Source organism: Pseudomonas sp. Sample_10 (assembly GCF_004321495.1).
Lineage (GTDB): Bacteria > Pseudomonadota > Gammaproteobacteria > Pseudomonadales > Pseudomonadaceae > Aquipseudomonas.
In genome coordinates, this window is the sequence record NZ_RCOE01000076.1 from 1 (window position 1) to 40,433 (window position 40,433).

At 59.8% G+C, this 40,433-nt stretch carries 38 protein-coding genes and 1 tRNA gene; 12 read left to right on the forward strand and 27 right to left on the reverse strand.

Annotation, left to right across the window (positions count from 1 at the left end):
* Window positions 1-256: 256 nt before the first annotated feature.
* Window positions 257-616, reverse strand: a complete 360-nt coding sequence (locus tag D8U18_RS07085) for a DUF6124 family protein (RefSeq protein WP_130906710.1) — start codon at window positions 614-616, stop codon at window positions 257-259.
* Window positions 617-1,177: 561 nt separating this feature from the next.
* Here D8U18_RS07085 and D8U18_RS07090 point away from each other — a divergent pair.
* The 7 genes from D8U18_RS07090 to D8U18_RS07120 all read left to right on the forward strand — a co-directional run bounded on the left by D8U18_RS07090 (window position 1,178) and on the right by D8U18_RS07120 (window position 8,453).
* On the forward strand, window positions 1,178-2,695 hold the full coding sequence (locus tag D8U18_RS07090) for a CoA-acylating methylmalonate-semialdehyde dehydrogenase (protein ID WP_131107339.1): 1,518 nt from the start codon (window positions 1,178-1,180) through the stop codon (window positions 2,693-2,695).
* Between the two features lie 109 nt (window positions 2,696-2,804).
* Window positions 2,805-3,194, forward strand: a complete 390-nt coding sequence (locus D8U18_RS07095; protein WP_131107340.1) for a tautomerase family protein — start codon at window positions 2,805-2,807, stop codon at window positions 3,192-3,194.
* Window positions 3,195-3,228: 34 nt separating this feature from the next.
* Window positions 3,229-4,272: a nitronate monooxygenase gene (locus D8U18_RS07100; protein ID WP_131107341.1), complete on the forward strand. Its 1,044-nt coding sequence runs from the start codon at window positions 3,229-3,231 to the stop codon at window positions 4,270-4,272.
* Between the two features lie 106 nt (window positions 4,273-4,378).
* Complete coding sequence (locus D8U18_RS07105) at window positions 4,379-4,621, forward strand: hypothetical protein (protein WP_056856608.1); 243 nt, start codon at window positions 4,379-4,381, stop codon at window positions 4,619-4,621.
* A gap of 351 nt (window positions 4,622-4,972) precedes the next feature.
* Complete coding sequence (locus D8U18_RS07110; RefSeq protein WP_131107342.1) at window positions 4,973-6,355, forward strand: iron-containing redox enzyme family protein; 1,383 nt, start codon at window positions 4,973-4,975, stop codon at window positions 6,353-6,355.
* Between the two features lie 17 nt (window positions 6,356-6,372).
* Entirely contained in the window at window positions 6,373-7,317 is a 945-nt protein-coding gene (locus D8U18_RS07115) for a class I SAM-dependent methyltransferase (protein WP_131107343.1), read from the forward strand.
* 14 nt (window positions 7,318-7,331) lie between these two features.
* The gene (locus tag D8U18_RS07120; RefSeq protein WP_131107344.1) at window positions 7,332-8,453 is read left to right on the forward strand and encodes a carboxylate-amine ligase; all 1,122 of its coding nucleotides are present in this window, start codon (window positions 7,332-7,334) and stop codon (window positions 8,451-8,453) included.
* 237 nt (window positions 8,454-8,690) lie between these two features.
* On the opposite strand, the gene D8U18_RS07125 is transcribed toward D8U18_RS07120, so the two are convergent.
* The 19 genes from D8U18_RS07125 to D8U18_RS07215 all read right to left on the reverse strand — a co-directional run bounded on the left by D8U18_RS07125 (window position 8,691) and on the right by D8U18_RS07215 (window position 31,142).
* Window positions 8,691-9,314, reverse strand: a complete 624-nt coding sequence (locus tag D8U18_RS07125; RefSeq protein WP_241664307.1) for a DUF4157 domain-containing protein — start codon at window positions 9,312-9,314, stop codon at window positions 8,691-8,693.
* Window positions 9,314-10,879 carry an amino acid permease gene (locus tag D8U18_RS07130; RefSeq protein ID WP_131107345.1) on the reverse strand — a complete coding sequence of 522 codons (1,566 nt, stop codon included), beginning with the start codon at window positions 10,877-10,879 and terminating at the stop codon, window positions 9,314-9,316. Before D8U18_RS07130 ends, D8U18_RS07125 begins: the two co-directional genes overlap by 1 nt.
* Window positions 10,880-10,967: 88 nt before the next feature.
* On the reverse strand, window positions 10,968-12,128 hold the full coding sequence (locus D8U18_RS07135) for an iron-containing alcohol dehydrogenase (RefSeq protein WP_130904453.1): 1,161 nt from the start codon (window positions 12,126-12,128) through the stop codon (window positions 10,968-10,970).
* A 3-nt stretch (window positions 12,129-12,131) separates the two neighbouring features.
* Entirely contained in the window at window positions 12,132-13,523 is a 1,392-nt protein-coding gene (locus D8U18_RS07140) for an aldehyde dehydrogenase family protein (protein WP_131107346.1), read from the reverse strand.
* A gap of 7 nt (window positions 13,524-13,530) precedes the next feature.
* Window positions 13,531-14,904, reverse strand: a complete 1,374-nt coding sequence (locus D8U18_RS07145; RefSeq protein ID WP_131107347.1) for a glutamine synthetase family protein — start codon at window positions 14,902-14,904, stop codon at window positions 13,531-13,533.
* Between the two features lie 193 nt (window positions 14,905-15,097).
* A complete protein-coding gene (locus tag D8U18_RS07150) occupies window positions 15,098-16,270 on the reverse strand; it encodes a GGDEF domain-containing protein (RefSeq protein ID WP_131107348.1) in 1,173 nt (390 codons plus the stop codon).
* Window positions 16,271-16,392: 122 nt separating this feature from the next.
* The gene (locus tag D8U18_RS07155; RefSeq protein WP_056856599.1) at window positions 16,393-18,429 is read right to left on the reverse strand and encodes an alkaline phosphatase family protein; all 2,037 of its coding nucleotides are present in this window, start codon (window positions 18,427-18,429) and stop codon (window positions 16,393-16,395) included.
* A gap of 32 nt (window positions 18,430-18,461) precedes the next feature.
* Complete coding sequence (locus tag D8U18_RS07160; RefSeq protein WP_131107349.1) at window positions 18,462-19,079, reverse strand: hypothetical protein; 618 nt, start codon at window positions 19,077-19,079, stop codon at window positions 18,462-18,464.
* Window positions 19,076-20,374, reverse strand: a complete 1,299-nt coding sequence (locus D8U18_RS07165; protein WP_131107350.1) for a sialidase family protein — start codon at window positions 20,372-20,374, stop codon at window positions 19,076-19,078. Before D8U18_RS07165 ends, D8U18_RS07160 begins: the two co-directional genes overlap by 4 nt.
* Before the next feature lie 116 nt (window positions 20,375-20,490).
* Complete coding sequence (locus D8U18_RS07170; protein WP_056856903.1) at window positions 20,491-21,411, reverse strand: DUF2950 domain-containing protein; 921 nt, start codon at window positions 21,409-21,411, stop codon at window positions 20,491-20,493.
* Between the two features lie 26 nt (window positions 21,412-21,437).
* Window positions 21,438-22,886 carry a DUF3300 domain-containing protein gene (locus D8U18_RS07175; RefSeq protein ID WP_131107351.1) on the reverse strand — a complete coding sequence of 483 codons (1,449 nt, stop codon included), beginning with the start codon at window positions 22,884-22,886 and terminating at the stop codon, window positions 21,438-21,440.
* Window positions 22,887-23,096: 210 nt separating this feature from the next.
* Complete coding sequence (locus D8U18_RS07180) at window positions 23,097-24,836, reverse strand: dipeptidase (protein ID WP_131107352.1); 1,740 nt, start codon at window positions 24,834-24,836, stop codon at window positions 23,097-23,099.
* Window positions 24,837-24,997: 161 nt separating this feature from the next.
* Window positions 24,998-25,297, reverse strand: a complete 300-nt coding sequence (locus D8U18_RS07185; RefSeq protein ID WP_056856594.1) for a hypothetical protein — start codon at window positions 25,295-25,297, stop codon at window positions 24,998-25,000.
* 109 nt (window positions 25,298-25,406) lie between these two features.
* A complete protein-coding gene (locus tag D8U18_RS07190; protein ID WP_056856902.1) occupies window positions 25,407-26,363 on the reverse strand; it encodes an MBL fold metallo-hydrolase in 957 nt (318 codons plus the stop codon).
* Window positions 26,364-26,385: 22 nt separating this feature from the next.
* A complete protein-coding gene (locus D8U18_RS07195; protein ID WP_130906200.1) occupies window positions 26,386-26,574 on the reverse strand; it encodes a hypothetical protein in 189 nt (62 codons plus the stop codon).
* 17 nt (window positions 26,575-26,591) lie between these two features.
* Complete coding sequence (locus D8U18_RS07200) at window positions 26,592-27,716, reverse strand: ATP-binding protein (RefSeq protein ID WP_241664308.1); 1,125 nt, start codon at window positions 27,714-27,716, stop codon at window positions 26,592-26,594.
* Window positions 27,717-27,753: 37 nt separating this feature from the next.
* Window positions 27,754-28,572 (reverse strand): alpha/beta hydrolase, encoded by an 819-nt coding sequence (locus tag D8U18_RS07205; protein ID WP_131107363.1) that lies wholly within the window; start codon window positions 28,570-28,572, stop codon window positions 27,754-27,756.
* 335 nt (window positions 28,573-28,907) lie between these two features.
* A complete protein-coding gene (locus D8U18_RS07210) occupies window positions 28,908-29,675 on the reverse strand; it encodes a metallophosphoesterase (RefSeq protein WP_131107353.1) in 768 nt (255 codons plus the stop codon).
* 60 nt (window positions 29,676-29,735) lie between these two features.
* Entirely contained in the window at window positions 29,736-31,142 is a 1,407-nt protein-coding gene (locus D8U18_RS07215) for an aldehyde dehydrogenase family protein (protein WP_131107354.1), read from the reverse strand.
* 395 nt (window positions 31,143-31,537) lie between these two features.
* Here D8U18_RS07215 and D8U18_RS07220 point away from each other — a divergent pair.
* Window positions 31,538-31,612 (forward strand) — tRNA-Gln (locus D8U18_RS07220).
* A 154-nt stretch (window positions 31,613-31,766) separates the two neighbouring features.
* Complete coding sequence (locus D8U18_RS07225) at window positions 31,767-32,159, forward strand: GFA family protein (RefSeq protein ID WP_130906197.1); 393 nt, start codon at window positions 31,767-31,769, stop codon at window positions 32,157-32,159.
* Between the two features lie 42 nt (window positions 32,160-32,201).
* On the opposite strand, the gene D8U18_RS07230 is transcribed toward D8U18_RS07225, so the two are convergent.
* Entirely contained in the window at window positions 32,202-33,269 is a 1,068-nt protein-coding gene (locus D8U18_RS07230; RefSeq protein ID WP_056856588.1) for an alpha/beta hydrolase, read from the reverse strand.
* A gap of 304 nt (window positions 33,270-33,573) precedes the next feature.
* On the opposite strand from D8U18_RS07230, the gene D8U18_RS07235 reads away from it, so the two are divergent.
* From D8U18_RS07235 to D8U18_RS07245, 3 genes are all read left to right on the forward strand, one after another.
* On the forward strand, window positions 33,574-34,500 hold the full coding sequence (locus D8U18_RS07235) for a Gfo/Idh/MocA family oxidoreductase (protein WP_131107355.1): 927 nt from the start codon (window positions 33,574-33,576) through the stop codon (window positions 34,498-34,500).
* Window positions 34,501-34,619: 119 nt separating this feature from the next.
* Entirely contained in the window at window positions 34,620-34,778 is a 159-nt protein-coding gene (locus D8U18_RS07240; protein WP_082557668.1) for a DUF2986 domain-containing protein, read from the forward strand.
* A 66-nt stretch (window positions 34,779-34,844) separates the two neighbouring features.
* The gene (locus tag D8U18_RS07245) at window positions 34,845-35,540 is read left to right on the forward strand and encodes a tRNA (adenine(22)-N(1))-methyltransferase TrmK (RefSeq protein WP_131107356.1); all 696 of its coding nucleotides are present in this window, start codon (window positions 34,845-34,847) and stop codon (window positions 35,538-35,540) included.
* Window positions 35,541-35,586: 46 nt separating this feature from the next.
* Here the strand turns inward: D8U18_RS07245 and D8U18_RS07250 are convergent, their stop codons facing one another.
* From D8U18_RS07250 to D8U18_RS07275, 6 genes are all read right to left on the reverse strand, one after another.
* Entirely contained in the window at window positions 35,587-36,147 is a 561-nt protein-coding gene (locus D8U18_RS07250; protein WP_131107357.1) for a lipid-binding SYLF domain-containing protein, read from the reverse strand.
* 209 nt (window positions 36,148-36,356) lie between these two features.
* Complete coding sequence (locus D8U18_RS07255) at window positions 36,357-36,539, reverse strand: DUF1289 domain-containing protein (protein WP_131107358.1); 183 nt, start codon at window positions 36,537-36,539, stop codon at window positions 36,357-36,359.
* Window positions 36,540-36,541: 2 nt separating this feature from the next.
* Window positions 36,542-36,898: a hypothetical protein gene (locus D8U18_RS07260; RefSeq protein WP_056856583.1), complete on the reverse strand. Its 357-nt coding sequence runs from the start codon at window positions 36,896-36,898 to the stop codon at window positions 36,542-36,544.
* Between the two features lie 39 nt (window positions 36,899-36,937).
* Window positions 36,938-37,876 carry a CDF family Co(II)/Ni(II) efflux transporter DmeF gene (dmeF, locus tag D8U18_RS07265; RefSeq protein ID WP_131107359.1) on the reverse strand — a complete coding sequence of 313 codons (939 nt, stop codon included), beginning with the start codon at window positions 37,874-37,876 and terminating at the stop codon, window positions 36,938-36,940.
* A gap of 19 nt (window positions 37,877-37,895) precedes the next feature.
* Complete coding sequence (locus tag D8U18_RS07270) at window positions 37,896-38,171, reverse strand: metal/formaldehyde-sensitive transcriptional repressor (RefSeq protein WP_056856581.1); 276 nt, start codon at window positions 38,169-38,171, stop codon at window positions 37,896-37,898.
* A 253-nt stretch (window positions 38,172-38,424) separates the two neighbouring features.
* Complete coding sequence (locus tag D8U18_RS07275) at window positions 38,425-40,011, reverse strand: arylsulfatase (RefSeq protein WP_131107360.1); 1,587 nt, start codon at window positions 40,009-40,011, stop codon at window positions 38,425-38,427.
* Between the last annotated feature and the right edge of the window lie 422 nt (window positions 40,012-40,433).

The window sequence follows — 40,433 nt, forward strand, 5'->3', positions numbered from 1 at the left end:
CTTTGAGGAGCGCAAAGTAACCAAACGCTCTTGCCCCTTTCGTTCGGTGCCTCGCTTAGGCTCGGCATGCCCTCGCTCCGGTCCTGCTCCGTGGGCCCGCCGCCATCGGCCATCCATGGCCGGGGGCGGCTAACCCGGCATCCATGCCGGGTTGCCCACTGCGCAGAACCTGCGCTCGGCCTCTCGATGGGGCAAGAAAAGCCAAAGCCAAAGCGAGGCGGCCTGTCAGCCGACCTGGTTGTCAGTTGGGCTTGTGTTATTCCGGTGGGTCGATTTGGTCCAGCACTCGGTTCGCGGTGATCTCTGCCAGCATCACGCTGTTGGAGATGCCCAGCAGGGCATTGCGATCTCCGCCCTCCAGATGATCGACCAGTTGGTGGACCATGACATCGACCGAGGCCAGTGTTTCCACCAGGTACACCATCAGGGTTTCGGTGGTGACTTCGGGGTCGACGGTGAACAGTGTGCTGACGGTGCGCGGTGTGGCTTTGATGTCGGCGGTCGAGGGGAAGTGGAAGTCGAGGGCGCGTTCGGCGGCTTCGTTGAGTTTTTTTGAGTCGGGTTCGTATGGGGAGGTTGGATCGGTGTCTGGCGGGTTCGGCGTAGGTTTGATCATTTCGGACTCCAGAATTATGGAGCCGTCACCGACTTGCGACTAAACAAGGGTGGCAGCTGTACGCAGGTTAGTCGACCGGGGAGTCACGAATCCGGCGCGCCCGAAGGCGCCCTGCGCACAGCTACCATGAAGTGCAGGCATGAAATGACCTGACTATCTGGAAGCAGATGCGCCTCGTGAAACCATCGAGCGACTAAACCCGATCACTGATGAGCAGTGACGCGAATCAAGTTACCGAGCGGACCCAGGGCGCACAAGCCGGCGGATTCTGGCGTACCCGTAGGCAATGACGCAAGGTTTTGTAGCTCTCATCCAGTAACCGCCTACGCCTTTAAACACGCGTGTTCAGCGAATGTTTAATGAACAGAGGCAAGCGCTCATCCCCCGCAAACGCTGCGAATCTACGTTCACCATTTCTGATCCACAAGATCATTAATCATCATTTTACATGATCCAGCGGCTGGCCTACTTTGGCTCTACCAGCCGCGCCGACGCTGCGCCTGGCACTTTGCAGAACAACAAAAAGAGATGGCTCTTATCCACCAGCAGGGGACACCCGCCATGAACAACCAGCCAGTAGACATCGCACATTACATTCACGGCCGCGCAGTGCCGGGTACTTCCGGGCGCGCGCAGAACGTCACCAATCCGGCCACCGGTGCGGTGGTCGGCCATGTGGCCCTGGCCAATGTTTCTGAAGTCGACGCAGCGGTTCAGTCAGCCGCGGCGGCGTTTCCCACCTGGTCGGCGACGCCGCCGCTGCGTCGTGCGCGCATCATGTTCAAGTTTCTGGCGCTGCTCAACGAGCACCGTGACACCCTGGCGCGGATGATTACCGCGGAGCACGGCAAGGTGTTCACCGATGCCCAAGGCGAAGTCACGCGCGGTATCGAAGTGGTTGAGTTCGCCTGCGGCATTCCGCAACTGCTCAAGGGCGACTATACCGAGCAAGTCTCCACCAACATCGACAACTGGACCGTGCGCCAGGCCCTGGGCGTGGTGGCCGGTGTCACGCCGTTCAATTTCCCGGTGATGGTGCCGATGTGGATGTTCCCGGTGGCCATCGCTTGCGGCAACACCTTCGTGCTCAAGCCGAGCCCGATCGACCCTTCGCCCTCGCTGCTGATTGCTGAACTGTTCAAGGAAGCCGGGTTGCCCGACGGCGTGTTCAACGTGGTGCAAGGCGATAAAGAAGCCGTGGATGCGCTGCTTGATCACCCGCAAGTCCAAGCCGTGAGCTTTGTCGGCTCGACGCCGATTGCCAACTACATCTACGAAACCGGCGCCCGTCATGGCAAGCGTGTGCAGGCTTTGGGCGGGGCGAAGAACCACATGGTGGTGATGCCCGACGCCGATATCGATCAGGTGGTCGATGCGCTGATTGGCGCAGCCTTCGGTTCGGCCGGCGAGCGCTGCATGGCGATTTCGGTAGCGGTGTTTGTCGGCGATGTGGCCGACAAGGTCATGCCGAAACTGGTGGAACGCACCCGCAACTTGAAGATTCTGGAAGGCATGAACCTGGCGGCTGAAATGGGGCCGATCGTGTCGGCTGCCGCCTTGCAGCGCATCACCGGTTACATCGAACAGGGCATTGCCGAAGGCGCCGAAATGCTGGTCGACGGTCGTGGCTTTGATGGCTCGCAGGCCGGTGCCGGTTGTGCCGAAGGCTTCTGGCTGGGCGGCACGATTTTCGACCATGTCACCCCCGAGATGAAAATCTATAAAGAGGAAATCTTCGGCCCGGTGCTGGCGTGCATGCGCGTCAAGGACTTTGCCGAGGCGGTGGACCTGGTCAATGCCCATGAATTCGGCAACGGCACCGCTTGCTATACCCGTGACGGCCACATCGCCCGTGAGTTCGCCACCCGCATTCAGGTGGGCATGGTCGGCATCAACGTGCCGATTCCGGTGCCGATGGCCTGGCACGGTTTCGGTGGCTGGAAGCGTTCGCTGTTCGGTGACATGCACGCGTATGGCGAAGAAGGCGTGCGGTTCTATACCAAGCAGAAATCGGTGATGCAGCGCTGGCCGAACAGCATTGCCAAGGGCGCCGAGTTTGCCATGCCCACCTCCAAATAGACTTTGACGCTTTCGGGTTTGGAAGGCGTGCTGGCGCGGGCTTGTACGCCATTCTTTTGTCCCGGGGGGCGAGCTCTTCGCTCCCATTTTTTTACCAGGGTGAATCGAAATGCCAATGCTCAAGTTCGACATTATCCGCGGGCGCGACGATCAACAGTTGCGCACGTTGCTGGATGCGGCACACCAGGCCATGGTCGAGGCGTTCGATGTGCCGTTCAGTGATCGCTACCAAAGCGTCACGCAACACAGTGCGCAAGAACTGATCCTGCATGACACCGGATTGGGGTACCCGCGCTCGGCCAACGTGGTGTTGTTGACGGTGATTTCACGGCCGCGCACGCAGGCGCAGAAAGTCACGTTTTACCGCTTGCTGGCCGAACGACTGCAAGTCGATTGCGACCTTTCTTCGGACGATCTGATCGTCTCGCTGGTGGAAAACAGCGATGCGGATTGGTCGTTCGGAGGGGGGCGCGCGCAGTTTTTGACCGGCGAGCTCTAGGGTTCGCGTTCACTCATCACATTCAGGTGCCGCCATGTCCAATCCTCTGTTGTCACTGTTGAACATTGAATTGCCGATCATTCAGTCGCCGATGGTCGGCGTCTCCACGCCCAAACTCGCCGCGGCGGTGTCGAATGCCGGTGGGCTCGGCTCTATCGGCATCGGGGCAAGCAATGTCGAACAGGCCCGGGCCATGTTGCGTGAGACGGCTGCACTGACCGACAAACCCTTTAACGTGAATCTGTTCTGTCACGCACCGGCCATTCATGACGCTGCGCGTGAAGCGCAGTGGCTGAAGTTTCTCGCACCGTTCTTCGCTGATTTCGATGCTGCTGCACCAACGGCACTGCGCGAGATCTACACCTCGTTCGTCGAAGACCCCGGCATGCTGCACATGCTCCTGGAAGAAAAACCGGCGGTGGTCAGTTTCCATTTCGGCTTGCCGGCGCAATCGGCCATCGATGCGCTCAAGGACGCCGGCATCGTGCTCTTGTGTTCTGTAACCAGCCTGGCCGAAGCGCAAGTTGCGGAGCATGCCGGGGTGCACGTGCTGGTGGCGCAAGGTTATGAAGCCGGCGGGCATCGTGGGGTGTTCGATCCGCAGCAGGACAGCGAGATGGGCACATTCGCCCTGGTGCGCGTGCTGACCGAGGCCTGCCGGCTGCCAGTGATCGCCGCGGGCGGGATTATGGACGGTGCGGGGATCACCGCGGTCATGCAACTGGGCGCCAGTGCCGCGCAATTGGGTACGGCGTTCATCCTGTGTCCCGAATCCTCGGCCAACGTTGCCTATCGCGAAGCCCTCAAAAGCCCTCGCGCCCATTTGACTCGAGTCACCAGCGTCATCTCCGGCCGACCTGCCCGGGGCATGGTCAATCGCAATTTCACCAGCCTCGAGGCCAATGCCCCGGCCTTGCCCGATTATCCGATTGCCTACGACGCCAACAAGGCGCTCAACGCGGCGGCAGCCGCCAAGGCCAATAGCGAATTCGCCGTGCAGTGGGCCGGGCAGGGCGCGCCGTTGGCGCGGGAGATGCCGGCGGCGGCCTTGGTCAAGTTGCTGGCGGCAGAGATGTAGCGCAGCCCGGAGCAGGCCGCTCGTCCACTCGATCGCACGTCATTCCCTTTGCCTGTCTCACAAGAGTACGGCCCGGAAAGTCCGGACCTCTGTTGTGAGGTGGGTTATGACCAGCGATTCGAGTTTCCAGGAAAACATGCAAGACCCGAACAAGCCGCAAGGCTCTGTTCCTTCCAAACCTGAGCCTGGCAGCGACGATTCGCTGCCCAATCCAAACGACCCGGGCAAGTACGATCCGCTGACACAGCCTGACCGCGAAGAGGACCAGCGGCCGGAGGATTGGAACGAGCCGCCCAGGGACGTTCCCGAAGCGGATGAGCAATCCCCGCTGTCGGACGACAGGCGCTGACGACAGGAGCCCGGTCTATGAACCTGATGCTGTTCACATGAGGACGGACACCCGTGACGAGGGAGCTTGTCGGATCGCCGAACCGTCCCGCTGCGCAGCAGTCCCTTTTAGGGCCGCTTCGCGCCTCAGCGGGAGCAAGCTCCCTCGCCACGTGTGTTCGTCCTCAAGTGAACAGCGCAGGTTTGTGAGCCGGGCTTTTTGTGCGGCACATGCCACCGGTCCCGCTCTCCTGCAAGCCGATTGAATTTTCCGTTCAGGGCTAAATCTTCTATTCAACGAGCAAGCGTTTCGTGTTGTCGGCACCTGATGTCAGGGGCACAGCCAAATGCACTGCCCAGGAGAGAAATGCCCATGACTTTGTTCGAACCCTTGTCCAGTTCACCTTCAGCGCTTTCAGGCCCCATCGCCGCCGGGCGCTATCGAGCGTTGTACGAACTGCTCTACGCCAATGCGCCTGATGCCAGGCAGCAGGCAGAGATTTTCCTGCGCCAGCAACTGGCCCGCGCCGCCGAATTGCCTTGTGACCTGCCCGAAACGACGGAGCAGTTGCCATCGTGGGCACAAGAGCGGTGTTCGGCAGTGGCGCGGGACTATGCCGCTTACCTCGAAGAGCGCAAGCAGGGTGGGGCGCGCCGATATTTTTCAAACAAGACTCATGCCTTGTATTTCCTGCAATGCGTAGCGCCGACCAAAGAGGTCGACGGCGCTTGGCTGGCCGGTGTGCTGGAACATTGGCAAGACGTGCGTTACGACGGATTGCTGAACACGTATCTGGAGGAACTTGGCAGGGGTGATCCTCGGCAAAATCATGTGGTGATCTACCGCAATCTGCTGGCCGCCCACGACTGCGGCGATAAACAGGGGCTGGCGGATGAGTGTTTCCTGCAAGGCACGATTCAACTGGCCCTGGGACAATGCAGCACGGCGTTCATGCCGGAAGTCATCGGCTACAACCTCGGCTATGAGCAATTGCCGTTGCACCTGCTGATCAGCGCTTATGAGTTGCGCGAGTTGGGCATCGATCCGTATTACTTCACGTTGCATGTGACCATCGACAATTCCAGCAGCGGCCATGGCCACAAGGCTGTGCAATCATTGCTGGAATTGTTGCCCATGGACGAGGGCCGCGACGAGTTCTTCCGGCGTGTCGCCGTGGGCTATCGCTTGAATGATTTGGGCATTGGCTCGACGTCGGTGATTGCCGGGTTCGATTTGCAACAGGAAGTGGTTGCCATGCTTGAGCGCAAACGCTTTTTCGGCCAGCACATGCACTCCGACTTTTGTCAGATTGAAGGCAAGACCGTCAATCAGTGGCTGGCGACGCCGGGCCAGATCGGCGAGTTTCTCGATGCATTGCAGTGCAAGGGCTGGATCAAGCGCAACCAGTCGCCGCAAGACAGCCGGTTCTGGCGCCTGATCGAAGGCAACACGGCCGCCATGTTCGGGGTGTTCAGCGGTAATGAAAAACAATTGCTGCGCGACTGGATTGCCGGCAACTGGCAGGACGAGCAGCGGCCCAGGCCGATACCCCGGGACCAAGCCAACGGTGACGCCTGCGAGGCAAGCGAAGCGCACGACCCGGAACTCGTCGCGTTGCGCAGTGCCCTGAGCGATCAGTCGCCGCAGCAACAGCTTCAAACGCTGATCCCATGGCTCTCGGCCCAGCGGCATTTTCGTCCGGCGGGGCTCTACGCTACCCGGCGTTTTATCGATTCGGTAGCCCGCTTGCGCTGAGCCCAGGAGAGACTTGCATGTCGAAACAACAAATTGCCGATCGAGCCCTGCTTGAGCTGGGCAGACATTTGCTCAGTGAAGACTATCGCTTCATCACCCCAACGCCGTTGACCCATGAGCGCGTATATCAACGCTTTTCTCCGCCGCTGGCGAAAAACCTGCGGGATGTCTTCGGCTGGTCGATGCCGTTTGATCACACCCTGTTTCCACGAGACGTCCTGGCAGGGCTGGAGCAAGCGGAGATCGTTGAGCGGCAAGGCCCGCTGTGGCGCAGCACCGTGCGTTGGTCGAGCCTGGAGGGTGGGTTGTTTGCCCATTCGGCGTACCCGACCACGCAAGCCGACGCGGTATTTTTCGGCCCGGACAGCTACCGTTTTGCGCAATTGATCGACGCGCATTTACAGCAGCGTTTCGAGCCTGTGCGCCGGGCGGTGGACATTGGTTGCGGGGCCGGGGTCGGCGCGTTGGTCATTGCTCGCGCTCATCCGCAGGCCGAGGTGTTGGCGGTGGACATCAACCCGCGAGCGCTGCGCTTGTCGGCCGTCAATGCCGAGCTGGCCGGGGTCGACAATGTCAGCGTGTACCAGAGCGATATCCTCGGCAGCGTTGAAGGTGAGTTCGACTTGATCATTGCCAATCCGCCTTACATGAACGACAGCCAGCAACGCGCCTATCGCCATGGCGGCGGCGCCCTGGGCGAAGCCTTGTCGCTGCGCATTGTTCGGGAATCGTTGCCGCGACTGCACAAGGGCGGCAGTTTGCTGCTGTACACCGGTGTGGCGATGGTTGACGGGCAAGATCCGTTTCTTGAAGTCATACAGGCGTTGCTGGCTGATCATGCCGTCGGCTGGACCTATCGAGAACTGGACCCGGACGTGTTTGGCGAGGAGCTGCTCAAACCCGGTTATGAACGCGTGGAGCGCATCGCCGTCGTGGCATTGACCGTGACCCGTCGGCACTGAGCGGAACTGTCGACATGAAGCGCGGGCCACGTTTCGGCATTGAAGAAGAATACTTCCTCACTGACCTGACCACCCGGCAGATGCTCGCCGAGCCCGCTCACCCGCTGCTGGTCGAATGCCGGGAAGCTGTCGGCAAAGGGTTTGCCTATGAAATGTTCCAGGGCCAAATTGAAGTGGCGTCGCCGATCTTCACCTCGACCGCCGAGGCGGCTGACTATCTCCACGGTGTTCGCACGCGCCTGAACCGGGCACTGAGCGGCCACGGATTGGGGTTGCTCTGCGCAGGCTCTCATCCCTTGGCGTTTTGGCGCGATCAGCGCGCCACCCCGTTGCCGCACTTCGCTCAGCTGTTTGCCGAATATCAAACGGTGGCGCAACGCAGCGTCCTGTGTGGCTTGCACGTGCATGTGGAAATCCCTGAAGGTATCGACCGGATTGCCGTGATGAACGAAGTGAGCCCGTGGTTGCCGCTGTTGCTCATGCTCAGTTGTTCTTCACCGTTTTGGCAGGGGGCTGCCAGCGGTTTCATGAGTTATCGCCAGGTGGTCTGCGACGGCTGGCCACGCATGGGCATCCCGGAGCACTTCGAGAACGAGCGTGAATATCAGCGTTATTTGGCACTAATGCAGCGCATTGGCGCGATTGAACAGGGTGGCAATGGTTGGTGGGGATTGCGCCCCGCGAGCCGCTACCCGACGCTGGAGCTGCGCATGACCGATGCTTGCTCGCGTCTCGATGATGCGTTGCTGTTGTCGAATCTGTTCCGGGTGATGGTGGCATTCGCCATTACCTGCGCCAACCCCGGCGCCGGCCATGATGCAACATCTCGTTGGCTGCTTGAGGAGAACCGCTGGCAGGCCAAGCGACACGGATCGGAAGGGCGCTTTGTTGTCGATGCCGAAGGTACAGCGCTCAGTGCCAGCCAGTGGTTGCAACGGGCACAAATGCTATTTGCCGAAACGGCCGAGCAGATCGGCGAACCGCAGATATTCGAGCAGGCCAAAGCACTGTTGCGCAATGGCAACAGCGCCACGCGTCAGCTGGCTTGCCACGCCAGGGCCAGCGCCCAGGAGCCTGACCCACAGCGCAGCCTGCAAGCGGTGGTTGACCATCTACTCGAGGAAACGGCGGGCTGATCGATCAGTTGCCGTCCGCCACTTTGCGTTCAATCTCATCAATTTTTCGACGCAACGCCTCGTCTTCCTGTTCCGCGTCTCGGGTGCCGCGGGGGGTGTCGATTCATCCTCGTGGTCTGCGGTGTTTCGGTCTTCATCGTTCATGGCGCGCGCCTCCAGTGATATACCCATTGGAAGCGGCGCATGTGCGCGAGTTCGAGAAACCTCGGCAGGTTTCCGATGGGCGTCGCTGGCCGTTCAAGGTGAGCGCGCAGACTCCGCTGGTGTTGTGCCGGTTCGCAGGTCTCGGCTTACGCGGGTTTGAATTTCGTAGGCAGGCGCTTCGACGGCGTTGTAATCACGGGTGTAACGACTGGCAAACTCGTGAACGCCCCATTGCTGATACTGCTGCACGTGCTTGAGCTCATGGGCCCACAGCGCGACATTGTTCTGCGCATCGTCGGCGCTGCGAAAGACGATGATATCGACGAGCGTGACGGCGTTTATATCGGGATTCTGCAGCATGGTGTGTGCGGCATTCAGCTCTACGTCATCGCCGACTTTATAGCGGACGGCATCGAGCACCTGAAGGTCGTAGTAGGGTTCGAGCTGCGCCCGGATATTCAGCGGGATAGTCTGCACGTCACCCATGGCGGCGGTATCGCGCGATTGCACGATCCAGTTCTCCAGCCCGGCGGCCGCCATCTGGTTCATGTTTTCGAAGACAGTCCCTAGCTCCCCTTCGGCGCCCGGGGCACAAAAACAAGCGACCACGCAGACCTGATATTGCCCGGCCGGGCAGGCGATCGCAGCGCAGGGAGCGCCGACGCAAAACAGCAGCAGCGCTGACCGGGCAACTCGACGTACAAGCGATTGTGGCATCAGCTTTTTGATTGCCTGTTCAACGCCGCTTCAGCCGCGGCGATTTCTGCCTGGCGCTTGAGGATGACATCCCCCACCGGCGGCCCTTGAAAGCGTCGGGCCTCAAAGCCGAACCAGACGATGGCCGTCAGCACCAGGAAACCGATGGTGATGTACAGCGCCCAATCGTTGGGTGGCTGAATGCCGATGACAAAAATGATCACCATCGAAAGCACCGACAGCAAGGCGAACACCGTGTACCAGAAGCGCCCCATGTTCCATGGCCCCATGGTTGGCCATCTCGACGTCCCGTAGGCAAACAGGCCCAGCACGATGGGAATGATGAACGAGAAGAACAGGAAGATCACCGTGCAGGACACAACGATGGTGTAGACCGGTGTCTCACCGACCGAAATCACCGATGAACCCCAGTCGAACAATACGGCGAGCGTCGCCCCGGTCCAGATGGCGGCTACCGGGCTGCGAAATGTAGGCGACACCGACGATAGGGCTTTGGAGAAGGGCAGGCCACCGTCGCGGGAAAAGGCGAAGATCATCCGCGAAACCGAGGTCACCGTGGCCAAGCCGCAGAGCACCTGCGAGATGAAGATCGCCACGTACAACGCAAGCTTCAAAGTCGGGTTGACTTGAGTGTCCATGGCCCAGAAAAACACGCCCCAGCCTTTGCTCGCCGCCTCGTCCAGATTCGGCAGCATCAGCACGAATGAGCTGAGCATCACCCAACCGAACAACAGCGACCAGACCACTGACATGACCATGCCTCTTGGAACGGACAGGGCGGCATTGCGGGTCTCTTCGGAAGTGTGTGCGGACGCGTCGTAGCCGGTGATGGTGTAGATCGGCAACAGCAGGCCGAGCATGAACACCCAGCCATTGGACACCGATGGCCAGACGTTGCCGCCAGCCTCGCCGGAATAGTTGCCGAACGTCACCAGCCGGGCGAATTCGTAACTGGGCGCCGAAATCAGGCAGACGATGGTCAGCGCCAGTGCGGTGGCGAAAATCAGGTAGCCGGAGAAGTCGGTAAGTCTCGCGGTCAAGCCGATTCCCAAGTGATTGCACAAGGCCTGGAGGCCGGTGAGGATCGCCAGGAAAATCACCCGGGTCGTGGTGGTGTCCTCCATGCCCAGTGCCGGACCGAAGGCGCCGAAGAAAAAGTAGTAAGTGCCGACGTTGATCGCGCCGAGCACCGTCACCAGACCCAGCAGGTTGAACCAGGCCGTGAGCCAGCCGGTGAAGCGGTTGCCGAGAATCGAGCCCCAGTGATACAGGCCGCCTGCGGTGGGGTAGGCCGAGGAAATCTGCGCCATGGCGAGGGCGAACACCCCGGAAATCAGGCAGCCGATCGGCCAGCCGATGCCGATCGAGGCACCGCCCGCGCCCGAGGTGCCCTGGGCGAGTGAGTTGATGCCGCCGGAGAGAATGCAGATGATCGAAAAGGAAATCGCAAAGTTGGAGAAAACGCCCATCCGTCGCGAAAGTTGCTGGGCATAGCCCATGCTGTGCAGCACCTTGATGTCATCGTCGTGCGGCGCCTCGGTGCCGGGCTGGCTTGCTGGGTTCATGTCGTGTGCCCCTTCAGGTTTTGAGACAGGCCGAACTGAGCCGCCGTAGGCTCGACCTGGTTTTCTGTAGGAGCGAGCAGGCTCGCTCCTACAGACGGCCGTGATATGCCGCTGCGAAAATCTGTGACGCGCCGTCCCGTGTCAGCGGCAACGGATTACCGCCCGCCGAAGGGTCGACAACGGCCATGTCTGCAATCAGCTCGGCCTGCTTGTCGTCCACGCCCAGCTCAAACAGCGTGTGCGGGACGGCAATGTCCTTGCGCAGTTTGAGGACGAAGGCCATGAAGCTGTCGAAGCCCGGGGAGGGCAGGTGCAGGTAAGCCGCCAGGCGCGAGATGCGCTCCTCGATGGCCGGGCGATTGAACTTCAACACATACGGCATCAGCGTCGCATTGGTCATGCCGTGGTGAGTATCGTAAAGAGCGCCGATTGGATGGGCGAGGGCGTGCATCCCGCCAAGCCCTTTCTGGAACGCCGTGGCGCCCATCGCTGCCGCGGCCAGCATCTGCCCCCGTGCATCCAGATCTGAAGGCATGTGCACGGCGCGCACCAGAGCGTTCGCCACCAGGCGCATGCCTTCCACTGCAATGCCATCGGCCATCGGGTGAAAACCGGGCGCGCAGTACGACTCGAGGCAGTGCGCCAATGCATCCATGCCGGTGCCGGCAGTGACTTTGGCCGGCATGCCGACGGTCAGGGCCGGGTCACTGATGACCACGCGTGGCATCATTTTCGGGTGAAAGATGATGCGCTTGGTGTGGCTGCGATCGTCGATGATCACCGCCGCACGACCCACTTCAGAGCCCGTGCCAGCGGTGGTCGGCACCGCGATGACCGGAGCAATCCGGCTTTCATCGGCGCGGGTCCAGTAGTCGCCGATGTCCTCGAAATCCCAGACTGGGCGCGTTTGACCGCTCATGAACGCAATCAGCTTGCCCATGTCCAGGCCGCTGCCGCCGCCAAAGGCGACTACACCGTCATGGTTGCCCGCGCGCCAGGCATCGAGCCCGCCGGCCAGATTCGCTTCGACCGGGTTGGGCTTGAGGTCGCAAAAAAGCGCAGCGCCCAGCCCGGCGTCGCGTAAGGCATCCAGCGCGGCAGTAGTGATCGGCGCCCGCCCCAGGCCACTGTCGGTGACCAGCAGCGGTCGCTCGATGCCCTGGCTGCGACAGACTTCGGCCAGCTCGCTGATGCGGCCGACACCGAAGCGAATGCTGGTGGGGTAGTTCCAGTTTCCAGTCAGGCTCATGGCTCAGATCTCGTGGCACAAATGGAAGGATTTGGCGCGGGTCAGGTGTTCATAGCCCAAGCGCGACAGGGTCACGCCGCGCCCACTGTTCTTCACCCCGGTCCAGGCCAGGGCGGGGTCCAGGTAATCGCAGCGATTCATGAACACAGTGCCCGTGTCGATGGCATCGCCCAGGTGTTCGGCCGCGGCGAGATCGCGGGTCCAGATCGACGCGCTGAGGCCGAACTCACTGTCATTCATCAAGGCAATCGCTTCGTCATCGCTGGCCACCGGCATGATGCCGACCACCGGACCGAAACTTTCATCACGCATGACCGACATCTGATGGGTGACATCGACCAACACCTGCGGCGCGAGGTAGGCGCTGCCCGGCACATCGGCGGCAAATGCCTGCGGATCGATCAACGCCTTTGCACCCTGGGCCACGGCCTCGGCGATCTGGCCACGGACAAAAAACGCCGCGCCGGGTGTCACCAGCGGACCGAGGGTGGTGGCCTCGTCCAGCGGATTGCCCAGTACGTATTGGCGGGTCAACTCCACGAAGCGCTCGACAAACGCTGAGTAAATTGATTGATCGACGTAGATGCGCTCCACCGCGCAGCAACTCTGTCCGGAGTTGAAAAAGCTGCCGTCCACCAGGTTTTCCACGGCATGCTCAAGATTGGCGTCTGCCCGGACGTAGGCGGGGTCTTTGCCGCCGAGTTCCAGGCCCATGCCGAGAAACCTTCCGCTGGCGGCGCTTTCCATGGCCTTGCCTGCGTCCACCGAGCCGGTGAAATTCACCTGTTGCACACGTGCAGAAGCAATGATTGCGGCGGTCTGGGTATGATCGAGCAAGAGGTTCTGGAACACGCCTTCTGGCAGATTGGCGCGGCGGAAAGCCTCGGCGAACCGTTCACCGACCAGCAGGGTTTGCGAGGCATGTTTGAGGATGACGGCGTTGCCCGCCATCAGCGCCGGGATGACCGTATTCACCGCGGTCAGGTACGGATAATTCCACGGTGCGACCACCAGCACCGTGCCCAGCGGTTCACGCTTGATATGCCGGCGAAAACCATTGATCGGCGCCGGTTCGACCATTGCCAGAGCTTGAGGCGCAATGGCGATCATATACCGCGCGCGTTCTTCAAAACCGCGCAGTTCTCCCGCGCCGAAGCGTACCGGCCGGCCCATTTGCCAGGCCAGTTCCGGGACGATCTGGTCTTTCATGGCCAGCATTGCGTCCACCGCAGCACTGCAAAAAGCCGCACGTTCGTTCAGTGGCCGACGTTTCCACTTCGCCTGGGCGATTGCGGCTGCCGCCAGTGCCTGCTCGAGCTGTTCCGCATCGACAGCTTGGCGTTCAGCGTAAACCCGGCCATCGACCGGTGAAACGAGTTCAATAGTCGAAGTCATGTCGATCTCAATAGCGCTCGAAACCGCGCTGCAGTTCCCAGTCGGTGATCCGCCGGTCGTACTCTTTCTGTTCCCATTCGGCGGTGTGCACGTAATGCTCGACCACCTCATCACCGAACGCTTCGCGCAACATGCTCGAGCCCTTGAGTGCGGCACTGGCTTCACGCAGGGTCTTGGACACTTCAGGCAGCTGTTCATCGACGTAGGCATCGCCTTCGAAAGGTGGATCGAGGGTGAGCTTTTCGTCGATTCCGGCCAGCCCCGCGGCGATCAGTGCGGCGAAGGCCAGATATGGGTTGAGGTCGGCGCCGCCGATGCGGCATTCGATGCGGATCGATTTACTGCTTTCGGCGCATAGACGGAAACCGGCGGTGCGGTTGTCGCGGCTCCATACCGCGCGGGTCGGGGCGAAGGTGCCGGCCTGAAAGCGCTTGTAGGAGTTGATGTAGGGCGCGAGAAAACAGGTGATGTCATTGGCGTACTTAAGCTGCCCGGCCACCCATGAACGCATCAGCTTGGACATGCCGAACTCGGCCTTGGGGTCGTAGAACAGCGGTTTTTTGCCGTTCTTGTCCCACAGCGAATTATGGATGTGGCTGCTGGAGCCAGCGGCGTCATAACGCCATTTGGCCATGAAGGTGATCGCCTTGCCCTGCAACTGGGCGATCTCTTTGCAGGCGTGTTTGATGATGACGTGATGGTCGGCCATGGTCATGGCGTCGGCGTAGCGGATGTTGATCTCTTCCTGGCCAGGCCCCCATTCACCCTTGGAGTTTTCCACGGGAATGCCCGAGGCTTGCAGATGCTTGCGAATCGCCCGAAGCACCGGCTCTTCGCGGGTGGTCTGCAGGATGTTGTAATCCTCGATGTAATGCCCGGCGGTTTTCGGCTTGTGGTAGTTGCGCTTGTGGATGGCCTCGTAACTTTCATCGAACAGGTAGAACTCAAGCTCAGAGGCGAACATGCCGGTGTAGCCGCGTTCGCGAAGGCGCTCTACCTGCTTTTTCAGAATCGCCCTTGGGCTGTGGGGCAAGTCTTGCCGGTGGTGATGGTCGAGCACATCGCACAGCACCAGCGCCGTGCATTCCAGCCACGGCACCTTGCGCAAGGTACGCATATCGGGTTTGAGGACAAAGTCGCCGTAGCCTTTGCTCCAACTGGCAGCGGCGTAACCTGGCACCGGCTCCATGTCGATGTCGTCGGCCAGCAGGTAGTTGCAGCAGTGGGTTTCTTCATGGCCACTGTCGATGAAGAATTCGACCTGGAATCGCTTGCCCACCAGCCGTCCCTGCATGTCGACCATGCACACCAGCACGGTATCGATCTCGCCGGAAAGGGCAGCACGCTTGAGTTCGTCAAAACTGAGGAATGGCTCGGTCATCACGGCAATCCTGCGCATTGTCTGAAACTGTCTGAGATAGCTGTTGCAGACGCTCTCCAGAAATTCCAACAACTGCCGCCGCGAGCATCGTGGGCAATAAGCTGATCCTAAGCTTAGCCTACTGTCGCTTTTCGCAAGTTCTCAGCCGTGCAGATTTTGCGGGATGGCCGCCCAGGCCAGTGCAAACACTTCATCAACGCACAACTCCAGGACTTGCCAGCGTCCGATCCACCAGACGGATACTGTCGCGTCCACCACGCTTGGATTCGTAAAGTGCGGCGTCGCCTTGCTCGATCAATGCCGCCAGACTGCTCGGCGGCTGGTCGAACAGACTGGCGCCGATGCTCAGGGTCACGGCTTGCGGCGTGCTGAATGACTGCACCGCCGCGCTGTGGAACTGCTCACGCAACGCATTGCCCATCGCCACGATTCGTTCGTTGGAGGCGTTGTTGAACAGGATGAGGAACTCGTCACCGCCCAGCCGTGCTGCAAGGGCGTCTTCGGGCACTACCGAACGGATCATCTCGCTCAGTGCAACCAGCAGTTTGTCGCCAGCGGTGTGGCCAAACAGGTCGTTGACCGGTTTGAAGTTGTCGATATCGATCAGCAGCAGGGCGCCTGGTCGAGCGCTGGAAACGTCGCGTAACAGGCGCGGAGCCCGCACCTCCAGGGCGCGGCGATTGTACAAAGCGGTCAGCGGGTCGCGTTCGGCCAGACTTGAGATGTGCTTCTCACGCCGGTATCGCTCGGTTCCGGTCATCGACAGCGCGATCAGCATGATTGCCATCACGCCCTCGACCAGGGAGATCTGAATGATCTCGCCACGAAAAGCCGCGAGATCTATCAGCGTGCCCGGTACCACCGCCGTCATTGATTTGATGAGATAGAACAGGCCATGACCCAGCAGCACATACCGCAGCTGACCTGCCCCCACACTCAATGACTTGCCGTGGGGGCGCAACAGGAAACTGGCCCGGAGCGAGAGCAGGGCGACCAGCAGTGAATTGGCCAGCAACATGATCTTTGACCACGACGGCTCATCCGGCAACAACAGCAGCGCCAGCCAGACGACGAACATCAAATACCAGGCACGGGACAGGCGCGCCTGGGTAAAGCGCGCCACACCCAGCAGGAAAAACCAGTGGGCCACCACCAACAGTCCGTTGGCGAACCAGATGCCGACCAGCAACAGCCCTATGCCACGCAGCAAGGCGAGGGTCGAGCCCACAGTGATTGTCGCGAAGCCTGCGCTCCAGAACAGCAGCGAGGGCTCCCGGATGCTCCGCCACTCGACCGCCAGGTACAGCGCGGCGGCCGCTGCCAGGGCAATCGAGAGGGTCAACATCGTGGGTGGGTCGAGCGCCATAGCCTTGCTGCCTTTCTGTTTACGGTCAAAAGGCGGGATTGTAAGCGTTTGCAGCGGTTTTTTGTGCGTGGCATAAAGCCATTGTGGGAGCGGGCTTGCCCCCTCCCACAGGGTTTGGAGGGTTACTCCCGCACGTTTTGAAAGAGCATCAAGCGCGAGGTTTCATGCATGCCGCGGGTCAGCTGCACCAGGCGTTTGAATTCTTCCGGATTCTGTTCGGCGACGTTGTCCGTGGGGGTCATCGAGGCCAGGTCGTGGAGTGTTGGCGAGCTGCCGTCGTGTTCCATCTGCACCATGTAATGTTGAGTTACGCCAGCAATCAACGGGAAGGTTCCCTCACGCAATACCAGTGGTACCACGCGCTCACCTTCGGGCGCCGGCTGCTGGATGTCACGCCCCATGCCGCCGTTGCGGAACTCAAGACCGGCCATGCCTGCCACGGTAGGCAGCAAGTCCACCAGACCCACCGCTTCCTCGACCTTGCGCGAGCCGAGCAGACCCGGGGCGTGGATGATCATGGGCACGGCGTTGCTTTCCAGACCCAACTGCTCATAAGCGGGGGCCAGGTAAGGGATCTGCGCGATACGGGTGTTGTGGTCGCCAAACAGCACGAAAATGGTGTTGTCGTAGTAACCGCCGGCTTTGGCGATTTCCATCAGGCGTCCGATGTTGAAGTCCAGCAGGCGCACGGCGTTGTATTGCTCGACACTGCGCGAGCCAGCGGCCTGGACTTCTTCGAGGGTAGGGTGCTTGACCTCGAATCCATCATTGCTTTTGGGAATGGTGAAAGGACGATGGTTACCGGCCGTCTGCACATAGGCGAAAAACGGTTTGTCCTTGGGCAGCGCTTGCAGGATCCGGTCGGTTTCCTTGAACAGGTCCAGATCGGAAATGCCCCAGACGTCCACCACCGGCGATTTCCAGTCACGCTCCTCAAACAGGCGAACACCGTCGATGCTCTGGCGAATCAAGGCATTCATATTGGCCCAGCCGGAGTTGCCGCCGATGGTGTAGATCTTCTCGTAGTCGGTGAAGGCGTTGATCACTGAGTGCTGCCTGGTGATCAACGGGTTGCGTGTCGCGGTTTCCTGACGCGTGACGTCAGGCACCCCGGTAATGCTGGCCCAAACGGTTTTGGCGGTGCCGGTCACCGGCACGTAGAAGTGTTTGAAGAACCAGCTCTGGGTGGCCAGGCGATCGATGTTGGGGGTCGGATTGATCGGGTTGCCATAGGCACCGACCGCGCTGGTGCCCAGGGACTCAAGCATGACGAACATCACGTTTGGCGGTCGTGACCCCGCTACCTTGTAGGGCTGAGGTGCCTGGTGGCGGACGAAATTCAGCGATTGCGGGTCAGGCTGATCGACCCCCAGGTAGTTGGCCATGACCGAGTAGTGTTCACGCACCTGCGCTTCGTCATAACGCGATTGGCCGACCTTGACCGTGTCATAGAGGAAAATCACCGGGTTCAGCCCCAGGGCGGCGATCTGGTTGTTGCCCGAGAAAAAGGCATCGCTCCAGCGCAGCGGGACGGGGTTCTCCAGGTTCATGTTCTCGACACGCCCCAGAATGCCCAGCAATACCAATACCACCATCACCGCACCGCCCCATGTGGCAGAGAGCGGGTGGATCGATTTGCGGTCGCGGTCCAGCGTCACGCGTTCCAGACGAACCAGGGCCAGTGTCACCAGTGCCAGCGTGACGAGCCAGCCCAGGGTAATCCACACCACCGGATAGGTTTGCCAGACCATGTCACGGGAGATTTGTGCGTCTTCGATAAAGCGCAGAACGGTGGCATTGATTCGCATGCCAAGGTACGCGTAGTGCCCGAAATCGATGATGTAGACCAGCAGCAGGGCACCCAGCGCCAGCACGATATACAGGCGTGCGACCCAGCGCAGCAGGCGACTGCCGATGAGGTTCCAGCGCGGAATCCAGGCCAGCAGGGCCAGCGGCAGCATCACCAGGATGGCCAGGCGCAGATCGAAGCGAAAGCCGATGCCCAAGGTTTCAAGGACGGCATCGTCGCCGGACAGCGCTTTGGCGTCGAATCCGGAGAAGCCGGAAAAGAACATCACCCGTAGCAGGGCAAACAGCGCAAACAGTATCGCTGTGGCGCCCAGCCAGTAGTGCAGACGTCTCGATTGCAGCCAACCCATCCATGTTCCCCTGTTAATAATGTCGTCGAAGCTTAATGAGACCGGGATACGTTGCGTGCCGGAACTCGCCACTTGTTCAGGCGGCCATACAGTCCGCGCGTGAACAGCAGCACAAGTGCAGCGCAGCAGTACAGACCCAGCAGCGGATCAACCAGGTAGTCCCAGTAGTTTTGCGAAGGTTTTATCCCGGCGATGAAGGCCAGGGTTGCGCTGGCCAGCATCGCCACGGCCAGAGGGTTGCGCAGGTAATACAGGCCCAGTGTGATCAGCGCGAAGAAAACCAGCATCGGTCGCGGGCTGTAGCCGAAACGGTAAGGGTCCAGATCACTGAGCCCCAGTGTCGCCGGATACAGCACCAGCCCCAACACCGCGAACAGGATCAATACGCCGGTCTTGTTCTGCTGCGCAGGCGGCAACATGTCGAGCCGGCGCAAGCAGCCCCATGCCATGAATACCAATGTGGTAATCGCCAGGTCATCGATGTGGCTGCGCAAGTACACGGCCAGCGACAGCCCGTCCAGCGGGATGAAACTGGCGGCCAACAAGGCCACCAGCAGGGCGATCCGCCCATGGCGGTTTAAACCGAACGATGGCAACAACAGGAAAATGATCATCGCGAAACTGACGTGGGCTTGCCAGAGATTGATCATTTGAGACGCTCGGACAGCCACGCATCGTTGAAAGTAACGTGCTTGATGAAGGTGTTGTTCCAGGAGTAGACCAAGTGATACATACCGTCGGGACTGCGGATGAAATAGGGGTATTCGTATTCAAACTCGCATCCCAGGGGGGAACAGACACGGGTGTCGAGATTGCTCAGGAACTTCGCCTCCAACGGTTGGCGCAGGGCGCCGCTGGAACCGCGAAATTCCTTGCCGATGATTTCCTTGTAGGCCTGGGGCGAAAACGGAGCCCCCGCTGGGTCAGGTGATTTGTCCAGGTCGCGCAACGAGCGCCAGTCGTCCATCTTGGCATCGGTGCCATACAGACTCAGCTTGAAACGACCCTCCTGCAGGTCATTGAGTGCTACCAGCAAGCCGTGCTCGGGTGTCGCCACGGCCGCCAGCGAAGAGTTGGGGTTCGATGGGTCGAGCGGATAAGGCTCACTCCAGGTTTGTCCGGCATCTTCAGTGCGGGTGGCGAGTACACGGTGATGGGTGTTGCCGGCATATCGCAACAAGGCGATACCACGCTGTCCATCGAGCGGGACCACCGTCGGCTGCAATGAATTCTTGCCGTGGCTGATGCGGTATTTGTCGATTACATCGCCGTCTGCGCTCAGGTAGAGGTATTCGGCAAACTTGCCCAGGAACTCGTGATAGACCGGCAAACCGATCGAGCCGTCGGCATGAAATACCGGCGCCGAGCGGACCAGCGTGCTGATGTTCAAGAAGGGCGACGTGATCAGTTGGCGCGGAGCGGACCACTGTCTGCCAAAGTCGTCAGACACCATCACGTTGACCGCGCTGCCGGCCCAACCGCCCATGGATACGGAGACATAGAACAGCCACAGACGATTATCCGGCGCCAGGGCGATCACCGGATTGCCCAGTTTACGAATATAGCGTTGGGTGCCTTGTTGGGTTGAATGGCGTGTGGCCAAGACTTGCTCTGCACCCCACTCACCGGTTTTCGCGTCGAAACGGGCGGAACGCACCTCTACATCGGCTGCGCCTTCGCGCGAGCCGGCGAACCAGGCGGTCATCAGGCTGCCGTCAGGCAAAGCGGTGACGGCCGAGGAATGCACGAAGTCCACCAGCCCGGACGAGGCAAAACGGCTGGTGTAGATGGGTTTGGCGACCTGATTGGCCACCGCCATCGCCGGTTTCATCAGGGCAAAAGAAGAATGAGTACTGGCAGGGTTGAGGAACCATGCGGTCGCAAAGAGGCACACCAGTGCGAAATAAGCACCGACGGCAGGGACACCGGGAAGTTTGATGCGCATATAAGGCTAGGCATCTCTTGGCCCAATAAAGCGCGATAACCTATCAGTTGTAGTAGGCGATCAGGATTTCAGCGAGCCACTCATTTGTAAGTAGATGTGTTGGAGGCTCTAGGACGCTAGTGGAGGCCTTGAGCAGCGGTGGATCCGATCTGCTCCTGATCGTCGGTCACTTCCTTCCAGCTGTCATCCGGATCAAAGCGCTTCATCGCTCTTGCCAATTTCTCGCCCCCGGGTCCGAGGTCCTTTTCAAACACCTGGCCATCATGGCTGATCATGAAACTCATGACCCCGGTGTCATCGTATTTCGCCGGCCAGGCAATCAGGGCAAAGCCTCGGCTCATCTTGTCGCCAATGAGATAACTGTAGGCGCCACCCGGTGCGGAGGGGCCTTGGCCATCGAGGATGCGGAAGTTGTAGCCGTGCCAGTCTTCGCCAGCAATGGTTTTGCCGAACAACGGCCCCAGCGGGCTGATCTGGCCGCTGTCGTCGTCATCCCAATAGAGGCCGTCGTGCTGGCCGGGAGTGCTGAAGATCTTCTGCGCGTATTCGAGGGCGCCATCACCATCGTGATCGACTGAGGCGTAGTCCATCTGGGCGTCGTGGTACGTCAGCACCGATTGCACGGCGGCCAGTTCGTTGCGGCCGATTCGGCGTGCGCGGATTTCCCCGCTGCCAGCCTTGAGATCGAAATGCCAACCCTTGGCGTTCTTGATCATGGGAATAGGCAGCGTCCAGTGATCTCTGCCAACGGCCAGGTGCGCCTTGCGCTCGTTGGTTTTTTCAATGCTGTGTTGCTCGTGATACTGCTTGAGGAACGCATCCACGTCACTGCGTTGTACGCCTTCACGCGGGATGTAACTGCGCCAGTCGTCACCGAGCAGTTCTGTCAGGCGCGCCTGATCGGCGTGTTCCGTGCCCAGTGCTTCGACGAATGCTTGCGCGGCTTTTTCGGGTGTAGGAAACGCTTGCTGTGCCATAGCCATGCACGACCAGACAACGCCGGTGGTGATTGCCAGGACATGTGGCAACAAGCCCATGAAGGCCTTTACGCGACGATGGTTTTTCAACGGCGGCCCCCCCTTTGACGCGCTGGTGCGGATGGCCGACTGATCTGGTGGCCGGCAGACCGCGCCGCGCTGGGGCGCATGGCAGATGCCTGGCTGGCTCGGCCACGAGCCGCTTGTACATTGCTCTGAGACGGTGAACGTGCGCCGGCAAATGCGTTGTTGCGGGCACTGCCTGCACTGGCGGCCGGTCTGTTCTGCGCCGTCTGGCGCACTTGTGAACGGTCTTGTGAACGCTGATTGACCTGGCCGGCGTCTCTACGGGGCTGTTGATTCTCCCGAGTATTCCTGGCGGTGTTCTGGGCTCTGTCAGACGTTCTTGGTCGGTCTGCGCCGGACTGCATGCGGTTGCCGGCTATGTTGTCCGACTGGGCTCGGCGGGCTTGATCGCGGGCTTCGCGATTGCTGGTGGCGGGGCGTTCGATACCGTGTCTGTCCATTGAGCTACGGGCTTTTTCACGTGCCTGGGCGCGTTGCGCGTTGTCGCCTCGATAGGCATCACGCTGATTCGCACCGCTCAGTTGGCGGCCGTATTGTTCACGGCTGCGGCTGTCCCGGTAAGGCACCCCATCGCGGTGAACGGCGTTGTGTTGCCACTTGTTATTGGTGATCTGGTTATTGCGATTGATGTTGTTATAGCGGTCGACATCGATGTCGATGTCGTTGTCGTTCCAGTCGCAATCACCCCACAACGAACCGATGATCGCCACACCGGTGCCGAACGCCAGTCCAGCCATCAATGCCGAACCGGGGTAATAGGCCGGTGGTGGCGGGTAGTACACGGGAGGCGACGCTGGATAGGCCCAGGTGCCGTAAGTGGTTGTCGGGTTATACGTGGGCACGTACACGACCTGTGGATCGGCAGGCTGAATGATGATGGTGGACGTGCTGCTGGCCGGGGCTGGGGCAGAGGCGGGTGCGGGCGCAGGCGCTTGAACCGTGACGTTCTGATACTGGTTGCTCTGCAGGTTGCCCGCCGCCTGGGCTTGACGACGCAGGCGTTGCACGCCGTTCATCACATCGTCGGGCTGCGCCAGGAAGGCATCACCCAGGCGTTGTACCCAGACAGGGTCCTGGCCCAGCGTGGCCAGCACCTGCGGAAAGGCGACCAACGCCTGCACGCTCGGGTCCCAGGTCTGGTTCGCCACTTGTTTGACCGCATCATCGCCCTTGGCATCCGGGTGAGCCTTGGACCAAGTGACGGCCTCGGCGACTTCGCCAGGGTAGGTGGTCGCCATCAGCACCTGCGCCAGCAAGGGATCAGGATAAAGCGCAATAGGCGCCAGCATTTGATCCAGTTGTTCTTGATTGAACACCGCCTCTTTTACGGGCGCGGTGTCGGCAGCGTTTGCCGGGGCCGGTGCGGTTGTCTGCGTCGCTTGCGCCAGGCAAGGACCTGCGCTTAAAAGCAGCAATGCCGACATCGCGTAAAACAATGGAATACGCATTGCTCCCTCCCTGGGGTCGGGCAGGCCTGGATGAGTGGATCAACTTCAGCGAGGTCAATGCCGACCTGGCAGGCGGCAGACCTCAGTTCGTTGGCGCTTTTTAATCGTAGCAGCCAGCCGGGATTTGCCATGCCTTGCGCAACAATATTCTGTGATCTTGCGCGGTGGTGCGCAAAATGGACCCGCCAGAACGGAGGGTCCGAAGGTGCATCAGAGTTTCGGCAACTGACCGATACGGCCCATCATTTCGGTGACGATCTGCAAGTCGAGCAAAAACTGCTCGGTAGTCTTGAATTCGTTATCGTTGTGGCCGGTGTATTTGACGTCAGGCATTGCCAGGCCGAATTGCACACCGTTGGGCAGTTCATGCACCGAGGTGGCGCCAGCGGAGGTACCGAACTTGTGTTCCATGCCAAGGTTTTCACTGGCCACGGCGAGCAGGGCCTTGACCCATTCCCCTTCAGGGTTGCGATACATCGGTTCGGCGATCGAATAGTCGAAGGCCACAGCGATGTTGCTTTTCTTGCTCCAGGCGTCGAGCTTCCCGGCGATTTCCGATTTAAGCACTTGCGGGGATTTGCCTTTCGGCACGCGCAGGTTGACCGCGAGTTTGAACGCTTTTTCATCCTCACCGACATAGGTCAGGGAAGTGGTCAGCGGCCCCATGAACTCATCGGAAAACCCGACCGCCAATTTGCCACCCAGGTAATCCAGGCCCCAGTTGTCGGCCGCGTAGCGAGCGGCGTCAGTGATGTGGTTGTGCTTGAGCGCAACCTTGCCGTCGAGGCCGTTGATGAAATCGAGCATCCTCGCCACCGGATTGACTCCGGATTCGGGCTCGGAGGAGTGCGCAGACACGCCGGTAACCGTTAGTTTGACGTCCTTGCCGACGACCTTGGCGGCGATGTCGAAGTTGCCACCATTGCGCTGGGCATATTCGGTGCCGGCCTTTTGCAGGCTGGCGGCCAGCTCAGCGGGCTGGCCTGTCACCAGCGTGGCGACCGATGTCGACGGAATCTGGTTAGTGGCCAGGCCGCCGGTCATGGCGATGATTTCGGCACCTTTGCCTTGGCCGGCACGCTTGGCGAAGCTGGCCATGACCGTGCCGTAGCCTTTCTCGGCGATCACTACCGGATAGCCGCCATCCAGCGCCAGGTTGTAGTTGGGCGTCGGGTTGCGTTCGAAATAGTAGGGGATGGCATCGCCCGTGGTTTCTTCGGTGGTGTCGACCAGCAGCTTGAAGTTTCTGGCCAGCGGCAGGTTCTCTTCCTTGATGATTTTCATCGCGTACATCGCCACTACGATGCCGTTCTTGTCATCTTCGGTGCCACGGCCATACATGCGGTCGCCGATCAGCGTGACCTTGAACGGGTCGAGGCGGGTACCATCCTGCAAGACCCAGTTCTCCGGAGTCACCGGCACCACGTCGGCATGGGCATGAATGCCCACGACTTCATCGCCGCTGCCATTGAGGGAGATTTCATAAACGCGGTTGTCGATGTTGCGGAAGTTCAGGTTGAACGCCTGGGCAAGACCTTTGATCTTATCGGCGATCTTGATGAATTCAGGGTTGTCATGTTGTTCCACACCGTCGACGCGTACGGTCGGGATGGCCACCAGTTCCTTCAAGGTTTCGGTCGCCGCGCTGCCGTATTTCACCCGCGCATAAAGGCCAAGCAAACGATGGATTTCGTTCTGTTGCTCAGCCGTCAGTGCCTTGTTGTTCAGGAAGGCGCTGATAGCAGGTCCGAGATTGTCGGCCTTGGCGATATCGCTCTTGGCCAGGCTGCCAAGGAACTGCCGGAAATCCTTGACCGAGGCATCATTGAAAGCCTTGAGAATGATCGCACTCTGTTGCGGTGTGATGTTGGCGTGGGCAGCGGAGGTGAACGTCGACAGGCTGGCGATCATCAGTGTGGTCGCGGCCAGGTGCTTGAGTGAAAAGTCCATTGCTGGGGGCATTCCTTTGCAGGCAGTGTGTGGGAAATATCTGATCGTTTAATCAGAAACGTTCCCAAGCTAACACCGCGAGCGTGTGAAACGGGAGCCCCCTAAGTGGGATCTGTCGCACAGAAATGCAAAAGCGGCGCAGAAACGAAACATCCGATTTATCAATGCTTGCATTCCGCCAGCACCACTTGGCAGGTACTTGGCGTACCACCGGACCGCCCCGCATAGCGTGCGCAATTGCTCATCGATTTCTGGCGAGCCATGTTCAGGGTGTCGCCCCAGGCCAGGCCACCCTCGCCGACAGTGGGAAGGGCTTTGGCATAGCAGGCCGAACCGATGGTTGCGGACGAATAGCGAGCTGTGGCGGTTTTGCTCGAACATCCGGCGGTGAGCGCCAGGTTGATGGCGAGCAGGCAAGGCAGCAGCCATGACGAGCAGTGGTGCGTGTGTTTACCCGTCATCGCGCTTCCCCTGTGAAGAGGCTCAGATGTGTATCGTTCAGCTTAGACGGGATCAGGCTTACCGTCCGGCCTCTATTTGATTGTAGAGGCCGGATGCACCAGCAAACGGTCAGTAATCCCAGAACGCCGCTACCCAGCGAAACGCTTTGCCGTCGATGGCTACGCGGCCAACGGAAGGAAACGGCAGGTGCGTGGCGACAAACAGTTCACCGCTCGCCGCCGCTTCCTGCATCAGTCGAACCCGAACGCGAACCGATTCCTCGGGGTCATGTTCAAAGCCGTTGTGCCAGTCGGGGTGCTCGAAGGCCACCGGAAACAGGGCGTCGCCGGCGAAGGTCAAGCGTTCGCCACCGGAGTTCACGTAGACCACGCAGTGCCCCGGGGTGTGGCCACCGGTGACTTTGGCGACGACGCCCGGGGCCACCTCGTATTGGTCTTCGAAAGTTCGCACGTTGCTGCGGTAATCGTTGATGAATTGGTTGGCGGTGGCGCGCAGCACGTCCGGCACCGGCGCCGGCATGTCGGTGTGGGTGAAATCAGGTGTCTCCCAGAAAGCGACTTCAGTCGCCGACACGTGGATGCGCACGTCTGGCCGCAACTTGTTCTTCACGTCGTCGACGAGCAGGCCGCCGATGTGGTCCATGTGCATGTGGGTAATCACCACATCGGTCACGGATCCAAGATCGATGCCGGCGGCCTGCAGGCGCTTGGGAAATTGCCCGGCCCTTGGAAACCCTGGGAACTGCCCGCCGAGGCCTGCGTCGACGAGTATGGTCTGGTCGCCGCTGCGGATCACCAGCACGTTCAGCGCCCAGTCGAACGCGTCCGGCCCGAGGAACATGTCCTTGAACCAGGCGGCGCGGGCGGCGGGGTCGGCATTGGTAGACATCGTCGAGGTCGGCAGTGGCAGGACACCATCGCTGATCACCAGCACGTCAATCTCGCCGACCCGCACGGCATAGCGCGAAGGAACCAGTTCGGTGTCAAGCAAGCCTGGCTGCTGCTGACCATTGCCTGTCTGATGTGCGCCAGCCTTTTGGGATGGGTAATCCAGATGCGTTGTCATGCTCATTCTCCGATTGCCTGGGTCAAAAAAAATCGTTGGCCAATGCCGATTGTTCGCTGCTAAAGCGACGGATCGCCTGGAGAAAGAGTGTGCATCTCGACGCACCGCGCTCGATACCATACGCAGGTATAGAACCGTAGGGCTTTAGCGTGATCGTTCCCAACCAAAGGTCGAAGTGCTGCGCGCCGGACAGCACGGTTGGCAGATTCATGGAAGATCAGCTCGGTGTTAATTCGATGGTTGGCCGTTGGCTGGGGAAACCGGCAGGGAGAACGAGAAGGTCGCGCCCAGGTTGGGCTGACTGTCTGCCCGGATGCGTCCACCGTGCAACTCGATGATAGAGCGGCAGATGGACAGGCCGATCCCCATGCCATTTTCCTTGGTGGTGAAAAACGCATCGAACAGCAGCGCGAGATGATGTTGATCAATTCCCGGGCCGTTATCCTGCACCTCCACCACTGCATGACTCTCTTGCCGATAAATTCGAACTTGCAGCTCTCGGGGTGAACTCTTGTGGCCGTTCATGGCCTGCAGACTGTTCATGATCAGGTTGATCACCACCTGCTGCAGCTGGATTCGATCGCCCGACACCCAAAGCGACGGGGATGCAAACGAGCAAGCCACTCGCACCTTATGGCTCTGGATTTCCCGGTCAAGCAGGGCCAGCGAATCGGTTACTACCGATTGCAGATCGAGTTCTTCGTAGAGCGAATCGCTTTTGCGAGTCAGATCACGAATACGCTTGATGACCTCGGCTGCTCGACGCGCATTACTGGCCGCCCTGGCGATGGCGGCGCCGGCTTCCTTGAGATCGGGACTCGGGCGGTCGAGCCAGCGCTGGGCCGCTTCGGCACTGGAAGCTATCGCGGCCAGGGGCTGATTCACTTCGTGGGCAATCGACGCTGACAGCTCGCCCATCGTGGTGATTCGGCATATATGGGCGAGTTCGATTTGCGCGCGATGCAGCCGCGCTTCGACATCATGGGTATGGGCCAGCAAACTGAATTGCTCCTGAAGTTCATCGCGGGTGCGACGATTTTTCAATGCCAGCCAGGTGGCAATACCAATGGCCGTCAGACTGACAAGGCAACGGGCTAGCGCGGCACTGAACGGATGATCGCGGTGAGAAAAAAAGAACGCGGCAGCCGTCAGCAGCGCACAGATCAGTGCAACCCGGCGCAGCCCGCGAATCGAGCATGTGCCCATGGCCATCATGATGACCAGGACATAAAGCACTGCCACTGCGATATCCAGTTCCGTGAGGGTATCGACGATGAATATCGCGAATGTAGTTGCCCATAGCGCCAGGCACTTTGCCCTGACGCGCGGGGAGCCGGACATGACGTTCAGCATGATCCGGCTCTTGCGATGCTGCCGCAGCCCAAGGGCATCAAGCCTTGATGAACGCCAGAAGGTCGGCGTTGATCACGTCGCCATGGGTCGTGCACATGCCATGGGGCAGGCCGGGGTAGGTTTTCAGCGTGCCGTGGCGCAGCAGTTTGATCGACAGGTGTGCCGAGTCGGCAATCGGTACGATCTGGTCGTCTTCACCGTGCAACACCAGGGTTGGCACCTCGATGTTTTTCAGGTCGTCGGTGAAGTCGGTTTCCGAAAAGGCCTTGATGCAATCGTACTGCGCCTTGACCCCGCCATTCATACCCTGGCGCCACCAGTTGTCGACGATCGCTTCGGACAGTTTTGCGCCGGGGCGATTGAACCCATAGAACGGCCCACTCGGAAACTCGCGATAAAACTGCGTGCGATTTTCCGCCACGGCCTTGCGCAAGCCATCGAAGACGTCCATCGGAATGCCGCCCGGATTTTTCGCAGTGCGCAGCATGATCGGTGGTACCGCGCCGATCAATACCGCTTTGGCCACGCGACCACGGCCATGGCGCGCCACGTAACGGGCCACTTCACCGCCTCCGGTGGAGTGACCGATGTGCACGGCATTCCAGATGTTCAGGTGCGCCATCAGTTCAGCGACGTCGGCGGCGTAGGTGTCCATTTCGTTGCCGACAGCGGTCTGGGAGGACCGACCGTGACCACGGCGATCGTGGGCGATGACACGGAAGCCCTTGCTGAGGAAAAACAGCATTTGCGCATCCCAGTCGTCGCTGGACAGTGGCCAGCCGTGGTGGAACACGATCGGTTGGCCGCTGCCCCAGTCCTTGTAGAAAATCTGCGTACCGTCCTTGACGGTGAGCATCCCCGAGCCACTGGCATGACCGTCGCTTTTGCCCGGCGCAGCGGCGGTTGCCGATCCCTGTGTCTGCTGCGCTGCCAGCGCAGGCAGGGTCACCGCCAGGGCCGCAGCCATGGCGCCGGTGGTGATCAAGCCACGACGTGTGGTTCCGCTTGTCTCGTCAGTCATCGTCATTACTCATGTAGGTTCTGGAGGAGGGGGCACCTGCAAGGCCCGAGTACGTTTCCACGGCTGTGGAAAATTTATCGGCCAAGCAGGTTACTGACCACCAGACATGGGTGTTTGAAACTAACGCTTTGGTATGAAAAGCGGCCGGGCGAGGGCGTGTTGCAAGTGATTCAGGCTGGCAGCTCGATGACCAACGCTTGATCAAATTCCGGGTTCTCATTGACCCCTTCTTTCGCATAGCCCCGGGCATTGCACACAACGCGGGTATCGCCCACCCGATAATCAAAGCTGCCATGGGTATGTCCATGCAGCCAAAGGGCCGGTTGCCACGCCTTGATCCGCTGCTCAAGGTCGGAGACAAAACTCGAATTGATCGGCGACTCGGCAAACATCGGGCTGATGCTCGACCGTGTCGGGGCGAAGTGAGAAATCACCACCGTGGGCGTGGTGCTGTCGCTGGTGAAACAGTCATCCAGCCAGGCAACGGTCTGCAGAAAAATCAACTGCGACACCGCCGGGCTGAACAGGTCTGCGAAATCGGGCGAGATTCTGATGCGGCTGAAGTCCCGCACCAACGCTGTCGCCAGATCAATGCCATGCGCCCGTTCTTGCGCGTCATCGTAAAGCCGATAGTCGGACCACAACGTACATCCCAGGAATCGCACACCTTGGTGGATGTATTCCGAGCGCTCCAGCACGTGGATCTGTGTGCCTTGCGTCAACGTGCGCAACTGGTCATGGGTCGAGATCAGGTCACTGCCGTAAAACTCGTGATTGCCGGCCACATACATAATCGGGACAGGGCATGCCTTGGCCCACTCGATGGCAGCAGCCGGTCGCGAAATATCCCCGGCGAGCACGACGACATCGGCGTGCACGTCGGGAAACGGGATCGCATTGACGGACAGGTGGATGTCGGACAGCAAGGCGATGCGCATGGGTCAGCTCCTGTATTTGCAATAGAAGCTAGCGCACGAGATCGAAGCCGATCAAGCCGTTTATCCACGCACCGCCCGGGACCGCCAGACCATCATCTTCTCGACCTGCATCTCTTTCATGGTGTGAGGAATACCGCCCACGCCATGGCCGGACAGACGCGCGCCGGCGAACGGCATCCAGTCGACGCGGAACAGGGTGTTTTCGTTGACCATCACCGCCGTGGCGTCGAGGTCCTGATAGCACTGCATGGCGGTGTCCAGGTCCCGGGTGAATACCGCCGCCTGGAAGGCATAGGGCAGGGCGTTGGCCAGCTGGATCGCATCGGCCAGGTCGTCGTAGGCGTACACCGCCACCACCGGGCCGAAGACTTCTTTCTGCATCACGTTCGAATTGATGGACGGATTGAGCAAGACAGTGGGCGCGTAGCAGTTGTTGCCGAGTGCGCGGCCACCTGAGATCAAACGGGCGCCACCGGCAACGGCGTCGTTCACCCATTGGCTGACACGGTTCACTTCACGCTCGGCGATCAGCGGGCCGACATCGGTGGTGATATCGGTCGGATCTCCCACGACCATCGCATCGCCCGATTGGCCCAGTCGCACGGCAACCTGTTCGGCGATGCTGCGATGGCAGAAAATCCGCTGCACGCTCACGCAAGCCTGTCCCGCGTGCCAGAAGCCGCCACGGGCAATGCGCGGCAGGGCATCGTCGAGGTCGGCATCCGCCGCGAGAATCACTGGCGCCACGCCGCCGTGCTCCAGCGCGCAGCGGGTTCCCGGAGCGAGGGTCGAACGCAACATCCAGCCCACCGCCGCCGAGCCGATGAAGCTGAAGAAACCCACCCGTGGGTCAGCCACCAGTTTGCCGGTGATCGCGTTGTCAGTCGGCAGCACCATCTGCGCCCAACCTTTGGGGAGGCCGGCTTCGGCCAGGATATCGAGCAATGTCCGGCAGCTCAGCGGCGTGTTGGCCGCGGGCTTGACGACCACGGGCGCACTGACGGCAATGGCCGGGACCACTTGATGCACGATCAGGTTGAACGGATGGTTGAATGCCGAGACGGCCACGACCACGCCGATCGGTTCGTATTGGGTGAAGGCCACCCGGTTGGCTGACGTGGCGTTCAGGCCCATCGGGATCACATGACCGCCTTCGGTGCGCAGCACCTCGATGCAATTGAGGATGCCGTCGATGCCGCGCTCGACTTCGGTGATCGAGTCCTTCAACGGCTTGCCGCCTTCGCTGGCCGCCTGGGTGGCAATCGCCACCTTGCGCGCACCGATCAATTGGGCGGCGCGCTGCAGGATTTCAATCCGCCGAGGCTTGGACAACCACTGGCTGCGGTCGCGGAAAATGCCATGGGCAACACTCAGTGCCCGCTCGACATCGGCCTCGGTGGAGACCACCACGTGACCGACGATAGCGCCATCGAAAGGGGCGTGCACTGCCAGGGATTGTTCAGACATGGGAGCTACCTCGAGTCAAACGAAAAAGGGGCGATTCAGGCTGCTGTGCCTTTCAAACCTGGCGCCAAGGTAAACGTTGGTGGTTGTTTGAAAAAATGAATAATTGAGAAGCTTATGTTCAGTTTATGAGAACACCCAGGGAGCGCATTGTCGGATCTGTCGCCTTCTTGTTTCACCCCAGATATCGGCCAGGAACCACGTATCGCCTCGTCGCAAGGCTGTTCGCGCCACTTGATACGCCAGTAACTGGCTGTTTTAAATCAAATAAATGTTTAAGAAGGGCTTCCCAGACGTAACGAAAGTTGTTAAATTTCGCGCACTTTCGCAGGGGCTCTCCCAGGGCTTGCAAGCTGCGAAGTCAAAAACGAGTGCCAGGCACTCGCAGCAACAGCTACAGGGGCGTCGCCAAGCGGTAAGGCAGCAGGTTTTGATCCTGCCATGCGTTGGTTCGAATCCAGCCGCCCCTGCCATTTTTTCCACATCCAGCTTCAATCACTCGGCCAATGAGGTGCGAGTCCTGGATGATTGTCTCTGCAACATATTCATCTCTGTAGTGTCTCCTCAAAGTAGGGCGTTGGCCTGGACTCAGCGGCTTGCAAGGCTTTATTTCACAGGAGGCACGGCATGCAGCGTTTCACTGGTGGTTGCCTTTGCGGCAACGTAAGGATTGTGGCGTCGGGGCTGCCGTACCGGGTGGGTATTTGTCATTGCCTTGACTGCCGCAAGCACAGCGGCGCGTTGTTTCAGGCGTCGGCGATTTTTCCTGCGGATGCGGTGAGTGTCGAGGGTGAAACCCGCGACTACGCCGGGCGGCATTTCTGCCCGCGCTGTGGCTCGTCCGTTTTCGGTCGCAGCGGCGATGAAGTCGAAGTGAGCCTTGGGGCATTCGATGCTCCGAACCAACTGAAGCCCACCTACGAACTCTGGACCATTCGTCGCGAGTCCTGGCTGCCTGCGTTTGCCCTTGCGCGGCAGTACGAGCGAGATCGAGAGAATCCTGGCCGTGAAGAGCCGTGAAACCGCGCAGAAGCCACGGCCTCTGCGCGTTTCGGATTGCCGTCAGAGGTGATCTGCGTCAATCACAGCCTTGGCGAACGCTTTTGGATCTTCCTGCGGCAGGTTGTGGCCGATACCGCCGTTGATCAGGCGGAATTCGTATTTGCCGGTAAAGCGTTTGGCGTAGTCCTCTGGATTTGGGTGCGGTGCGCCGTTGGCGTCGCCCTCGAGCGTGATGGTCGGTACGCTGATGGAAGGCGCCGTGGCGAGTTTCTGCTCCAACGCTTCGTATCGGCTTTCACCTTGCACCAGACCCAGGCGCCAGCGGTAGTTGAACACGGTGATATCGACATGGTCCGGGTTTTCCAGCGCCTTGGCGCTGCGATCGAAGGTGGCGTCGTCGAACGCCCATTTCGGCGAAGCCAACTGCCAGATCAACTTGGCGAAGTCATGGGTGTTTTTCTCGTAACCCGCGCGGCCACGGTCAGTGGCGAAATAAAACTGATACCACCATTGCAGCTCGGCCTTGGGCGGCAAGGGGTTCTTGCCGGCCGCCTGGTTACCGATCAGATAGCCGCTGACCGAAACCAGTGCCTTGACCCGTTCCGGCCACAGCGCCGAGACGATGTCAGCCGAGCGTGCACCCCAATCGTAGCCACCGAGCACCGCTTGCTTGATGTTCAGCGCATCCATGAAGTCGATGACATCACTGGCGAGGGCAGCGGGCTGGCCGTTGCGTAGCGTTTTATCCGACAGGAAATGCGTATCGCCGTAACCCCGCGCATACGGCATCAGCACCCGATAACCCTTGGCTGCGAGCAGCGGAGCGACGTCGTCATAGCTGTGAATGTCGTACGGCCAGCCGTGCAGAAGAATCACCACCGGGCCATCGGCCGGACCCGTTTCGGCATACGCCACGCTCAGCAAGCCGGCGTTGACATGCTTGAGCGGGCCGAATGGAGAAGGTGCCGAATAGCGGGTGCCGGCACTGGCTGCAGCGGGTTGTCCGCTGGTGGTTGTTTGCCCGTAGGCCACACCGAAAGCGCCAAGCAAGGTGAATGCGAGGATCGACGAACCCACCAGTCGACGGCGGATTTTGCCATGGGTGTTGTTCTGCAGTGCCATCTTCATCGTGATGTCTCCGTTGCAAGCCATTGGCCAAGGGTTCTGGCTGAGCCCCTTCAAACCTTGCTTGCATTTGAATGCGCTGACGTATCTGGCCTGTGTCGAATCGCTGATCAGGTGAAAGCCTGTGTATCGTGACGGGATTCAGATACACAGTGATACAGAGCGACGGGTTCGATGCGCCATGCAATAGATCCTTGAGGATAGGTCGCTTTGAACCGCCAACACGTCGTCAATGACTTCCTTGTGATTCAAACGTAATCTCGCCAGTTCGCTGATCAAAACAACACGAAAAAATCAGGAGTCATTGATGCATCCAATCCGTCTCGGTCTGGTGGGCTACGGCAAGATTGCTCAGGATCAACACGTTCCAGCCATCACCGCCAACCCCTCGTTCCAGTTGGTGTCTGTCGCCACGCAAGGGCAACCCTGCGCTGGAGTAGAGAATTTCCGCTCCCTGGGCGAGCTGCTGGAAAACGGCCCGCACGTCGATGCGATTGCGTTCTGTACTCCACCGCAAGGGCGATTCGCCCTGGTTCAACAAGCGCTGGCCGCGGGTAAACACGTGCTGGTGGAAAAGCCGCCGTGCGCCACGTTGGGTGAAGCAATGGCGTTGGTTGGCCAGGTCGCCGAGCAAGGCGTCAGCGGTTTGTTCGCCTGGCATTCCCGCTACGCGCCCGGCATTGAAGCCGCCCGTGACTGGCTGGCCACACGCACCCTGCAAAGCGTGCAGATCGACTGGAAGGAAGACGTGCGCAAGTGGCACCCCGGCCAAGCGTGGATCTGGCAACCCGGCGGTCTGGGCGTCTTTGATCCGGGCATCAACGCCTTGTCGATTGTCACCCATCTGCTGGCGCTGCCGCTGTTTGTCGAGTCCGCCGAGCTGCGCGTCCCCGACAACTGCCAGTCACCGATTGCCGCTTCGATCAAGATGTCCGATGCACGTCACCTCGACGTCCGCGCGGAATTCGATTTCGATCACGGTCATGATGAGCTCTGGAGCATCGAGATTCGCTGCGCCGAAGGCGTCCTGCGACTGGATAACGGTGGCGCGCTGCTGAGCATCGACGGCGTGCCCCGGGCGGTATCGGAGGAGGGCGAGTACGCGGCGGTGTATCGACACTTCCAACAGTTGATAGGCGACAAAGGCAGTGATCTGGACCTCCAGCCATTGCGACTGGTGGCCGACAGCTTTTTTGTCGGCAGCCGGACCCTGGTCGAGCCATTCTACGATTAACGACCGTTCGGGCGAGGGCACACGCACGTGAGCCTGCAAATGGCTCACTGGGTTTCCCAGCCGTCCGGTACGTTTGTTAAAGTGACGCTCAGTTGCCCAAGAATCGCCGAGTAAAAAACATGAATCGTCAAAAGAAACTACAGCAGTTGTTCAAGGAAAAGGCGAAAAAGGCCAGTGCCAAATTGGCACCGAAAAAGCCTAAGTACATCAGTAAGGCCGACCGGTTGAAATTGGCGGCCGAGTCCAGCCAGGACTCATCGGTGTCTGCTGAGAGCTGAGTAACGACGTATTGGAAACCGGCCGGTTGCGGCCTGAAGCATCGCTGGAAGTGAAAAGGGCTGCTTTTGAACGAACAGACATTGTCCACGCGCCTGGAGCGCGTGGCAGCGCAGGTGCCGGTAGGTGCGCGACTGGCCGATATCGGCTCGGATCACGGTTACCTGCCGGTCGCGCTGCTGCGTCGTGGCGTCATCGCGATGGCGGTGGCCGGCGAAGTGGCCTTGACGCCGTTCCGTGCGGCTGAACGCACCGTACGTGAGAATGGTCAGGATCTGCAGATCAGCGTGCGCCTGGCCGATGGCCTGGCGGCGATCGAGCCGCATGACGGGATTACGGCGGTGAGCATCTGCGGCATGGGCGGCGAGACGATCCGTGACATCCTCGACGCCGGCAAGGCACGCCTGAGCGGTCAGGAACGGCTGATCCTGCAACCCAACGGTGGCGAGCAGCCGTTGCGTCAATGGCTGATGGACAATGGCTATTGCATCCTCAGTGAAGAGGTGTTGCGAGAAAACCGCTTCTATTACGAAATCATCGTCGCCGAACGCGCCGAGCGGGTGCTGTATACCCCCGAGGAGCTGTACTTCGGTCCGTTGCAAATGCAGCAGCGCAGCCCGGCGTTTCTTGGCAAGTGGCAACGAATGCTGCGGGAGAAGCACAAGACACTTGGCAGCTTCGCCAGCGCGCGACAAACCGTACCCGAGGAGAAGGTCGAGGACGTCGCCCGACAGGCCCGGTGGATTGCCGAGTTATTGGCTTAGAACTAACGAAGCCGCGCATCTGCACGGCTTCGTGAGAACAGCCAGTTCAACGCTTGATGAGGGAAATCTTCGTACCTTCAATGCTGATCCCGGCCATCAAACCTTGCTGGTCGAAGATGAACGCGTAGGCATCGTCCTTGAGTGTCGAGCTGGAGAGGTTCTTTGATACCCCTTCATCGACTACCACGACCGTAGGCCCTACGCCGATCTCCCAACCCTTTGTGTCTGCGATGTATTTCACCGCTTTGTCGGTCATCAGGAAAACCACATATCCGTACGATTGGGCGCCTGCCTGTAGTCCCCACGAGCCGCTGACCGAGTTGTAATAGTCCTGGACCTGGTTGCCTTTCATCAGCACGCCTTCGCCGTAGCTGCCGCCGAACACCAGCCCGGCCTTGATGATTTTCGGGAAGACCAGTATGGCTTTGGCCTTTTTCGAAATGGTTTCGGAAAATGGGTTGGCCTTGTAGAGCGTTTCCAAGGCTTGGCGGGAGTCGGTGTTCAAGTCTTCGGCAGTGGCTGCTCCTGCATTGTTCAAGAGACTGACGGATGCCAGAGATGCAAGGGCGAAGAACAACGACAGGATGAATCGCGATGATTGAGTCATTTCCGTACTCCGAAAAGGGAGCATTGGATGGACTCAGCGTTCGACCCCTGCCGCCGGCAGGAACCGAATGCGCTGAATGTTATCCGGCGCACCCTAAAGTGTGTGAAATGCAGCTTCGCTCTTCATTGAAGTCGGCCCGAGGTTTCGGGATCGGTTGCGAGGCCATCATTGGTAGTGACCTCTGCGCATTGGCGGGGTTCCGGTTGAGCTTATCCGTGCGCCTTCGTCAGCCCCTTCAAGCGCACTTTCGCCCTTTGCACTGCGGCCATTTTTTCCGGCCGCTTCATGCGTTTCCACTTCCTGATGTCCTCCTTGCTTCTTCCACAACTCACACACAGTTCGCCGCTCAACTGGCACACCGAGATGCAAGGGTTTTCGATTTCTTTTGCCATCGTCAATTACCTTTAGCCAGACGCTTCTGCCAGTCGCCATGATGAGTGCGTTGACATTCCTCCTCAGAATCGAAGCGGACAGTGAGGTCTGATGGCGTCAGGTCGATGTTTGCCTCGTTCAACGCCATGGCCGTCAGCTCGAAGATGCGCGCCTTTGCGTTGACCTCAGCGAGTTTTTTATCGGCCTGGGTTTCGAACACCCAGGTGATCCTCAGTGTTTCAATTAGCTTGTTCAAATCGGCGGTGTGGGTGAGCCAGGTAAAGCCTTTGATTTCACCTTTGGCTGTTTCGCACGCGTCGGTGAGCGTGGTTATCAATTGGCGTTCGACCCGCGCCAATTCACGTTTGCCTGGGGGCATTGGAGTTTCCTTGGGAGACAATGGAAGGGCGCTGTGCAATCAGACCGGACGAAACTCGACCGTCAGATGCCTGACTTCGTGAACCGGCTTGAGTCTTTCACGAATGCTGTCGGCGTTCGCAGTGGCATTACCCAGAACGCTGACGATGGCCGCGTGGGCTTGTGGCCCAATTCGCCACACGTGCAGGTCCGTGATGGTGGCATCCCCCGGGCTTTCAACCCGTTCGCGGATTTCCTCGGCAACGTGCGCATCTGTCTGATCCAGCAATACGCCTGCGGTATCACCCATCAAGGTCCATGCCCAACGCGCGATAACGATGGCGCCGACGATGCCCATGACCGGGTCCAGCCACACCCAACCGAGATACCGGCCCGCGAGCAGCGCAGCAATGGCCAGAACCGACGTCAGCGCGTCGGCGATGACGTGGAGGTAGGCCGATTTCAGGTTGTTGTCGTTTCCGTGAGGGGCATGATCATCGTGGTGGTCATGGTCATGGTCATGGTCATGGTCATGGTCATGGCTGTGTCCGTGGCCCAGGAGCAGGGCACTGATGACGTTGACGATCAAACCGACTATTGCAATGAGCGTAGCGGTGCCGAACTGAACTTGCGTTGGCTGCAACAGGCGCAACACAGATTCAACGCCTATGGTCAGGGCTACCATGCCGAGAATCAGTGCCGAGGCGAACCCGCCCAGGTCTCCGACTTTTCCCGTGCCGAAGCTGTAACGCTGGCTGGTAGCGTGACGTCTGGCGTATCCGTAAGCGAGCGCCGCGATGCCCAAGGCGCCGGCATGGGTGGCCATGTGAAAGCCATCGGCGAGTAACGCCATCGAACCTGTGATGTAGCCAGCGATGATCTCGCCAACCATCATCACCACCGTCAGCGCCACGACCCAAAGCGTGCGCTTGGCATTTTCGTCGTGCGCTGAGCCAAGGAACACGTGGTCGTGCGCGTGATTAATGTGGGTGCTGCTCATGAGCCTGTACCTGCGTTCTTCACTTGGAGTAACGGCGAATCGCTTCAAGAAGCTCTTCGACGCCCTTGTTACGCGCCTCTTCACTGAGTGCCGGGTTAGCGACGTGCTCCCGGGCGTGGTCTTCAATGATTTCTTCCATCAGCCCGTTGATCGCTCCGCGGGTGGCGGCGACAAGGTGCAGCGTCCTGGCGCAATCGAGATCAGATTCCAGTGCCCGCTCAACGGCCTGAATTTGTCCGGCGATGCGTTTGACGCGCTTGAGAAGATCGTCTTTGTTGGCTGCGATATGACCCATTGGATAACCCTCGATCCGTATTGATCGAATCATAGGTATACCCCCTATACCTATACAAGGGCCATTCAGCGGAGATTTGCCTACACATCATCGACTGGAGGTGGTGGCTACTGACAGATAACTTGCTGGTTGCAGGGCAAGGCACTGCGTTTACTCATAGGCAGAGGCATGGGGCACCCAGCAGAGGTGGGTCCCCCACGTATAGCCGCAGCAAAAGGCCGCCGCCGACCGCCAGGTCGACGGCGGCCTTTGCTCATGGCTTGGCTTGTGCTTTGGCTTTCTCTTCGATTTTCGCGTCGACCACCGCGCGAATCTGGTCGATGCTGAAGCTGGCCGGTTTCTGGCTGGGCGGGTACTCGATGAAGGTCTGCAGGAACCTTGCGGCCTTGGCCACTCCCGCTGCCAGCAGGTAGGAGTTTTTCACGGTCCAGTCGTAATACTGGTCAGACACGATGTCCGCCCGCTCATAGGGGTCCATCCGCAGGTTGAACAGTTTCGGCACGCGCAACGGCACGAACGGGCTGCTCCAGACCGTGAATCCACCGGGATCGCGTTGCTCGGCGAAGACCACTTTCCAGTTGTCGTAACGCATCGAGACCAGCACGCCATCGTCGTTGAAATAGTAGAACTCCCGGCGCTCGCCTTTAGGCTGTTGCCCGGTCAGGTAGGGCAATTGGTTGAAGCCGTCCAGGTGCACTTTGAAGTTGGTACCGCCGGAAGTCGGTGCCCAACCTTTGAGCAGCTTGTTTTTTACATCGGCTTCACCAGCCGCAGCCAGCAGCGTCGGGAACCAGTCCATGCCCGAGAACATCTCGTTGGACACTTCGCCGGCCTTGATCTTGCCCGGCCAGCGAATGATCGCCGGCACACGGTAAGCGCCTTCCCAGTTGGAGTTCTTCTCGTTGCGGAACGGCGTGGTCGCCGCGTCCGGCCAGGAGAACTGGTTGGGACCGTTGTCGGTGGTGTAGACGACGATGGTGTTGTCGGCGATTTTCAGGTCGTCGAGGGTTTTCAGCAGTTTGCCGACGTCACCGTCATGCTCGAGCATGCCGTCGGCATATTCGTTGCCGGGCATGCCGCTCTGGCCCTTCATCGACTCGCGCACATGGGTGAACAGGTGCATGCGCGTGGTGTTCATCCAGACGAAGAACGGCTTGTCGGCCTTGGCCTGTTTCTCGATGAACGCCTGTGCTGCGGCGGTGGTTTCGTCGTCGATGGTTTCCATACGTTTTGAGGTGAGGGCACCGGTGTCCTCGATCTTGCCGTCGGCAAAACTATGGATCACACCACGGGGTGTCCTGGATTTGACGAAGTCCGGGTCATCCTTGGGCCAATAAGGACGCTCGGGTTCCTCTTCGGCGTTGAGGTGGTAAAGGTTGCCGAAGAACTCGTCGAAACCGTGATTGGTCGGCAGGAATTCGTCTTTGTCGCCCAAGTGGTTCTTGCCGAACTGCCCGGTGGCGTAGCCTTGGGACTTGAGCGCCTGGGCGATGGTGAGGTCACGCTTCTGGATACCGATCGGGGCGCCCGGCACACCAACCTTGGTCAGGCCGGTGCGCAGTGGTGACTGCCCGGTAATGAACGACGAGCGACCGGCAGTGCAGCTGTTCTCCGCGTAATAGTCGGTGAACATCATGCCTTCCTTGGCGATGCGATCAATGTTCGGAGTCTTGTACCCGACCACGCCCATGGAATAGGCACTGATGTTGGTCTGGCCGATGTCGTCGCCGAAAATCACCAGAATGTTGGGTTTGTCGGCAGCCCCGGCGGTTGCCGACAATGCCATGACCGTTGTCGCCAGCAGGGCGAGTTTTGGCAGCCACTTTTTTATGCGAGTCATCTGACTGGCTCCTTGTTGACGGGCGTCGCGAACAGCGACCGGGCCCGATCTTCAAGCGTCGTCAAAAGGATCGCGCCACCCGTATCAGGTGGCCGGCTACAGGGTTGCGATGTTTTGCTGGTGGACATATCCGTTGCTGCGGTAACGGCGACTTATGATTCCGCTTTTACAGCGGGTTACTTTGAAAAGCGGAACGCCGCCCGGCGCAAAGTAACCAAACGCCCTTGCCCCTTTCGTTCGGTGCCTCGCCTAGGCTCGGCATGCCCTCGCTCCGGTCCTGCTCCGTGGGCCCGCCACAGCAACCGAGGGGGCCTGGTAGCCGACCTGGCTGCGGCAATTACGCATTCCTCCTGTCGGAATGCGATTCCTGTGGGAGCGGGCTTGCTCGCGAAGGCGGTGACGAGTGGCATGGGGAAGACAGT

What these genes read in the sequence shown, in the direction of transcription:
- D8U18_RS07085 (WP_130906710.1), bottom strand. Translation starts at nt 616, where the DNA reads ATGATCAAACCTACGCCGAACCCGCCAGACACCGATCCAACCTCCCCA.
- D8U18_RS07090 (WP_131107339.1), top strand. Translation starts at nt 1,178, where the DNA reads ATGAACAACCAGCCAGTAGACATCGCACATTACATTCACGGCCGCGCA.
- D8U18_RS07095 (WP_131107340.1), top strand. Translation starts at nt 2,805, where the DNA reads ATGCCAATGCTCAAGTTCGACATTATCCGCGGGCGCGACGATCAACAG.
- D8U18_RS07100 (WP_131107341.1), top strand. Translation starts at nt 3,229, where the DNA reads ATGTCCAATCCTCTGTTGTCACTGTTGAACATTGAATTGCCGATCATT.
- D8U18_RS07105 (WP_056856608.1), top strand. Translation starts at nt 4,379, where the DNA reads ATGACCAGCGATTCGAGTTTCCAGGAAAACATGCAAGACCCGAACAAG.
- D8U18_RS07110 (WP_131107342.1), top strand. Translation starts at nt 4,973, where the DNA reads ATGACTTTGTTCGAACCCTTGTCCAGTTCACCTTCAGCGCTTTCAGGC.
- D8U18_RS07115 (WP_131107343.1), top strand. Translation starts at nt 6,373, where the DNA reads ATGTCGAAACAACAAATTGCCGATCGAGCCCTGCTTGAGCTGGGCAGA.
- D8U18_RS07120 (WP_131107344.1), top strand. Translation starts at nt 7,332, where the DNA reads ATGAAGCGCGGGCCACGTTTCGGCATTGAAGAAGAATACTTCCTCACT.
- D8U18_RS07125 (WP_241664307.1), bottom strand. Translation starts at nt 9,314, where the DNA reads ATGCCACAATCGCTTGTACGTCGAGTTGCCCGGTCAGCGCTGCTGCTG.
- D8U18_RS07130 (WP_131107345.1), bottom strand. Translation starts at nt 10,879, where the DNA reads ATGAACCCAGCAAGCCAGCCCGGCACCGAGGCGCCGCACGACGATGAC.
- D8U18_RS07135 (WP_130904453.1), bottom strand. Translation starts at nt 12,128, where the DNA reads ATGAGCCTGACTGGAAACTGGAACTACCCCACCAGCATTCGCTTCGGT.
- D8U18_RS07140 (WP_131107346.1), bottom strand. Translation starts at nt 13,523, where the DNA reads ATGACTTCGACTATTGAACTCGTTTCACCGGTCGATGGCCGGGTTTAC.
- D8U18_RS07145 (WP_131107347.1), bottom strand. Translation starts at nt 14,904, where the DNA reads ATGACCGAGCCATTCCTCAGTTTTGACGAACTCAAGCGTGCTGCCCTT.
- D8U18_RS07150 (WP_131107348.1), bottom strand. Translation starts at nt 16,270, where the DNA reads ATGGCGCTCGACCCACCCACGATGTTGACCCTCTCGATTGCCCTGGCA.
- D8U18_RS07155 (WP_056856599.1), bottom strand. Translation starts at nt 18,429, where the DNA reads ATGGGTTGGCTGCAATCGAGACGTCTGCACTACTGGCTGGGCGCCACA.
- D8U18_RS07160 (WP_131107349.1), bottom strand. Translation starts at nt 19,079, where the DNA reads ATGATCAATCTCTGGCAAGCCCACGTCAGTTTCGCGATGATCATTTTC.
- D8U18_RS07165 (WP_131107350.1), bottom strand. Translation starts at nt 20,374, where the DNA reads ATGCGCATCAAACTTCCCGGTGTCCCTGCCGTCGGTGCTTATTTCGCA.
- D8U18_RS07170 (WP_056856903.1), bottom strand. Translation starts at nt 21,411, where the DNA reads ATGGGCTTGTTGCCACATGTCCTGGCAATCACCACCGGCGTTGTCTGG.
- D8U18_RS07175 (WP_131107351.1), bottom strand. Translation starts at nt 22,886, where the DNA reads ATGCGTATTCCATTGTTTTACGCGATGTCGGCATTGCTGCTTTTAAGC.
- D8U18_RS07180 (WP_131107352.1), bottom strand. Translation starts at nt 24,836, where the DNA reads ATGGACTTTTCACTCAAGCACCTGGCCGCGACCACACTGATGATCGCC.
- D8U18_RS07185 (WP_056856594.1), bottom strand. Translation starts at nt 25,297, where the DNA reads ATGACGGGTAAACACACGCACCACTGCTCGTCATGGCTGCTGCCTTGC.
- D8U18_RS07190 (WP_056856902.1), bottom strand. Translation starts at nt 26,363, where the DNA reads ATGACAACGCATCTGGATTACCCATCCCAAAAGGCTGGCGCACATCAG.
- D8U18_RS07195 (WP_130906200.1), bottom strand. Translation starts at nt 26,574, where the DNA reads ATGAATCTGCCAACCGTGCTGTCCGGCGCGCAGCACTTCGACCTTTGG.
- D8U18_RS07200 (WP_241664308.1), bottom strand. Translation starts at nt 27,716, where the DNA reads ATGCTGAACGTCATGTCCGGCTCCCCGCGCGTCAGGGCAAAGTGCCTG.
- D8U18_RS07205 (WP_131107363.1), bottom strand. Translation starts at nt 28,572, where the DNA reads ATGCTCACCGTCAAGGACGGTACGCAGATTTTCTACAAGGACTGGGGC.
- D8U18_RS07210 (WP_131107353.1), bottom strand. Translation starts at nt 29,675, where the DNA reads ATGCGCATCGCCTTGCTGTCCGACATCCACCTGTCCGTCAATGCGATC.
- D8U18_RS07215 (WP_131107354.1), bottom strand. Translation starts at nt 31,142, where the DNA reads ATGTCTGAACAATCCCTGGCAGTGCACGCCCCTTTCGATGGCGCTATC.
- D8U18_RS07225 (WP_130906197.1), top strand. Translation starts at nt 31,767, where the DNA reads ATGCAGCGTTTCACTGGTGGTTGCCTTTGCGGCAACGTAAGGATTGTG.
- D8U18_RS07230 (WP_056856588.1), bottom strand. Translation starts at nt 33,269, where the DNA reads ATGAAGATGGCACTGCAGAACAACACCCATGGCAAAATCCGCCGTCGA.
- D8U18_RS07235 (WP_131107355.1), top strand. Translation starts at nt 33,574, where the DNA reads ATGCATCCAATCCGTCTCGGTCTGGTGGGCTACGGCAAGATTGCTCAG.
- D8U18_RS07240 (WP_082557668.1), top strand. Translation starts at nt 34,620, where the DNA reads ATGAATCGTCAAAAGAAACTACAGCAGTTGTTCAAGGAAAAGGCGAAA.
- D8U18_RS07250 (WP_131107357.1), bottom strand. Translation starts at nt 36,147, where the DNA reads ATGACTCAATCATCGCGATTCATCCTGTCGTTGTTCTTCGCCCTTGCA.
- D8U18_RS07255 (WP_131107358.1), bottom strand. Translation starts at nt 36,539, where the DNA reads ATGGCAAAAGAAATCGAAAACCCTTGCATCTCGGTGTGCCAGTTGAGC.
- D8U18_RS07260 (WP_056856583.1), bottom strand. Translation starts at nt 36,898, where the DNA reads ATGCCCCCAGGCAAACGTGAATTGGCGCGGGTCGAACGCCAATTGATA.
- dmeF (WP_131107359.1), bottom strand. Translation starts at nt 37,876, where the DNA reads ATGAGCAGCACCCACATTAATCACGCGCACGACCACGTGTTCCTTGGC.
- D8U18_RS07270 (WP_056856581.1), bottom strand. Translation starts at nt 38,171, where the DNA reads ATGGGTCATATCGCAGCCAACAAAGACGATCTTCTCAAGCGCGTCAAA.
- D8U18_RS07275 (WP_131107360.1), bottom strand. Translation starts at nt 40,011, where the DNA reads ATGACTCGCATAAAAAAGTGGCTGCCAAAACTCGCCCTGCTGGCGACA.